A 40846-nucleotide genomic window follows, 5' to 3' on the forward strand; every position below is an offset into this window, starting at 1 on the left:
TCAGATCCGCGGCAATAACGGATTCCATCAAAGCGCGGTAGCGCTGGCCGCGGTCGTTCACGATACGCTGCCGGAGACGAAAGACTGGCTCGATTTCGTCTTCCAGCCGGGGGCGTTCGTCAATCAGATCCCAAGACGTGTCACCGGAGGCAACGTGCTGTTCAGTATGGTGAACGACGTCGACCGCGACGGGCACGGCAACGAAGCGGGACCGGGCTACAACAAGCTGTGGCTCAATACGTACTTGACGGTTGCCGATGCGCTGGACGGGTATGACAAATATCCGGCGGCCGACTTGTATGAGAACGTGAAGTTCCGCAAAATGTTCCAGGCGATGTATCCGCTGACGATGCTGGGCCGGTATACGCCTTCGATCGGCGACAGCGGCACGACGGGGCAGCCCGGTATTCAGGTCGATAAAGCCCAGTCGATCAAAGCGTTCGAGCGGTTCGGCGACCCGGTATACGCCCAGCTTGCTTACATGCTGAACGGCAATAAGACGGAAGGGATTCATTCCGACGTCTATACGGCCAATCCGAATCAGGTTGCGGCAGACATCGAAGCCGTCATTGCGCAGCACGGCCCGCTCGATCTCGACAGCACGAACTTGACCGGTTACGGCCTGGCGGCGCTTAGGGACGGGGCGGCCGGCACCGGAGCGGATACGAGACGTGCGATGTGGACGTACTACGGACGGACGAGCGGCCACGGGCACCGGGATATGCTGAATCTGGGCTTGTACGGCTTCGGTATCGATCTGCTCCCGGACCTCGGATACCCCGAACAGGCGAATGCGACCGACGTGAACCGGTTCGAATGGGTGAATAATACGATCAGCCATAATACGGTTATGGTCGATAAGAAAAAACAGGCGGCGGTTTGGGACGGCACTCCGACCTTGTACGACGACAGCTCGATGGTCAAACTGTTCGAGGCCGAAGCTCCGAAAGCGTATCCGCAAACCGAGCTGTACAAACGGACCTCGGCGATGGTGAAGGTGGACGAGGCGAACTCGTATGTCGTTGACTTTTTCCGGGTGAAGGGCGGCAGCGAGCATCATTTCAGCTTCCATGCCGCAGAAGGACCGGTAACGACCGAAGGGCTCTCGCTGACGGCGCAGCCGACGGGAACGTATGCCGGACCGGGCGTCGAATTCGGCGTCAGACCGGCAAACGACAGTGTAACCGGATCGGGATATGCCGGACCGGGCTTCCATTGGCTGAAAAACGTGGAGCGTGACAACGAGCCGTCCGCGGCGTTCAGCATCGATTACGACGTGGAGGATACGTGGAACGTTCATCCGGTCGACCGGGATATTCACGTGCGGATGACGATGCTTGGCGATCTGGACGACGTCGCTTTGGCCGACGGGGTTCCGCCGCGCAATAAGCCGGGCAACCCAGAAAGTCTCAAATACGTCGTCGCCCATCGCAGCGGCGTGAATCTGGACAGTACGTTCACGTCGGTGATCGAGCCTTACGAGAACTCCCGTTTCATCAGCGATATTTCGCAAGCATCCGTATCGGCGGCGCCAGGCTCGGTATCGGCCGACGTGTACGGCGTGAGGGCAGTCAAGGTGCAACTGGCGAACGGCCGGACCGACTACGTCGTCAGCTCGATGAACCCGGATGCGGCCTATGTGATCGACGGCAAAATCCGCTTCCAAGGCTCCTTCGGCGTCTACTCCGAAAACGGCGGCCAGCCGGTGTTCAGCTACGTAAATAACGGCGCCTCTATCGGCAGAACCGGTCCGGAGTACGCCGGATACGCGAACACAGGAGTTGCCCGTCTGGAAGGAACGGTCACCGACTTTACGAGGGAGCTGTCGCTTCAGAACAAGCTTCAGGTACAGCTTGATCTGCAAGATCAGCAGCCGGGCAGTCTGATCGGCCGATCGGTCTACGTGCGCAACGACGGCCAGCGCAATGCGGTCTATCTGATCAAGGACGTCGTGCCGCTTGGTGGGGGACTGTACGAGCTTGATCTCGGCGATATTACGCTCATCCGCTCTTATGCCAGTACGACCGATTTGTCGCAAGGGTTTAAGTACGACGTAGCGCCCGGTAACACGTTCGTCATCCCGCTCGCCCGTCAGTTGATGTGGCCGGCTTCGATAACGATCGTATCGCCCAAGACGGAGCTGACCAAAAACGAAACCGTCCAGCTCGAGGTGAAAGGCTGGTACGCGGACGGTACCGAAGCGGACCTATCGGGGTATGAGCTCGACTGGGACAGCGAGCGCCCGAACATTGCCAATGTCAACGGGCAGAGCCGGCTGAAGGCGCACAACAAAGGGACGACGACGATTTCTGTGGAAATCGAGCCTGCAGATGACGATGATGACGATGATGACGATGATGACGATGATGAGGAGGACAGCGAAGGCTTCGAGTTCAAGCTCGGGGCGGCTTTGCAGATTGCCGTGAAATAAGGAAAGGGGGAGAAAGGCTCGTCGTCTGCGCAGATGCAGGCGGCGGGCTTTTTTCATTTACCAGAAAGTATATCGTAGGAGTGGCTCTAAATCTCGGGAAAAGCCAGCGTCAAAAGACGCCGGTAGGCGTTTATCCTTGGGGTTCTCGGGTCAGAGCTCTTGCTGCGCAAGGGAGGGGCGGTTTGCCGCCGCGGCCTTGCCGGACCGGCTGTTTCCCGATCGATCGCGGCGTCTGCACAATATTGCGGCGGATTAGGACCAATACGCGGAAGGCGCCATTTTCTATACTAGGCTTATCATGGAACAACGATTAAGGAGGAGGGCTGCCTAGGGGGGAGGTCAGAACAACGGGTTTCGCAAATGGAAACGTTCGTTAAGGAAGTTATGTGCTCAACCTACTTTGCAAGCGGTTACAAAATGATCACTTTCGAAACGGGGGCAGGAGTATGAAAAAGTTCGTATTGTGTATGGCTTTACTGGCAGTATTCGCGAGCGGCTGCGGTTCCTCGGGGACGCCCAAGGCAGGCGACAGCGGCAAGCCGGAGGAAACGCCGGTCAAAATGGAGCCGGTAACGCTGAAATTGTACAATTATGGCGCGCTTACTCCGGAGATCATCGATCAGTTGTTCGTTCAGCCGCTGAAACAGAAATATCCGCATATCACGCTGCAAGTATTGGAACGCACGGCCATGCCGATCGAAAACCTCGCCATCGGCGGGAACGAAGTGGACATTATTACAGGGTGGGGCAGCCTGCTGGACCAATTCGCTAACTTCAAGCTGCTGGCGGATATGACGCCTTTGATCAAAAAGTACGAGGTGGATCTGAACCGGTTCGAGAAGTCGAATCTCGACGGCGTCAGGCTGCAATCCGATACGATCGCCAAAGGCGGCTTGTTTGCCCTCCCGTTCGGCTACAACTACTATGCGACGTTTTATAATAAAAACATCTTCGATAAGTTCGGCGTTCCTTATCCGTCCGACGGCATGACCTGGGAGCAGGCGGTCGAGCTCGGCAAAAAGCTGACGCGCATGGAAGATGGAGTCCAGTACAAAGGTCTCGATCCGGAAGGCATCGAGAAGGTCGGGAACTCGCTGTCGATCCCCTACGTCGACCCGGTAACCCTCAAGGCTGCGGTAAATACGGATGGATGGCGGAAAGTGTTCGAGCTGACCAAGCGGATCAACGATATCCCCGGCAACGAATTTCAGATCACGAGCCACGGCAATACGGTCAACCGGTTCGTGAAGGACAAAAACGTGGCGATGCTGGCCGCACCCGAAGTGTTGAACGGGATGGCCAACGCCGATTTCGACTGGGACGTCGCGGAATATCCGAGCTTCCCGGAGCGGCCGCACACGTCGGGGATGGTTCAGACGTTCGTGCTGCAGATCGCCTCGAACAGCAAACATCCCGAGCAGGCGATGCAGGTGATCAAGCTCGCGACCTCCGACGAGGTGCAGACGGCGCTGAGCCGGTCAGGCATCATGCTGAGCGCGCTGCAGAACGAAGCGATCAACAAAAACTTCGGTGCCGACCATCCGCTGCTTAAAAATAAACATATCGAAGCGATTCTGAAAACGAAGCCGGCCCCGTATGTCGTGCAAACCCGGTTTACGAAAGCGCGGGGCATACTGGAGGCGAAATACAAAGATTACGCGGCAGGCAAAAAAGATGTGAACACCGCGCTGCGGGAAGCCAGCGAAGAGATCGACGCGTATATTGCCGCCGAGAAATAACGGGGTCGAATATCGGATATCGGGCAACCGGATTTTAAATACCAGCCTGGCAGTTGCTGCGGGCTCGACCTCTGATTACTGCGGGGCCGGGCAGAGCCGGAGCCTGATCCCAATAGACACAGTCCGCCTACGGAGTGGGAGCGGACTGTTTTTGTTTTTTGTACGAAACTCATACCTTGGAGCCCCAAGCGGCGCAAAAAAGGTCGGGGGCAACCCGCTTAATCTTTAGACTAACGAATCGTATCGTGCTTATTGCCGGGAGAATGGTTTCTATTTGATTTAACGAACCCCAGTGATCTTATGAAGTCGTAAACAGACGAAAGTGTGATCGGATGAGTGAAATAACGCTTATGAAGTTCGCAACAATGTCATATCGTTGAAATTTGACCCATTAAGGGTTACTCGGTTCGTTAAATTAACAAGCAGCCTGCCGTTCTCTACCCTCTGCATCTGTTGGACTGTGTCGGAGCCGGGAGTCTGCTATTATACCGTGCCGGAACTTGTTTATAAAACGTCCATCGATAGTGCTACTTTTCATGCATCACGTGAAGGAGCGGATGTTCCGGGCGGATATCCGGCCTGAAATCGGGACGGTTAGGGGAGTGAATCTATTCCTGGACCGAAACCTAATCTTTGCGGTTTACTCCTCCATCCGGCATTCCTTCTTGATCGATTAAGTTTCACAGGGGACAGACGGCTGCCGGTTTCGGCCGGATTAGCGGCAGTCTTCGGACAATAGCGGACTGTGCACCAGTAGTTGGTTGCTTGGGCTGGCAGGAGAATACAGCTTCTCCATTCCTCTTACGCTGCCCCGCCCGGCTTCGCGCCTATTACTGTAGTAGAGGGCCGCAACGCATTTTAACGGGCGGAACCGTGATCTTCCTATTGCGGTATTTTAGGGAAAGTAGGTATGATGGAGAGGAGCAGGGCGATGGAGACGGAACGAGAGGAGCGGTCGTAATGTCGGTACCCCAAGTGGCCAAGATGACGAGCATACCGGGCAAGCGGCGATTTCAATTCGATTGTTTGCACCTTCCCGAGCCTATGCGTTACGGACCCTTATTGCTGCAGCAGATCGGCGATCTGAGCTGTGATGCGAATTTTGTCCTTTCCAATCACCAGCAAGTCTGTTATGAAATCTCGTACGTCGTTTCGGGAAAAGGCTGGTTCGCCACCGACGATCACCGGTTCGATCTGGAACAGGGCGATATCTATATCGGCAAGCCGGGAGAGTACCATCAGGGCGGGAGCGATCCGGACGAACCGTTCCGGTACTTGTACCTCGGCTTTCATTTCAACCCGTCGCTGCCTGCGGATCATCCGTTCCTCGATATCAAGAAGAGGATGGACAACAAGGCGACGCCCCGCTGCCGGGACCGGCTGGACATCCGCACGCCGTTTGTCAATGTGCTCAAAGAAATGTGCGGCACCAACCGGTTTTCCGAGTCGATGATTCAGATGTACCTCGAGCAGATCTTAATCTTGACCTACCGCAACTTTTTCTCCGACTGGGATGCCAAATATCCCGGGGAAGGCGGAGAGAACGCCGCGAAGAGAGCCGTTTACGCGGCTATTCATTATATCGACGACCGTTTGCTGCTGATCGACGACTTGAAGGAAATCTCCGATGCGTTCGGTTACAGCCTATCGTATTTGTCCCATTTGTTTTCCAGGGAAACGGGCGACTGCCTCCGCGATTATGTGGTCAAGAAAAAGTGGCGCAAGGCGGTCGAACTGATGAAAACCGGAGAATACACGATCACGGAAATCGCCGCCATCATGCGTTATGACTCGATCCACACGTTCAGCCGCGCTTTTCGCAAGGCGTTCGGTTATTCCCCGACGCAATATATCCGCGAACATTTAAAGCCGCCCTCCGGGGCTGGCGCTGCACGGAGCAATAACGCCGTTTTATAAACCGGCGTGCCTGATCTGGAAGCGGGACCTGTCCATGGCGGCAGGTCTTTTTTCGGTTTGTGGAGGAGGGGGACAATTTCCGGGCGGCTGCACAATAATACGGCGGCGCCGGAACAATACAGCGGAGACGTCCTTCCTTATACTAAGCGTGAGACGAGGAAGGGGAGAGTGCGTACCGTGAAAATGACAAACAAAATTGGCGTTATCGCCGACGGGTTTCGGGTGGGGGTCAGGCAAGGCATAGCGAAGGCGAAAGAAGCCGGAGCGGAAGGAGTACAGTTGTATGCCGTCCGGGGAGAGATGGAGCCGCAGTCTTTATCGGCGTCGGCGCGGCGGGAACTGAAAGATTATATCGCATCGCTCGGACTGGATATAGCCGCCTTGTGCGGCGACTTGGGGGCGTTCGGTTTTGAGGACGAGGCCGCCAATCCGGAGAAAGTCGAGAAGTCGAAACGAATCATGGAGCTCGCCAAGGAGCTCGGGACCGATATCGTGACGACGCATATCGGGGTTATCCCTTATGACCCGGAGAGCAGGGAGTACGCGGCGATGCAGGCGGCTTGCAGGGAGCTGTGCGAGTATGCGGAAAGTATGGGCTCCTATTTTGCCATTGAGACAGGGCCGACTACCGTTTATCATTTGAAGCAATTTCTCGATACGCTCGGAGGTAAAGGTGTGTCCGTCAACTACGACCCGGCCAATCTGGTCATGGTTACCGGTGACGATCCGGTTCGCGGCGTATATACGCTGAAAGACTATATCGTGCATACGCATGTGAAGGACGGAGTCCGCTTCGTAGCCGTCGATCCGCGCGAAGTGTATGGGGCGCTTCATTATACGCCTCAGGAGAACGGCAAGATTCGGGAGCTGGTTCGGGCCAGGAAGGTGTACACCGAAACGCCGCTGGGAGAAGGGCATGTTTCGTTTGACGCTTATTTCCAGGCGCTGCTGGATATCGGCTATACGGGCTATTTGACGATCGAGCGGGAGACTGGCGAACATCCGGAGGCGAATATCCGCCAAGCCGTCGATTTTGTGAAAACATACCGGTAAGTTGGTGGCGGCTGGCGGGGCTGTTTAGGTGCCGGGCGGGCGTCGGCAGGGCTGTGGCGGTTTTACATGGGCCGCGGCCCCGGACGTTTTCGCGGAGGGAAATAAAAAAATGTAGAAGACTAGTTGCCAAGTCGATAGATTTATGCTAAGATTAATTTCGCTGTCACTCTTAGTGAGGACAAGCAAGTGCAACAACAAGCATGGCCCGTTGGTCAAGGGGTTAAGACACCTCCCTTTCACGGAGGTAACAGGGGTTCGAATCCCCTACGGGTCACCATCTATGTAATAACTCCGCTTGGGATGAGAACCTATTAGGTTCGTCGGAGCTTGACTTCGTAAGGAATCGCTTCGCAGTCTCGGAGCGTAGCGGAGAGTATCCCCTACGGGTCACCATCTTTTATCATGAACGCTTAGCTCAGCTGGGAGAGCACTACCTTGACAGGGTAGGGGTCAGCGGTTCGATCCCGTTAGCGTTCATCCATAGCAATACCCGGAAAGCCTTGCTTAGCAAGGTTTTTTTTATTTTTTGTTTTGGCGCGCCCGGCCTGGCATCCTTGAGAGTCCGACGGGAAAATATAACTGTTCTCGATTATTTGTAACCCCGAATAGCGGATACGTATACCGAATAACGAAAAATTGCAATTGGATCGCAAGCCGGAAATGTACATAATGGGGGCGTACGGATGTTGGTACAAGGAACCATACAAGGAGTATTTACGAAATACGAAAAGGGATTGTGAACGGTATGAATCAGATGGACAAACTTACGCTGCATGGGGGACGCGGGTCCGAACGAAACCGATGCCGTCCGTGCGAGCAGGCGTATCGCTGTACGGAGAAGAAGAGCTGAAGGTCGTGAATGAAGCTCCATCGTCTAGGCGGGCGATCTTTCCTGTATTTGCGCATGAGCGGGTGATAACACGAGGCTGGCCGTGAGGGTAGAGGCATTTGCCATTATATGAATATCGTGAAGGAAGAACGCCCGGTGCAACCGAAGGGCGTTCTTTTCTGTTAGCATGGCCGGCTTGTGGATATGCGTAGGCAGAACGGATGCGACCGTATCGACCGCGCAAAGCTCGGGAGCTGCGGTGCTGCCTGTGACCGCTGCGTCCGGCATGAGTGTCGGCGACGTGCTCGCCGTTTGCCTGGAAGACCGGACGACGCAGTGGACGGCTTGTGCAGGTAAACTTGGGCAGGCACAGGAGCGGAAAGATGACGTCCTTCCCCGGGGTAAATCTGTCGGAACCTTCTGAGAATAGTAACCGGAGTCGTGAGGCTCCGCTGAACGGCAGAAGCAGCAGAGGCCGTCGTGCCGAAGTAAGGGACGCCTGAACCGCCGGGAAGGGTCCAGCTTTCGGAACGGTCCACCGTGGTTTTGCGGATAAGGGTCTTTAGTATATCTTATTTCGGCGCAGGCAGCGGTTTGTGAAGGAATAAGAGCGATTTTAGCTCTTATTTTGCTTGCCGGGTAGAAAGAGCAAAACTGGCAGACCCTATCCTCCTCGAGTTGGGCGACTCAATGGGGCTTTTACAAGAATTACTTCTTCACTAGCAAAATAATAACAAGGGCGGCGACGAGGAGGAGAAACAAACCTCCGGCGATCAGCAGCATAAACGAAATACTCACAGGGTCAGCTCCCTTCCACGCTCCGATTGGGATTCGGCTGCCGGGAAACGGTCAGGCGGAGAATCGGCGTCTGGTTAGACGGTAAGCGAGTTACTCTATTGTATCGCTTATTATAGCATACGAGGACAACGAGAGGGCGGCGACGGTCGAGACAGCTCCCAACAGATTACTGTGACTACGCCCTGCATGAATGCGATCGGTCGACCGCAAGCTGCCTCATTTGGTTGTTATGCAGGGGCTTCTAATCGGTGTCGGACAATTCAGAGCATTGTGTGTTTGCGAGATTATGTGAAAAGGCCTTGCATTACGCGTGCAATCATAGTATAGTATGAAAAGTGATCAAACGGAACGCAGCTGTTGATGTGGCGGATGAGATCCAAATCATAACGACGCGGGGTGGAGCAGCCCGGTAGCTCGTCGGGCTCATAACCCGAAGGCCGCAGGTTCAAATCCTGCCCCCGCAATTTGATTTACCTAGTGGAGCTGTGGTGTAGTGGCCTAACATGCCTGCCTGTCACGCAGGAGACCGCGGGTTCGAATCCCGTCAGCTCCGCCATTTGTATTACTTGCAGTACGGATGAGAACCTTTAGGTTCGTCGAAGCGTTACTTCGGTAGTATAAGCTTCGCAGTCTCGTTACGGAGTAACGAGTATCCCGTCAGCTCCACCATTTTATTTAAATAGTAGACTACAATCGCGAATCTGCGATTTTTTTGCATTTTATGGAGCTTTTTTAGTTGAGGCGTGCTTTTCTTTAACATTTTGTTCCGATGAAAAGGCAGTCCCCCTTCGATCGAAGGGCGGGGACTGCCTTTGACGTTTGTAGCGGTACTACTTTTACGGAATCTAGTCCGCTTTTACAGCTCCGGCAGCTTCCCTTGATTAATCTGCCGGATGACGTCCAGCGGGAGCTTCGGTTTGCGGTCGTAGGTGAGCAGGCCGTTTTTCTCCTGTTCGACGTCCGTCAGCTGCGTGTAACAGTAGCCTTGTACGACCGGGCTTTGCAGCAGCGGATGAACGACGTCGGCCAGCCTGCGGGCGAAATCGGCTTCGTCTTTGGCGCCGGAATACCCCCAGCCTTCCTCGCCTTCTTTCTTGAAGGCGATCCCGCCGAATTCGGTGACCAGAATCGGCTCGCCTCCGTAGGCGAAACCACCGGCGAAAATCGCCCGCCCGGCCGGAACGGCCGAGACTGCTTTGTCCGCGGAGCTGTACCGTTCGGCAAGCACCTCGCGTTTCCATTCATAGTCGTGGATGGTGCACAGGTCGGTGGTGGCGTGCTCCCAGCCGTCATTGGATACGACAGGCCGGGTGACATCCAGCGATTTGGTCAAATAATACATCGCCTTGGCGTGCATCTGCTGCTGGTTGTCGTGGGAGATGTCCGGGACACCCCAGCTTTCGTTAAGAGGCACCCAGGCGACGACGCAAGGATGGTTGTAGTCCCGCTCTACGGCTTCCGTCCATTCGGAGGTCATGCGCCGCACATACGTTTCCGAGTACATGTACGAATTGGCCATCTCGCCCCAAACGAGCAGACCGAGCTTGTCGCACCAATACAAGTAGCGGGGATCTTCCACCTTCTGATGCTTGCGCGCGCCGTTAAAGCCCATCGCTTTGGTCATCTCCACATCGTAACGAAGCGCCTCGTCCGTCGGCGCGGTCAGCAGACCGTCGGGGAAATACCCTTGGTCCAGCACCAGCTTCATGAAGCAGGGGCGGTTGTTGAGCAACAGCTTGCCGTTATCGATCGAGATTTTGCGCATGCCGAAATAACTTTTGACCACATCTACGGCCTGCCCGTCCTGGATCAGCTCGAAGGTGACGTCGTACAGCTGCGGATTTTGCGGACTCCACCAGCGGCCGGAATCGTGGCCGTATTTATCGGTCAGAACGATGCTGCGGGATTCCGTTTCGCGGCGCATGCTGAACAGATCTTCTGCGACGAGCTCTCCTTTAAATGAAATGGTCGTCCGTACCGCAAGCGAGCTTAATACCGGATCTCCGGCCGTATAAGGGTGCGAGAGAAGAAACTGCAGATGAATGCGATGATGGTCAATATCCGGTGTCAAACGGACCCGTTTCAGGTGGGCTGGAGCAACCGCCTCCAGCCATACCGTCTGCCAGATGCCCGTCGTGCGCGTGTAAAAGATCCCTTCCGAGCGGTCCTTCCAATACTGCTTGCCTCGGGGAAGCGAGACGTCGCGGCTGAAGTCCTGCGCGCGTACGACGACAACGTTGCTCCCGGAGCTTGTAACGTAATCGGTAATATCCGCTTGAAACGGCGTATGGCCCCCGCTATGTACGGCCGCGAGCTGACCATTCACCCACACTTGGGCTTCGTAATCGACAGCGCCGAAATGCAGGTTCACCCGCTTGCCGGTAAAGGAATCCGGCAGCTTGAACGAGCGCCGGTACCATACGATATCGTGGATATCGGGATCTCCGATGCCGCTAAGCTTGCTCTGGAAGCAGTAAGGGACAGTGATCGTTCGGGTTAGCGGCTGGGCCGCGCCGGCGTACCACTTCTCCCGCACGCCTTCGTCACGATCGTCGTAGTCGAATTCCCATTGGCCGTTCAAATTCAGCCAGTCGCTGCGCTCAAATTGAGGGCGGGGATATTCCGGACGGGGAATGGCCGGATGCTGGTTCATCGTTCATCTCTCCTTAAACTCAATAATTTATGTGATGAAACAATTGAAATTGAGGTAATAGGTGCAGAAGGAAGCACTCTCCCTTCTGCAATCGATCCGTAACGGCACAGCGGTCGGGCGGAGTGTGCCGGAGGAAGTGTTGTTGCGAACCTTTTCCTTACGAGTGTCCGGATTTGTGCGGTTTGTAATCGAACCGGACGAGCAGATCCTGTTCGTAGTTGCCGAATTTGCTGCCGAACAGGTTCAATCCGCCGATGTTGGCGGCATCCGGCTTGACGCCGATCCGCAGCGCAAAGGCGGGGCTGTCGTGAATGCCGAGCTGGTCTACGGTTACGTCGGATAAACGCCGGCCGTCGATATAGCTTCCGTTCTCATCGACCTTCCACTTTTTTAGCAAACCGTACTGCGTATTTCTCAAATCCCACCATGGCGGGTTCAGAAGCCCGGGCTCGCCGCCGAAGTCACCCGGACTTAAATAAGTGCCGAGTTCGACGCCGTTGATCGATACGGTGATGTCGGAAGGCCAGTTTGCATTGTACAAGGGAGCTTCCGAGCACAGCTCCATGGAAATCTCGAGTCCGGTCAGCCGGGCGTCGTAGGGCACTTTATTCGGAATCTGGTATTGAACATATCCTTGCCGGAACCAGAGCAGCTGAGCTCCGGCCTTGTCCGGCTCATAAAAGCTGCGGGGATCGTCCAGATAGCCGATAATGCTTTTGTCGCTGACGAGTCCGCACGTCGGGCGCACCTCGCATTCGGAGTACAGGCCGATCGGCATGTGGACGTATCGGGCCGCTTCCTCGACGGGCGAGCCTCCCGGCTTCAGCTCTACGACGAGCTGATCGAACTGCGACGAGCAAACTTTCTGAAAGCCGCGAACGCCGGGCATCAGTTCGGTTTTGATCAGATTCGCCTCTTCCAGCTTCTTGATATTTACGGTTGCCGTGGAGGAAGGGAGACCGAACATGTCGGCGATTTCGTTGACGTTCATGTCGGCCTTCTGAATTTGCTTAAAGATGTCCAGCCGGGATTCGTTCGATAACGCTTTGGCGATTTCGATAAATTCGTCAACCGATACTTTTAGAACACGGGACATGGGGGATAAGATCCTTTCGATGCGATTGGTTCAATAAAAGTTGTTAATGTTCAATAAAAATATAACTCGCTTTACATACAGAGTCAATAGAGAAACGTCCGCCTTAACCGGCAAATTACCGCGTGCCCGGGATGTGGGTGGGAGCGTCGTCTATCCGAGCTCGGGATACGCGCTAGGAACGATGTGCATCAGAGCCCGGGATGTTCGTAAGAGCGATGTCTATCAGAGCCCGGGATTACGCGTTAGAAGCGACGTGCATCAGAGCCTGTGATGTCGTAGGAGCGATGTCTATCAGAGCCCGAGATGCTCGCGCAATACCGCTTTCGCTTCGAGTGCCTTGCCTTCCCGCAGGAGACGGATATACCGCGAATGTTGCTCATAGGAGGCGGCAGCGTGCGACCGGTCTGTCCCCGTGGAGGCGGCCGCTTGCCGGATGAACAGCTCGGCTAACGAAGTGAAGGAGCTGTTGAGCAGAGGTTGCACGACGGCAAGATGAAGATTCACGTCCGCCTCGGTTTGCCGGGATTCGGAGCCGGCGCTTGAGGCCCACTCTTCGTTTAGACGTTCCAGCTCTGCAAACGGAATGTTTCTGCCCTGCTCCAGCACGGCATCAACCGCGGACGCCTCCAGCAGGTAGCGGATTTCGAGCAGCTCCCGGCCGCCTTTCCGGTTCAGCTGTGCGGCGAACGACAGCTGTTCCAGAAGCGGACTAAGACTGTTGGCCGAGATGAACGCGCCTTCGCCATGGCGAATTTCGAGAATTCCCGCGCTTTCCAGCGAACGCAGCGCTTCCCTGAGGATGGCGCGGCTTACTTTCATCGTCTGCGACAGCTCCCGTTCGGCGGGCAGCTTGTCTCCGGGGGCGATGTTATGCTCGACGATATATTGTTTTAGTTTGTGGACCACTAGTTTACTGAGCGTATAGCGCTCCGCTGTTTCGATCGGTTTCATCCGGTTAACTCCTTTTCCATGATTAGGTTAGGGAATCTGGTCAGACCACGATTTTATAGACATCGTATTCGTTTTCGAATAACTTGTCAATGAAGCGGCTTCAGCGGAATCCGTCATTCATTAACGATAAAATCTGTTGACACCGGTAAAGCGAACCCCCTATAGTAGTAAGTGAATGTAAGATGGTCCAACCATCGACTATTTGTAGTTTCGGATGGTTAAAGTTGCTGTATAGGGGAAGCTGATCGGTCGCGATTTTGCGTACGAGCGGGCCTATCGCTTAAAAGGCTGCAAAGAATTATATATGGTCTAACCATAATATATTTATGCAAGGTGGAGGAGCCGATGATGAAGACAGCTTGCTGCTGGGAATGCGGCCGTACGACAACGGATATGCGGCTGTATGCATGCCCTGATTGCGGCGGTATTTTGATGCTGCAATATGAGGGGGTTATAGGACCTTGGAAAGACGACGGACAGCCCGGGTTGTGGAAATACCATCGGCTGCTGCCGGATGTTCCGGAGGCTTGCCGGCTTTACTTGGGCGAAGGAGCGACTCCGCTCGTACCTAGCCGCAGACTGGCGAAACGGCTGAAGGTGGGCGAGCTTTATTTCAAGCTGGAGGGAGGCAATCCTACCGGATCGTATAAAGACCGCATAGCGGCTATAGGCGTATCACGGGCGCTGGCGGGAGGGCGTTCGGCCTGCATCGGCACGACGTCGGGCAATGCGGGGGCGGCCGTTGCCGCTTATGCGGCGGGGGCGGGCATCCCGTACCACTTGTTCGTGCTGGAGCATATGGCGGAAGCGAAGCTGGCGCAAGTGCTCGCGTATGGAGCGGACGTTCGCAAAGTCATACGGTTCGGAACGGACCCGGAAGTCGGCGACAAAGTGTTCGGCCGTATTTTCGAAGCGGCGCGGCTGAACGATTGGGAAGTGATGATTACGGCGTTCCGCTACAATACGTACGCGATGGAAGGAGTAAAGACGATATCCTTCGAGCTGGCCGAGCAGCTCCAAGCACCGCCGACCCGCGTATACGCCCCTGCAGGAGGAGCCGGTCTGTACGTCGGAATCTGGAAAGGGTTCGAGGAACTGCACGCCCTCGGAGCGATTCCGGTCAAACCTCACATGACCGCCGTCCAATCGGCGGGCTGCTCGAATATCGTCAGAGCGTATGAGGCAGGCGGGCGCACACCGGCCCCGGGACCTTCGACGTCGCTCATATCCGGTCTGCAGGTGCCGAATCCGCCCGACGGTACGATCGCCCTAGACATTATGGCGCGCGGAGACGGCTCCGCTCTGGCGGTGGAGGATGAGGAGATCTGGGAAGCTCAACGGCTGCTGGCCGAGGAAGAGGGGATTTTCGGCGAACCGGCCGCAGCGGTTTCGCTGGCCGGACTGATCCGCCGGTGCCGCGAACAGGGCGGACTTCCGGACGAACGGGCCGTCTGCGTTATTACCGGCGTCGGGTTTAAGGACGGCAACCGGCTGCTCAACATGGTCGCGCACAAGCATGTACCGATGCTCGAGGTGGAGCGCTTGGACATATGACCTGCCGGACGAGTCGGAGTAACCTGGCGTATGCCTGAACTTATATGGTGAGTTGATCATGAGTTTTGGCGGTTGCTCCAACCGGGTTCCAGACAAGGGAGCAGCTCTGACTTTGTTAGGATCATGAGAGGATTAAAGAAGGATGGGATCAAAATGGGAGCCATACGGTTAGCGATCGTCGGGCTGGGCCGGTTCGCCCTGGCGCATGCCCGGATCTGGTCGCAAATGGAACACATTGAAGTCGTTGCGGTATGCGACCGCAATCCGGAGACGTTCGGCCCGTTTCGGGCGATGTTTCCCGAAGCCCGCTGCTATACGGACTGGAAAGAGCTGATCGACAGGGAATCTCCGGATGCAGTCGATGTGCTGACGCCCGAACATTTGCACGCCGAGCCGGTCTTGCATGCGATCCGGTCCGGGGCGCACGTCTTTGTAGAGAAGCCGCTCGCTTCCGCGCCGGAGGAGGCGGAGGCGATGATTCGGGCCGCCAGGCAGTATGGCCGGATTTTAATGACGGGACACGTGCTTCGCTTCGATGCCAGATATACCGAGGCCAAATCCCGCATCCTGCGGGGCGAGACAGGACCGATTCGCTCGATTTACGCCAAGCGGAACAACGGCAAAAAATATTTCTCCATCTATAACCGGATTTCTCCCGTATTCATACTCGGTATACACGATATCGATCTGATGCACTGGCTGTTCGAGGATGACGTTATCGAGGTAACGGCCATCCGTTCGGCATCCGGTCATCCTACGGAAGATCTGATCTGGGCGATGCTGAAGTTCGCGCGAGGCGGGATCGGCATATTGGAGAACAACTGGCTGCTGCCGGACGGGGCGGCTTCCCCTGCGGACGTGCGGACCGAGATTACGGGAGAGCTCGGCAGTCTCATTATCCGCGATCCGGAACGCGGGATCGATTATATCGGCAGCTCGTCGGCCGAACAGCCGGCGCTGCTGACCGGATGCGAGGTGCACGGCCGGGTGGAAGGGCCGCTTGCCCGGGAACTAGAGCATTTTGCGCAGTGCGTGCGTCTGGGACGCCCGTCCGACATTCTCCGCCCGTCGGACGCCTGGAAGGCGGTTCGCGTAGCGGACGCTGTCCGACAGTCCGCCCGGGAAGGCCGTCCGGTACGGCTGACGCCGGCAGCGAATCCCTTATGAAGCTGACCGGGCGTGTGCGGGTGGTAGGAGGCGGAGGACTCGGATACGGACTAAGCAGCCATTACGACTGTAACGTTTATGCGCTCGACTGCGGCAGCGGCGGATACGCCCTGATCGACGCCGGCTCGGGGATCGAGCCGGAGCTGCTGCTGCGCAGGCTTGAGGAGGACGGGATTGCTCCGGAGCGCGTCACGCGGCTGCTGCTGACGCACGCTCACGCGGATCATGCAGGCGGCGCGAGGGCGATCCGCGAACGGCTTGGCGTTGAGGTCGTCGCCGCGGAGAAGACCGCCCGCATGGTGGAGCTCGGCGACGAGGTCCGCACGTCGCTTGCGGAGGCGAGAGCAAGCGGGACGTATCCGCCGTGGTACCGGCTCCAGCCTTGCCGGATTGACCGGACTGTGGCGGCAGGCGACAAGATAACCGCAGGCGATCTGTCTTTGCAGGTCATAGCGGCGTCCGGGCACAGCTTCGATATGGTTTGTTATTATTGCCCGGAGCTGAAGGCGCTGTTCTCGGCGGATGCCGTCTTTGCCGGAGGCAAGCTGGCGGTGATCCGGACGCCGGATTTCTCGATGGACGCGTACAGGCAGACGATAACCGGGCTGAGCAAGCTCGAGGTCGAGCAGCTGTTTCCGGGCCACGGCTATGCCGTCACCGAGCGCGGGGGTGAGGATGTCGCAGCTGCGCACAGGCGGTTCCGGGAAGGGGTGGCGCCGCAAAGCATCGTATGAGGCGGCGTGTGAAGCGTCGGCCGGAGTCCCTCGGTGCGGAGCGCCGCAAAAGGAAGTTACGTTGCGCTGGCAGCTGTGCCTCAAAATTACGAATGAACGCAGAAGAGGGGATAAGACCGATGACGATTCGGATGGAGCTTCAGCACTATGAAGCGAAGGCGGTTTGCCGGGGGGAGAAGCGTTACCTGGAATGTATGGTAGACATCGGCTTGGACGAGCCGCTGGCGCTCCCGGTGCTGCAAGTGGACGGAGCGGAGGCGGGGCCGGTTCTGCTCGTGCTGGCTGCCGTTCACGGAGACGAATACGAGGGCGTGGAGACGGTGCTGCGGTTATACCGCAGCTTACGACCGGAACGCCTTGTCGGGTCGGTCATTATGATTCCTGCCGCCAATCTGCTTGCGTACCGGGGAGGCACGCGGATCACGCCGGAGGACGGCGTCAATATGGCGCGGGCTTTTCCCGGCAATCCGCACGGCACTCCGACGGAGCGGCTTGCTTACCATTTGCATCACCGCTTTATTGCACAGGCCGACTTCCTGCTCGATCTGCACAGCGGAGGAGCGCATTACGCCGTATCCACGCTCGTCGGCTATTACGAGAACGAAGCGTCGGAGACCGGCAGGCGCAGCCGGGCGGCGGCCGAGGCGTTCGGCGCGGAGCTGCTGTGGGCGCATACGGACATCGCTCCCGGAAGGAGCGTGTCGTCGGCGCTGTCGCTGGGCGTGCCGTGGCTGTACACGGAAGCTTACGGCGGACGGCGAATCCGGCGCGAGGATGCGGAACTGTTTTACGCCGGCGCGTACCGGCTGATGCGGCATCTGAGGATGCTTGGAGAGTCGGTTGACGAAACGGACGAAACGGGCAAAACCGGAGATCAAGCCGGGGCGCACGCGGAACAGGCGGTTCAACTCCAAGTGCCGGCTCATACCGGAGCGAAAGAGGCCGGACGGTGCCCGCCAATGCGGATTTACGGGGACGGCAATTTTGACGGCTCCGAGACAGCTGAAGCGGACGGATTTTTTATACCCGCCGTATCATTAAATACAATTGTCCGCACGGGGGACAAAATCGGGGCCGTATGCCGGCTAGACGGCCGGGAGCTGCAGGAGGTAAGGGCAACGCGCGGCGGGATGGTGGTTATGCTGGCGGGAAGTCCGCCGGTACGGGCGGGCGATCCTCTTTTTATGCTTGCCGAGACGGAACCGCCGGTTTTGCCGCAGTAAACGACGGAGGGCGGGCAGCCCGTTCATTTTAGGAGGTTAAAATCCATGTCCACCTATGATCTGACGAAATATGAAGGCGTATTTGTAGCGATGAATTCCTGCTACGACGAGTTCGGCGAAGTGAATCCTTCGGCGGCGAAAAAGCTGACCCGTTTTCTGCTCGATAAAGGGGTAAGCGGTCTATATGTAGGCGGCAGTACGGGAGAAGGGCTGATCCAAAGCGTGGAGGAGCGCAAGCGGATGCTCGAAGCGGTGATGGAGGAGGCGCGCGGCCAAGCGGTCGTCATCGCCCATATCGGAGCGGCGAATACGAGGGACAGCGTGGAGCTGGCACGTCATGCCGAGCAGACTGGAGCGGACGCTTTGTCGTCGGTAGCCCCGTTTTATTACCGGGTGAGCGACAAGGCCGTCAAGCAGCATTGGAACGCGATGATCGACAGCACGGAGCTACCGTTTATCATTTATCATATTCCGTCGACGACCGGATTCCACTTAAGCGCTTCTGTACTGCAAGAAATGAAGCAAAACCCGAAAGTAATCGGCGTGAAAATTACGACGTCCTCCACCTACGAGCTTCAGCAATTTAAGGCGATCGGCGGCGATCGGTTCGTCGTATTCAACGGTCCAGACGAACAATATCTGGCCGGCAGAATGATGGGCGCAAACGCCGGAATCGGCGGCACCTACGGGGTGATGCCCGAGCTGTTCGTCGCGCTGGAGCGCCAGATCCGGGCCGGGAAGCTGGAGGAAGCTTTGTCGCTGCAGGTCCGGATCAACGAGATCATTACCCGGATGCTGGAGCTGCCGATTTACGGAGCGCTCAAGGAGCTTATCAAGCGGCGCGGCATCGATTGCGGCGGGGTGAGAGCTCCGCTCGAGCAGGTGATCGGCGAGCACGAACGGCAGCTCGACGAGCTGTATAACCGGATTATGCAAGCTGTGGGCGAGTGCGGAAAGCTCCAGCTCCAGGGATAATCGAAACGGCGAAACAGCCATTTAAGGGGCGATGGGAAATGGACGTAATGAGCATGTTCGGATTAAGCGGTAAAGTAGCCGTCGTAACCGGGGGAGCCGGTCTGTACGGCGCCTCCATCTCGGAAGCGCTCTGCGAGGCGGGGGCGACTGTGCTGATCGCTTCCCGAAGCAGGGAGCGGTGCGAGGAGGAAGCGGCCAAGCTTCGCGGGCGGGGGTATCGCGCGGAGGGAATGCGGCTTGATATGGCCGACGAGATCAGCATCGGCTCCTTCACGGCGGAGACGGCGGACCGGCACGGGCGGATCGACATTCTGATCAACAATTCGGTGTCCCGGACCGGTCTCGCCGATATCGAGCAGACGACCTCCGAGGGCTGGACGGAAGCGCAGCGCGTGAACGGGCTCGGGCTGATGCTGCTGACCAAAGCGGTCGTTGCCCGGATGAGGGATCAGGGCGGCGGAACGATCATTAACATCGCGTCCATCCAGGGCGTTCTGGGACCCCATTTTCCGGTATACGGAGAAACCGGCATGACGAGCGGAATCGAGTATACGTATGCAAAGTGGGGGATGGTCGGGATGACGAAGTGGCTGGCCAACTATTACGGAAAATACGGCATCCGCGTCAACTGCATCAGTCCGGGCGGCTACAATCCGGTAGGCACGGATCGCGAGATTCGGGCGGAGGAATTCGTGCGAAGCTACATCGAACGTACGCCGCTCGGGAGAATGGCGAACGATACGGACATTAAAGGGGCTATCGTCTACCTCGCTTCCGATGCGTCCCGCTATGTGACCGGCCACAATTTGATTGTAGACGGAGGCTGGAGCAGCTGGTAGGGAGCCAGCCAAAGCTTCTATGCAAGTGGGGCTGATTATTCTCCATGGCTATAGTCCGAAGGCCAGATCCCATCGAGACGTTTCGAATGGGAGAGCTCCGGAGTTGTTTGGAACGGGATGGACGTCAATTTTCATTCGTGCAACAGCGGAACATATCTAATTTTTGCCGGAACACGGCGGAGATCATTTCCCGTCCAACGGGAAGGAACGAAAACGTGCACGGGGGTGTGCTTTTTCATGCGCAACTGCCTATACCCAGGGTGACCGATGCGAATCGGATACACCCTATTTTGCGTGAAATCGACCAAGTCCGTATACTGGCTCTCCCCTTACAATAAAGTCGTAACCACACAGAATCCATTCCTTTCGAAGGGGAGACGTCATATGAGTACAGCGATGGAACAGACGATACTGACGGACGAACAGATCCGTTTCTACAGGGAGAACGGCTTTGTCCAGGTGGACGGCGTGCTGAACGCAGAGGAGCTTGAAGAATTGCGCGAGTATTTGGGGGAAGCGATGCAGGCCGATCAAGACAATTCGTTTTCTACGGACAAGGAAGGCGGAGCGTATTACCGCGTCTTGAACCAGAAGGTGAACACGTGGCGCGATCACGGCGGTATGGCCAAATACGTGCTCCATCCGCGCTTTGCCGGGCTGGCCAAGCAACTGACGGGGGCGTCCGCGATCCGGCTGTTCCACGATCATGCGCTGTACAAAATGCCGGGCGATTCCAAGCCGACGCCGTGGCATCAGGATATGCCATATTGGCCGATGAACGAGAAAGGCTCGCTGTCGATCTGGATTACTTTGGACGATGTGGATGAGCGCAACGGCTGCATGATGTTCGTCCCCGGCTCGCAAAAAGCCGGCAAGCTGAAAGGAATCGATTTCATCAATCCGCAGGATATCAACGAATACGTGGAAGATCCCGAGATTGCCGCGAAACAGCCGGTCATCGTCCGGATGAAAGCCGGAAGCTGCACGTTCCATGACGGCCTGACGTTTCATTACGCGCATTCGAACCAGACCGAGGCACCCCGCCGCGTTTTGGCGATTATTTATATGCCGGACGGCACGACCTACAGCGGCAAAAGCCATCCGGTCACGAACGGCGAGGCGCTGACGGCGGATCAGCCGATTCGCGGCCGCTTGTTCCCGGTGCTGGCCAAATAGGATCGACAACCGACTACTTTCACGGAGGAAACCGATGATGAATGATACGAACGGGAGTGTGCCCGTCCCCGTTTATACCGGCCCCATGAGCCGGTATAAGGATGACATTGTCCGGCATACGTGCGAGCTGATCCGAATCCGCAGCGTCAAGGAGCCGGAGCTGCCGGGCAAGCCGTTCGGCGAGGGGAACTGGCGCGCGCTCGACTATATGCTGAAGCTGGCCGAATCGATGGGATTTGCGGTCAGCCATACCGACGGCTACGCCGGTCACGCGGAATACGGCGCGGGGGAAGAGATTGCGGCCGTCCTGGTTCACCTGGATACGGTCCACGAGGGGGACGGCTGGAACTACGACCCGTTCGGAGGCACGGTCGCGGACGGGCGCATATACGGGCGCGGGGCCGCGGACGATAAAGGGCCTGCTGTGGTCGCTCTGTACGCGCTGAAGGCGCTGAAAGATTCCGGATATGTGCCCCGCAAACGGGTCCGGGTTATTTTCGGAACGAACGAGGAGAGCGGGATGAAGGACCTGGATTATTATTTTGCCAAGGAGCCGCTGCCAAGCCTTGCCTTCGCCCCGGACGCCGGGTATCCGATCTACAACGTGGAGCTGGGCAACATGCTCGTCGCTTTCCGGTGGATGCGTACCGAGGTCGATCTGGCTGCGGGAAGCCGGGTGGCCGTGCTCTCTTTTAGCGGCGGCATTCCCATCGCGCTTATTCCGAAGGAAAGCGGTATTGTGCTTGGCGCTGAGGACGAGGAAGGCCGGAAGGAGCTTGGCCGGATTCGGGAAGCCGTCTCCGGCATGGCGAACATAATGGCGGCATGGGATGGGGAAGGGGGCGACCGGCTTCGGATTCAATCCGGAAGTCAGCCGGTTCAGGAAGCCGAAACCGGGACGGCGAATGCCGTCGTGAACCTGATGGCGGCCATGCGCACGGCGAATTGCAGGACGAATATGGACGGCCTGTTGCGCTTTTTGCAGGAGCGGATCGGGCTGGAATCCAACGGTGCGTCGCTGGGCATCTCCTGCGAGGACGACGTGTCGGGCAAGCTCGTCGTATATGTGAAGCAGGTGACGACCGAGGAGGACCGGGTTGTGACGGTAGTGAGCATCCGTTACCCGGTAACCCACAGCGGCGAGCGTGTGATCGAGACGGTTACGGAGCTGGCCGGTTCTTACGGACTGGAGACCGATGTCATCCGCCATCTGCATCCGGTCTATGTGAACCCGGATCATGAGGTGATCCGCCGCTTGAGCCGCGCCTACGAACGGGTAACCGGCGAAAAGGCGGAGCTGCTGCGCATGGGTGCCGGCACATACGCCCGCAAGCTGCGCAATAACGGAGTGGCGTTCGGCGCCGGACTGCGCGGCGGGGTGAATAACAATATCCATGCGGCCGACGAGTTCGTCGTCATCGAGGACCTGATGCGTCACGCCGATATTTGTTACCAGGGGTTGTACGAGATCGCTCAGGAGTAAGGGAAGCGGCATGTAGAGCCAGCTGTAAAAACGATAAGACCGCAAGGCATCCGGAAAGTAGATTCCGGAACGCCTGCGGTCTTTTGGCGGTTCTTTTAAAAGAAGCCAACTCCAGAGGTATAGCAAACCGTTGGGAGTGGCCGATATTCGCGCCGTCGCGCCAACTGCGGCCGTCATTTCGCCAAAACGACCCGAATAGGAGGTACAAATCGCTCTTATCTCCCGGCAGCAGGATGCAGACTGACAAATAAGAGGTACAAACCGCTTCTATGGTGCCGACGCGGTAGAGATGTTGGACGCGACTGGGCGTGTCGGGAGTGCTGAACATGCCGGACACGACTGAGCGAGCTCGATGTGCTAGACGTAATAGACATAGTAGATGCTTGAACCACCAGACCCGCCGCCTTGTACTCCTGGACAGGCGAGGCCGGTCCTAGGCAAAAGCGGTGATCGTATCGACCGTAGTGCGGTCCGTCGCCTGCACCAGCTTGACGATCAGCTCCTTGGCCGCGTCGTAATCGTCCGTATGAATCATCGTGGCCGCCGTATGGATATAACGCGCGGCGACGCCGACTACGGCGGCGGGGACCCCGGTGCCGCTCAGATGGATTTTGCCCGCATCGGTCGCTCCGGGCGAGATGTAGTACTGGTAAGGAATCCGGTTCGTCTCGGCCGTATCGATAATAAACTCGACGAGCGTCCGGTTCGTGACGATCGCGCTGTCCAGAATGCGTACGGCCGCTCCGCGTCCAAGCTGTCCAAACGCCAGCTTATCCCCGCTGACGTCGCTGGCCGGTCCGGCCTCCAGCACGTAGCTGATATCCGGCTTGATGAGATTCACCGCGGTTTGGGCTCCCCGCATGCCCACTTCTTCCTGCACGGTAGCACCCGTATACAGCACGTTCGGATGCCGCTTGCCTAGCAGCTCCCGGGCCAGCTCGATGGCCAGTCCTACGCCGAAACGGTTGTCCCACGCTTTGGCGAGCAGCTTCTTCCCGTCGCCGAGCGGGGTGAACGGGCAAATCGGGACGATCGGCAGTCCCGGCCGAATGCCCATCGCGAGCACTTGTTCCCGGTTATCCGCGCCGACGTCGATAAACATCGCCGGGAAATCGACCGGCCGGCTCCGGTCGGCTTCGCTGAGAAAGTGGCGGGGGATCGACCCGACTACGCCCGTAACCGGCCCATTTTTCGCACAAATATGTACGCGCTGCGCCAGAACGACCTGATTCCACCAGCCTCCGAGCGGCTGAAAACGGATCATGCCGTTATCCTGGATCGCCGTTACGATAAAGCCGACCTCGTCCATATGGCCGCTCACCATAACGACCGGTCCGTCCGGATCGCCGCGCATAACGCCGAATAAACTGCCCAGTCCGTCGGTCACAATTTCGTTCGTGATCGGTTCCAGCTGAGAACGAAGAAACCGGCGCACCTCGTCTTCGAAGCCGGGAGCACCCGGCAGCTCGGTTAACGTTTTAAACAGTTCCAATGTATCCCGTTCCATTGAATCCCACCTGCTTCTTTTCGTATGGTCATGCTAAGGCGGCCGGCTATTGGCTGTTGCCGATTCGTACGACCGGCATCGTATCCGCCGCCCATCATCTCGTCTGCGCATCCTGTCTACCCCCAACCATAAACGTTGCCGATGCCGGTGTCAACACCAGCCAAACACCGGAGCGAAGCGATGTTTTCCGCAGCGACGGGTGAGATTGCATCCGAATCGGTGTATAATGATTCCGTTGTCTTTTTTCATTATGATACGGAAGAAGGTAAGAGTTCTTTGTCCAAAGATTCGCTTATTAAAGGTACGATTATTTTGGCGGTCGCGGCATTGGTCGCCCGGGTGCTTGGAGCCGTGCAGCGCATTCCGCTCGTTTATTTGCTGGACGATGCCGGGATGGCGACGTATTCGATCGCCTTCAACATTTACATGATGCTGCTTGTCGTTGCGACGGCCGGCATCCCGAGCGCGCTCAGCAAGCTGGTATCCGAGCGGACCGCGCTGGGGCAATACGAAGAGGCCGGGCGCATATACCGCGCCGCTATCTTATTCGCGCTCGTAGCGGGCGCCGTGATGACCGTGCTGCTGTTCGCCGCCGCTCCTTATTATGCGCAGCATATGGCCAAAGACCCCGACGCCTCGCTGGCGATCCGCGCGCTGGCGCCGGCGCTGCTGCTGTTTCCGCTGATTGCGATTATGCGCGGGTACTTCCAGGGACGGCAGCGGATGGCGCCGAACGGATTATCGCAAATCGTCGAGCAGATCGTCCGTCTTGCTGCGGCGATCGGTCTTGCCTTCCTGATGCTGCAGATCGGCTGGGGCCACGTATGGGCCGTTGCCGGCGCTTCGTTCGGCGGCGTAGCCGGAAGCGTCGGAGCCGTACTGGTCATGCTGTATTATGCGATGAAGCTGAGAGGCGAAGACCGCAAGAGCGGGGAAGTGGGCAACCGCACCCCGTCGGCCGCTCCGCTCGGCTACGGCGACATTTATGCGCGAATATTCAAGCTGTCGGTGCCGATCGTGCTGTTCTCGCTGGCCGTTCCGCTCATTAACGCAATCGATTCGACGATCACGATCGGGCTGCTGCAGCCGGATCTGGCCTACGAAGCGGCGAAAGACGCGCTCGGCGTACTGGGCGGACGAGCCCAGTCTTTAGCGGGCATCCCGATCATTCTGGCGATCGCGCTCAGCCAGTCGACGGTCCCGGTCATCTCGGCGGCTTTCGCCAAAAAAGAGCAAACGACTGTGAACGCCCAGGCGTCCAAAGCGCTGTACATTTCCGTGCTGACCGGGCTTCCGCTCGTGCTGGCGATCTGTGCGGCGGCGCGTCCGATCAACATCTTCATGTTCGGCAACGATGAAGGAACCGGGATTATTATACTGCTGACCGCAAGCGCGATCTTCCAGATCGTCATGCAGACATCCGGCGCCGTGCTGATGGGCATCGGGCAGATGCGGCCGCTTATCGTCCATGTCGGGATCGGCATCGTCGTCAAGCTGGCGTGCAGCTACCTGCTCGCCCCGGTATTCGGCATATACGGAATCATCACGGCTACGGCGTTATGTTTCATCGTGATGACCCAGTTGAACCTCGTCGTATTGCGCAGACATGTCGATTATACGATTCTCGGACGGAAATGGTACGGTCTGCTGCTGACGACCCTGATCGTAGTGGCAGCGGGCTTCGGGCTGGAGCAACTGGTCCATGCGTATGTCCAGCCTTTCGGATACCGGATGAGCGCGATGGTAGGCGGAGCGATCGTAGGCGTCGTCGTTCTGGCGGCTTACGCGGTGCTGCTGGCGCTAACCAAGGTGGTAACCGCTGAGGATGCCGCCCGTTTCCCCGGACCGCTGCAAAAAGTATTGCGCAAATTCGTGAAAAACCCTAAACCGTCCAACGGATGATATTTGTAATAAAAATGAAATATGAAATTCATCTTCCCTTAATGATAAGCGCCTATAATAAAAGTCGACCCCCTTTTTGATATATAGATTTGGTAGACCCGCGGCCCGTTGCTTGCGGGTCTCTTTTTTTGTCTTGTTCCGTTCGCCGCGCTTATTCAAACAGCAGCTCCCCGGCCAGGACGGCCAGCTCCAGCTTGTTCAGGGAAAAGGTGTATTCGTTCGTGATCTCGAAGGATGCCGGAGGATGCGGCGATTCGAACCAGACGAAGGCGTCTTTGCAGGAGTCGTGCCAGTCGTAACGATCGACGGCCTGAAAAGGAACGTCTGGCCACACGTATTCCAGCTTCGGGCTGTAAAACGGTTCGGCACCCGTCTTCAATAGGCCTCCTTCCAGCTTGGCCGTGTAGACGGCGGCCGGCGCGTGTCTGCGGACCGGAGCGAACAGATGCGGCCAGTAGTCCGCCCGGGAGCCGCTGTGCGGTTTGCCGGCGGCGAAGTCGCGGGCGCCGCGGGTTATGCCGGGAACGGCGAAAAGAATCGCGTATAGCTTTTTGCCGAAAGCGATCCGTTCGCGAAGGTCCGTAAAGTCCTCGATTACAAGTCCCGCGAGCCGGTAGGCGGTATCCGGACAGAGGGCGGCGGGGTTCCCTTCGGCCAAGTAGGGGAACACGATCATGTTCATTTGCAGCAGCGATTGGGCTTGAAAGGCGGGCGTATCCAGAACGGTTCGGCGAAAATAGTCGTCCTGCACGACGCGGCCTTCGATATAGTGTTGTTCATTTACGATCAGGGCGACGGTAAGCAGAGCGGAATTGCGTTCGGCCCAGAACTGCTCCCATACCGGCCTCATAAAAGCCGAAACATCGAATTCGGGAAGCAAATGGAATAAAGGCTGTTTGCGTTGGACGGAAGCTTCATACAGCCGAAGCTGAGGATACGCATCCTGAAAAATCAACCCGTTGGCCCGCTCCAGCAGCGCAAAAATCGCTTCCGCCCTTTTGCCCGACAGCAGCCGTGGGAGCAGCCCGCCCTTCAGATCAGTCATCGTCCAGCCTCCGTTGCGGGAAACCATATGGGCCAAAAAAGCCCAGTGCAGCTCGGGAGTACGATTGAAAACGTTCCAGTACGCCGTCGTTCTCGTTAAGTTGTTGCGGTTGAAGCGCTCTGTCTCTTCGCGGATGGAGGCGACCAGCGACTGTTCATCCGGCGTTTGCGCCTGCGGGGCGGAGAAGGCGGTCTGCCCGTGCAGCACAGACTTGCGCAATCTGCGGATCTCGTCCCGGGCGATGGGCAGCGCGGACGCTTCTTCGGCCAGCTTCTCCGATTGAAGCCAGCCCGATAGCTTGCCGCTCCAGTAAGCGGCCAATCCCCCGGGAATGGACTTGATGCGGCGGAGAAACTCCTCCAGCCGGGACGGAGTGCCGGTACGGTTCATTCGCGATCCTCCTCCAAGTGGGTTCGTATACGTTCAGTATATGGACCGGAATGATCTCCCATTCGGACGGAACGCGCAGATTCCGTCATCCATAGCTGGCGGCGGTTCAATCCGATCCTCCGGTCTGCAGATGAAGTGCGGAGTGTTATTGACAAATGAAACGTAACGTAATAATATATTTTTACGTAAACAATTTGTATTGTGTGGTGAGTAATTTTGGATGCAATCGAGCTTGCAGAAACATATACGGTGGTAAACCCCGAGCAGGCGGTCGTTCTGCTGAACCCGCTCCGGGGACAGATCGTCAGCCATATGCGAACCCCTGTCTCCGCAGCCGAGGTCGGCCGGGCGATGGGAGAGACGCCGCAGCGGATCAATTACCATTTGAAAGCGCTCGAGAAGGTCGGGCTTGTACGCAAGACGGGAACCCGGCAAGTCCGCAACCTGGTCGAGGTGCTGTATCAGGCGATCGCCAAAACCTTCGTACTGTCGGATGCGCTTGGACTTGAACCCTCAGCGGCCAGACGGATGAAAGAGGACGCTTCGTTATCCCATCTGATCGGGACGTCCGACAAGCTGAAGCGGGACGCCGTCAAGCTGATGGAGAAGACGGAAGCGGGAGAGACGGTGCACAGCGCTTCGCTGTCGGCGACGGTCCGTCTGGCTGGCGAGGAAGCGAGACAATCGTTCGTACAAGAATATCTGGAAGCGGTTCGGCGGCTGACGGAGAAGTATGGTGCTGCGGTGCCTGAGGGAAGCTCATCTGCAGCTGCGGATGCTCCCGCTCTAGAAGAGACGTATCAGGTGCTTGTAGCTGTATACCCGACTATTGGCGAGGGAGAGGATTAAATGGACTGGAAGCAAGCTGGCGAACGGAATGCCGCGATCAGCACAGCGCGGGGCAGCCGGAAGAGATCGCCCCGGAAGTCGGAGCGCGGTGTACGCGGGGAGCAGTCGTCTGTTACGGAAATACGTTTGCTTGTTACAACCGGATCTTCAGGGCGTGCTTCGGAGTCTGCCGTTAGCCTGCCCCCGAGAGGAGCCAAAGCAGAGCCGGCGCTCGAGCCGACAGTCGTGACGACGGCTTTGCCGGGGCAAGCGGGGGAAGCGAAGCCAGCGGGGACCGTAACGTACGTAGGCGCCGGATTTTGGACGAGAACGGTCAAGCCGGACGGCGGTACGGTACGTATGGCGGCATAAGGCGGCAGTCGGCAGTTGAAATGCCAGGCTGGGGTTTGCAGCGAAACGAAATTCAAGGTCAATAACGGAGGTGTTCACATGTCTTTATATTTGCCGATGGTCATCGAACAGAGCAGCCGGGGGGAACGATCCTACGATATTTATTCGCGCTTGCTCAAGGATCGCATCGTATTTATAGGCACGGAGTTTAACGATCAGATGGCCAATGCGATTGTGGCGCAGCTGTTGTTCCTGGCGGCGGACGATCCGGAGAAGGATATCAGCCTGTACATCAATTCGCCGGGCGGGTCGACGACGGCTTGTATGGCGATTTACGATACGATGCTGTACATCAAGCCGGATGTCGCTACGATTTGCGTCGGGATGGCCGCTTCGGCGGGCTCGATTATTTTGGTCGGCGGGGCCAAAGGGAAAAGGGCGGCGCTGCCTAACGCCGAGGTGATGATCCATCAGCCGTGGGGAGGCACGCAAGGCCAGACGACGGATATTAAAATCCGCACGGACTGGATGCTGCGCACGCGCGCGCTCACGAACGGCATCCTGGCGGAGAGAACCGGGCAGTCGATCGAGACGATCGAACGGGATACGGACCGCGACAAGTTTTTTACCGCGGAGGAAGCGCTCGCTTACGGGCTGATCGATAAAATCGTCAGGTAATGCCCGTGATGAGGCTGGACACGACCAGACTCCGATTCGGATTCGGCATGTACAAACTAACAAGCGCAGCCCGAAGGCTGCGCTTGTTAGTTTGTGTCTGAAGAAGGCGGCGATTCCGGCGGCGGATAACGGCCTCCCGGCAGTCGTCCGGCTTTGCTGGCGGCATCGCGCAGCAAATACTCAAGATGCGAGTTTACGCTGCGGAATTCGTCAGCGGCCCACCGCTCCAATATTTCGTACAGCTTCGGGTCGATGCGGAGGGGAAAGCTTTTTTTGGCAGACATGACGCACCGTCAGTAGAGCGAGCCGGAGTTGACAACCGGCTGGGCGCCGCGGTCGGATACGATCGCCACCATCAGATTGTTAACCATAGCCGCTTTCCGTTCTTCGTCGAGCGCCAACCCGTTGCGCTCCAATTGGGCAATCGCCATCTGTACCATTCCGACCGCGCCTTCCACGATTTTCTCGCGGGCCGAGATGATCGCCGCCGCCTGCTGGCGCTGCAGCATCGCGCTGGCAATCTCGGTCGAATACGCCAGATGGGTCAGGCGAGCCTCGATTACTTCGACTCCCGCTACCGACAACCGGCTTTGCAGCTCCTTGGCGAGCTCGGCCGCCACTTCCTCCGTATTACCGCGCAGCGAATACCCGCCTCCGTCCAGATTGTCATAAGGATATTTGCTGGCTACATGGCGCAGGGCGGTCTCGCTCTGAATCTCCACGAACTGCTCGTAATTGTCGACATCGAACATCGCTTTGGCCGTATCGATTACCCGGAAGACGACGACGGCGGCGATCTCGATCGGATTGCCGTCGATATCGTTCACTTTCAGCTTGGCGCTGTTGAAGTTGCGAACCCGCAGCGACAACTTTTTCCGGCTGCTGAACGGAACGACGATCCATATGCCGTCCTTGCGCACCGTCCCCAAATATTTGCCGAAGAATGTAACTACATTCGACTGATTAGGCTGAATGACCGTGATGGAGGTCATCAACAGGAAGGCGGCTACGGCCAACAGCACTCCGAGCACAAATCGCTCCTGTACGAAAGAGTAGATGGTTAGTGCGACCAGCAACGCAATGAACAAAAGTCCGAAGTATCCGTTAACGTGCCATGTTTTTCTCTCTGTCATGTGCATCTCTCCTTGGAAGTGATGTTCTTTTGATATTTTTATGATATCACTTTTTCAATAAAATGTAAAACGTTATTTTCTTCCGCCAGCCTGCCCAGGGTGGAAGTAATCGCCCTTTCCGAACGGTTCCGCCGCTCTGTAACGATGCCGCACGTCTCCGGAACTCCGGAGCTTCCAGTACCGGAACAGCATATAGACGGCTGCCGCCGCAAGCACTGTAATCAGCAAAAGAACGATATATCCGTTAATCTGCCATTTGTTTCCCTCGTTCATACTCTTCACTCCTCGATTATGATCTTATTTTGATATTTGTATGATATCATATTTAACATTAATTGTAAAATAATGATTTCACGCATTTTCAACCAGAAGGAAGGAGCAGCCGGATAACGGGCGGATGTACGGGCGCCTTCCGGCGGACCGGTATACAGCCCGGTGCCGGTGGTCACGTGCAGACACATTGACATTGCCGACTCATCGTGCTATAACAAGCTGTAAAACCGACCCCATAACCGGTCGGACCGGAGGTGCACGACATGGAACCGATCAGAACGGAGCAGGCGTTTTACGATGCGATCGCTCAAGAGAAACCGACCGTTGCGGTTTTTAAAACGACCTGGTGCAAGGATTGCCATTATATCGATCCGTTTATGCCCGATGTAGAGAAGGCGTACGCAGACAAGCTGACGTTTGTTCAGATTGACCGCGACGAGCTTCCGGATCTGTGCGAGACATACAATATTCTCGGCATTCCGAGCTTTATCGGCTTTAGCCGAAGCGAAGAGCTCGGCCGCTTCGTAAGCAAGCTCCGCAAAACGCGCGAGGAAATCGAGCAGTTTCTCGACCAAGTCGTAGAAGCGGCTCAAGCCGCTGCGAAGTAACCGGAGCGTGAGGCTGTTCGATTGAGGCCCGGGAGCGAAGTCGGGATGTTTTCCGCTTCCGCTTCCGCGATTCCGATCAGTTCTGCCCGCCCGCCGAAGAACATACGAAATATACACGGAAAGCCTTTCCCGGAGGGGAAGGCTTTTGCTGTTTTTCCGGACGTATCGGGACACCGGCCGCCCGGATGCTCGATGCAGATATGGCTAAACGGCGAAAATCGGCCGAGCAGGGAGGATGTTCACATTTCCGAAATGGATTTGCGGAGTTAGAATCGCTATAATTGGACTTGACGCAATTTTCGACTTTCTCGGAACGCGATTGAACATAAAGTAGGTGTGCATCCATGGGTAAACATTTGAGATGGCTGTCGATGGGTTCCGCCATTGGGATGGGGCTCGTTCTGTTTATGGGAGCTCTCGTTACGAAGACGGAGTCGGGAGAAGGCTGCGGAACCGATTGGCCTCTGTGCAATGGCAAGTTCGTTCCGGCTTATACGATCGAGTCGATGATCGAGTACAGCCACCGGTTCGTCAGTGCGGCGGTAGGGTTGCTCGTGCTGGGCGCGGCGATAGCGACCTTCATGAAGCTCCGGCACAGCCGGGAAGCGCAGCTGTTCGCTTACAGCACTTTGTTTTTTACGATCCTGCAAGCGATTCTCGGAGCGCTGGCGGTCGTATTTCCGCAGTCGGATGCGGTGATGGCGCTACACTTCGGATTTTCGCTCGTCGCCTTTTCCGCTTCGCTGCTTCTGGTGATCGGCATCCGGACCGGCGCTTACGTTCCGTCAGGGAGCAGGGGAGCGTCAGGCAAGGGGCAGACCGGGAGCGAAGACGTGCATGCCCCCGTTATGACGCGCAACATGATCAAGCTGATCTGGGCTACGACGATTTACAGCTACGTAGTCGTGTACATCGGAGCTTTCGTCCGGCATACGGAATCGGTCGGCGGCTGTCTCGGCTGGCCGCTGTGCAACGGTCAAGTCGTACCCTCGCTCGAAGGGGCGACCGGCATCGCCTTTGCCCACCGGGTAGCGGCCGTGCTGCTGCTGATCCTCATCGCATATATCACGTATAAGTCGGGCAGCCAAGGCAACGCTTCGAAGCTGCTGCGCTCTTCTGCGCGCTGGGCGCTGCTGCTGACCGTGCTGCAAATTTTCAGCGGCGCATCGGTCGTCTGGACGCTCGCAAGCGACTGGTATTTGCTGACGGCGTTAATTCACGTCGTGCTCGTATCGGGTTTGTTCGGCGTGTTATGCTATATGAGTGTGCTGGCTTGGCGATCTTACAAGAAAGGGTAAGCTTCGCAGGAGCCGGACGTATAAGCGAACGGTATAGGGTCAACACTAAAACGCTGGCCGCCGGCGATCCCGGCGGGTGACTGCTGCCCGCATCAAAAGGGAGTTTCCGCAGCTCCGGCACGTTTTCATACTTTACTCGAGGCGGTGACTCTTATTGTTCCGAGCTTGGTTTGAAGAGCCCAAGCGTACCGATTCCGGGTCTCTTCTTGAAGCCGTCCGCGCCATTACCCGATACCGCAAGCTGCTTACGGAGCTGATTGACGAGCAGACTCCGCAGTGCGGCAAATATACGCGTTACGAGCTGTGGGCCCGTGGACTCACGAACGCCCTGGACGAGCTGGAGCAGAGCGTATACTGCGCTTCCAAGTTTCGCGCAGAGGTGACGCACGATCAGGAAGAGAATATGTCGCCGGAGGAACGAGCCGATTACCGGCGCCACGTTTATTTCTACAAGAACGGATTTATCCGCCTGTTCTCGATTCTCGACAAGCTCGGCTATTTCCTGAACGATCTGCTGCGGCTCAAATCCGAACGCGTCAAGCATAAGTTCTCGTACTTCACCGTTCTTCGCCAGATGAAACACCGCAATGCGGAACCCGGCCTGGAAGGGCTGCTATATGACATTAAAGAGCAGTACAAGGAGCCGCTCGCCCGGCTTCGCCAAAAACGCAACATGGAGATCCATCTGGTCAATACCGAGATGCTCGACGATTTGCTTCATGTCGATTTGTGCCGGGCGGACCGGACCTACATAGAAGATCTGGATGCCAACCTGAACGATCTGGAGCAGGGGTTGGAGATGGTATGCCGGACATTATCGACCGTTTTCACCTATGTGCATCATCGCAAAAAAACGTAAACGCGGTTGAACGATGAAGAAAAGGAGGAAGCTCCCATGCTTCACGGAAAAATCGCGCTCGTTACGGGAAGCGCGAAGGGACTCGGCAAACGGACGGCGCTCGCCCTTGCCGATCTCGGCTGCGATGTGGCGGTCAGCTATATGAACAGCGAACGCGAGGCGTTCGAGCTGGTCGCACGGCTGGAGGCCAAAGGGGTACGGGCTATGGCGGTGCGCGCGGACGTAGCGGTACGTGAAGACAATACCCGGATGACGGAAGCGGTTGCGGAAACGTTAGGACCGATCGATATTCTGGTCAACAATGCAGGTCCGTTCGTGCGGGAGCGGCGTACGTTCGATGCTTATTCCCTCGACGAGATTGACTATATGATGCGCGGCAATCTGCTTGGCGTTATGGAGCTCGATCATTGCGTGCTTCCGCATATGAGGCGTAACCGGTGGGGACGCATTATCCATTTCGGCTTCGGTCTGGCGGCGGAAGCCCGGGGCTGGCCTCACCGGGCCGTGTATGCCGCGGCCAAGGTCGGGCTCGTTTCGTTTACGAAAACGCTTGCGGCCGAGCAGGCGGAATACGGCATTACCGTCAATATGGTATGTCCGGGAGATATTCGGGGGGCGAATAAGGAAAAAGGGATCGACGAGGTGATCCATCTGCACGATGAGGAGTTTCCCGGCATCCGGCAAGGAAGCGGCGAAGATGTAGCACGAGTCATCACTTTTTTGTGCATGCCGCAATCCGATTTTCTGACCGGCAACATTATGGAAGTTTCCGGAGGCTTCGACCCGATTCGCAGCCTGGCCGAGGTGAAGACAAGAGGGAGCAAAGATTCCCAAGGTTGAGACGCTGCCGTTCGGTTTAATACTAGATATGAAAAGACAATAAGCTCAGCTTAGCTGATGCTGATGAATCATTATACTTGATACTTTATAAAAGGAGGGAGTCGCAGTGCGGGATTGCAGGCCGATTGCGAGACCGCTCCTTTTGTGGTTTGCAGTTGTTCTTTTGTTGGTTGCCGGATGTTCCGGGACGGAGCGGCCCAGCGGGCCTGAAGCGCCGCCAGGCCGGCAGGCGGCAGGCGACGACCGGAGCCCGTCGCCCGATCCCGGCGTCACCGGACGAGGCGGGACCGAGGGGATGCCATCCGGGTCCACCGGCCCTCCCGAGCCGCCGCAACCGCCTCCCGTGGTTCAAGAGCCGCCTGTAACGACGAAGGTGACGCTGGCTGCGATCGGAGACGTACTTATTCACAGCTCGATCTACAAGGATGCGAAAAAGCAGGAAGGCTATGATTTTGTACCGATGTTCGAGCGGGTCCGCACGTATATCGATGAAGCCGATATCGCCATCGCCAATCAGGAGAGCATGATCGGGGGGGAAGCGCTGGGCTTGTCGGATTATCCCCGCTTCAACAGCCCTTACGAGGTTGGAGATGCGCTGAAGATGATCGGCTTCGACGTCGTCAGTCTCGCCAACAATCATTCGATGGACGGCGGAGAGAAGGCTATAGCGAACGCGCTGGCCCATTGGCGCAAGCTGGGGATGACGACCGTAGGCGTATACGGTTCGGAGGAAGACCGCGACACGATAAGAGTGGTCGACGTCAAGGGCATCAAGATCGCTTTCTTGTCTTACACGTACGGTACGAATGGCATTCCCGTCCCGGCCGGCAAGCCGTATCTGGTTAATCTGATTGATACGAACCGCGCGGCGGCGGATATTGAGGCGGCCCGCCGGGTGGCCGATGTCGTCGTCGTCAGCGCGCATTTCGGTCAAGAGTACAAGGATCTCCCGAACGACAGTCAGAAAAAGTTTGCCCGCGAAGCCGCAGAAGCGGGAGCCGACATCGTGATCGGCCACCACCCTCACGTGCTTCAACCGGCCGAGTGGATCGAAACCGGCACGGGCCGTAAAACATTTGTCGTTTATTCGCTCGGTAATTTTATCGCAGCCCAGGAAGGCGAGAACAAGCGAACCGGCGGCATTCTCCGGCTGGAGATCGAGAAAACGGCGACAGGCGGAACATCGCGAATCGAGGTTAAGCATCCGTCGTTTATCCCGACCTGGATCACGATGACCAACTGGCGGAAGTACAAGGTAGTGCCGGTATGGGAAGCCGGAGCGGACCAAATTCCCGACACCGTAGCACACGAAGAAACGATCCGTCGTCATATGAGCCGGTGGATGCCGGAGCTGAATTTCCCGGCCAAGTCTGAATAACGAACTTATCCCATCATTGATTTTTGTCTAATTAGTCTCTAAAAGTAAAGTTGGCCGGAAAACGACTTCCTGTTTTCCGGCCTTTTTTGTGTCGACTTTACCGTTATGGAAGCTGCCGAAGAGAGTTTCAGAATTAGGAATGGTCAAATGTTAGGGTAACATCAGGGATTGTTTTCTCAAATCGAGCGCATAATGCATAATTATTTTATCGAGCCATGAAGGATTATGATAGGGTCAGAAAGTTGTCGAGGAGGGATTGGAATGGGTTCAAGAATGATGCACTATTGCATAGCGGCCTTATTGGCAGACGAACTTAGCATCAAAAACAGGAGCGAATTCATGCTTGGAGGAATTGCGCCTGGTATACATGGACTCATGGGTGTTCCTAAGGGGGTTACCCATTTTAAGGACACCTATGCCAGTGGGGAAAGCCACATCAACTACGTACGATTCTACAACACGTATAAAGATCCCATTCAAGAGCAGCCATTTTACTTGGGGTATTTGTGTCATTTGATTTCAGACGTGGTTTATTTGGACACCTATTTCAAAATCGTACCCAAATCCTTACCTGCCGGACAATTGAAAGAAAAGCTGCAACGATCATATCGTGACTTTGAAAGATGCAATGGAAGAATTGTAAGACAATATTCTCTGACACTTCATGAGCACATCTTGTCTTCAATCAACATTCATGGTTATAACGCAGATTTTTTACCTGCCTTACTTGAGGAGTTGCGAAAAGATTTTCAAATCGATGAGGTTCTTATGCACGAGCCTTTGGAGCTTTTTAAAGATGACAATAGTCAAATTAATGATTATATAAACAAGTCTGTCATCCAGAGCCTGGAGTTCCTGTCCAGAGTAGGAATAAGCTTTTGAACAAAAGAAGGATTAAACTGAAACGGGGCCTCCGGAAGTCAGCTTTCACTGACTTTCCGGACAGCCCCGTTATCACCGTTTCCATACTCATATGCGCCGGGCAGCGGCCGCAATCAAGCGGAAGTCGTATCCGACTTTTTCTTGGCCCGGTTCCAAGGAGTACCGAGGTATGTCAGCGCCCAGCGGTCCAAGCCGTACCAGCCGGCTACCTTCCATCCGAGCACCAGCCAGGTGGCGAGAACGAACAGCAGCGGGTTCGTGCTGACGGTTCCGGCGAACAGGAAGCTTACGTTCATGAGGCCGCCGAAAAATGCGGCGATCCCTGTCAACAACCCGACGATCAGGCCAAGACCGACGAGCACTTCGCCGTAAGCGACCATGTACGAGAATACTTTGGCGTTCGGGAGAACGGTGTTCTCCAGGAACGACGCGTACCAGCCCGTGACGTCCTTGCCGCCTTCGGCTTTGGCCAAAGCGCCTTTGACGAACCCTTGAATCGAAGCGCCCGCTTTGTCGCCGGTCCAAGTGTCGCTGGTCACCTTGCCCCAGCCGGCCTTAATCCAGTTGTAGCCCAGATAAACGCGAATTACGAGCCAGATGAGTGCCGAACGTGTGCTGGAGAATAAAAAATGCGATACGGGGTTTTCGGGAATCACAATTTGACTCCCTTGTCGAATGTCAGACATGCAAGTCCTCCTCTGGAACTATTTTCTTTGATCTCCAGTATAGTATCGATGCTGGGGAAGCACAAGATCAAATTTGTTAAGGGTTTATGACTTTTGGTGGAGGGTCTAATTACTTATAATTCCGTGCGTTTAGTCGGGATTTGAGGAGGAAGCTAGTACCTATGCATCGATCAAGATTCGGCTCCCGGTGTTGCGCTGACGGGCAGTTATTTCACAAAAGCTCTTGTTTTTATGCTAGAGACAATGGTAACATTTGGTGGGAACGTGTGTTTGTTTTTTGTGTTTTCCAACGGATAGGGGGAATAGGCGTGGTAGAAATCATTGAAAAAGAGCAATTTTCGGTTATTGGAAAATTAGGAAAGAAGTTTGCTAATGAAGCTCCCCATTGGATACCCTCATTATGGAAAAAAGCAAATACTAACTTCATTGAGATAAGTAACCTCGCCATCCATCATCATGTGCAAGCTCCCGTTTGTTTCGTTAAGGAGCCGATGTGTTCATGATCCAGTTGACGAACCGTCAGGCACGGCAATTTCTTCTATTGAAGCACGGGCTGTTGGACGAATATCAATTTACCGGAAAGCAGGGAGTATCGGATTTTGTGCGACAGGTCGGCTGTATTCAATACGATCCCATCGATGTTTGCGGAAAAAGCGCCGAACTGGTGTTGCAGTCGCGAATCAAAGGATTTACCAAGAACATGCTCGCCGAGTTGCTGTATCAAGATAGAAGCCTTGTCGATTATCCCGACAAGAATTTGGCCATTATCCCTGTCGAGGACTGGCCGTATTTTGAGCGGTACAGGCAGGCCGCTAGGCAACATGCCAAGCGCTATCCCGAAATGGATGCGTTGATAGAGCAAGTACGGGCTCACATCCAAAATCACGGTGCGCTAAGTTCGGATGATCTAAAATTGGATGGAAATTTCGCTTGGCAATCGGCCATCCACTGGAGCAGCGGAAACAATTCATCCCGGTCGGTGCTGGAGCAGATGTACTCGACAGGCGAGTTGATTATCCATCACAAAAAAGGAACGCGTAAATATTATGATATAGCCGGGAAGTACATACAGCCAAATCTGCTGAATGCGCCGGAGCCGCTGGAGGACGAGCTTGAGCATCATAAGTGGCGGGTACTGCGTCGAATCGGCGCTGTTGGCCTTTTATGGAATCGCGCATCCGATGCCTGGCTGAACATATGGGGATTGAAAGCGGAGCAGCGCAACGAGGTTTTCCGCAAGCTGTTGCACGAGGCTCGCATTGTTGCTGTTGCCGTGGAACAAATGAAGGATATACTGTATTGCCGCGCGGAGGATTTGCCGCTTATTGAAGCCGTCCTGCAAAATCCGGCGCCGAAATGGCGCTGCGAGTTGATTGCCCCGCTAGATCATTTCATATGGGACAGAAAACTGATCAACGAATTGTTTGGATTCGATTACACCTGGGAGATTTACACGCCTGCAAACAAACGGAAATATGGCTATTATGTGTTGCCTCTACTATACGGAGAAAGCCTCATCGGACGAGCCGAGGTAATCGCGGAGCGAAAAGCCGGGACGCTTATTGTTAAAAACATCTGGTACGAGAACGACATAAAGCCAACAAAGCAACTGCGAGCAGCCTTGAACAATTGTTTTCAAAATTTTGCATTATTCAACGGATGCGAGACGATTTCGACAGAGTCTATGAACTGATAGTTCCAGCTCCCCGGTAACATTGGACCGCGTACTTAAACAGGTAAGCCGACGCGTCCCGTAGCGCCGTTGTATGTGTACATGAGTTTCTAGTGGGGGGCACGCGGCGGGCTAAACTAACGGGCAGGATTCTCACTATGGCCATCAAGGAAATACCTTCAATAAAGATTCAAAAGCACCGATAACAGGGGGAGAGCCTTTTGATTATGTAGCTTGTCTTTATAAGTAATTGTTGAACTACTGCTGATCAGCGGGACCCACATTAACCCGGACCGAGCAGATTCCTATTAAATCGAGGGATACATAAATGAGTGGTTATGCAGGAATCGAATTAATCGACTCTACTGAAAGATTAAAACACCATGAACTCACGAAAGCACTTTGGCAGAAACTGCGTGAGATGGATATAAAAACAGGGGATAAGGGGCGAATTAAAGGAGTATTAATCTCAAACTCATACGAACAAGCAAAGACATTAAAGGAAAATTTCCTAGGTGATGATTTTGACGCAACTATTTATAACCAAGATGATTCAACACAAATAATTCAAATTACAACTCCATTATGCAAACTGAGTATTGAAGCCTTATTAGAAATAACGGATCTATTGCTGATATCTGTAGTTAATACAGATATAAAGTTCGATGGACTTGAATTAGATGTTAATGAAGTAAAGAAATTAAATGCCCCTTGGTGGAAATTTTGGTGAGCGTATTGCATACATCATGAGGTTGTCGGAAATCAATCGGCAGCCTCGTTCAGCTAACGTGCAGATTTCTTCAATTTTTATGTTAAAATATGGTTATCAAAAATGAGGTGAGAATATTGTATGCTATCGAGTTCTTTTTTGAAGAAAACTTTGAACAATATGTTAAGGGCATTTGGAAGGGACTGCACGAAGAGAGAATAACATCAAATATGTATGAAATTACCGAGATTAGACCTCATAATATGTTCCAATACTCGAATTCCTCAATGAAAAAGGAGAAGTGGTTTACAGTCTCCCTCCTAAACAACAGGATTAAATCTACCCCCCTGGCAGGGTTAGGTTACTTTTTTTAAAAGTCTAAGTGTTAGATTAATTGCTCTAACGGAGACAAGACCACAATAAAGCTGACACGGGCTCGATCGCAGCATGGCTCTGCTAAGGGCAGTTTTCAAATAGCGTAGCGAAGGAAACGTTATGATGATAAGAAATGTAGTTATTCAAGAAATAGATCATGTTTTGAAAATCCTTAACGAGACAACAGTCCACTTAATTTCCAAAGGGATAAGTCAGTGGTCTTTTCCATGGGAACCTGAAATGATCATTAATGAAATATCAAGCAACCATTGCTTTATCGTGAAAGTGGGAGAAGTAATTTGTGGTGTGTTTTTTATAAGAGACATTGATTGTTTAAACGGAGTATCGATTGACCCTTGTAGTAAGTATTTATCTAAAATTGCTATTTCACCCGAATTTCAAGGTATGGGATATGGATCGAAGATTTTAGCCTTTGCTTGCACCTTTGCACAAGATCAGAATAGCACTCTCTATTTGGATTGTTGGGCAGGAAACGATAAACTGAAAGCATTTTATGTCAATAACGGAATGGAATACTTGGGGGATTATCCTGAAGAGAGCTATTTCATAAGCGTTTTTCGAAAAAGGTAAAAATAATCGAATCTAAAACTACAACCTTCGTTGCACTAACGGAGTACGATAGTTAAAAATAGACACAACGGCAGCCGGCCAGAAGATCGGCTGCCGTTTTCAGTGCGCCACGCATGGCGACTAACTAGGCGGTGAAAGTCCGCTGTGGGGGCATGTAGTGGCCAACCACTAGCCAAGAGCAAGGGTGTCCATCGTGAGATGGAATCTGAAGGAAGCTGGAGGC

The 40846-nt window shown here is 55.5% G+C and carries 36 protein-coding genes and 4 tRNA genes (1 of these 40 running past the window's edge); 31 read left to right on the top strand and 9 right to left on the bottom strand.

The window, feature by feature from the left end:
• The 9 genes from AC3Y2E_RS23225 to AC3Y2E_RS23265 all read left to right on the top strand — a co-directional run.
• Nucleotides 1–2431 carry the 3' portion of a heparinase II/III domain-containing protein gene (locus AC3Y2E_RS23225; protein WP_379214603.1) on the top strand. The gene continues 1505 nt to the left of window position 1, outside the view, so only the last 2431 of its 3936 coding nucleotides appear in the window; its start codon lies beyond the left edge, outside the window; its stop codon occupies nt 2429–2431.
• A gap of 446 nt (nt 2432–2877) precedes the next feature.
• Complete coding sequence (locus AC3Y2E_RS23230) at nt 2878–4170, top strand: ABC transporter substrate-binding protein (protein WP_379214605.1); 1293 nt, start codon at nt 2878–2880, stop codon at nt 4168–4170.
• Between the two features lie 960 nt (nt 4171–5130).
• The gene (locus AC3Y2E_RS23235) at nt 5131–6087 is read left to right on the top strand and encodes an AraC family transcriptional regulator (RefSeq protein WP_379214608.1); all 957 of its coding nucleotides are present in this window, start codon (nt 5131–5133) and stop codon (nt 6085–6087) included.
• 183 nt (nt 6088–6270) lie between these two features.
• The gene (locus AC3Y2E_RS23240) at nt 6271–7140 is read left to right on the top strand and encodes a sugar phosphate isomerase/epimerase family protein (RefSeq protein WP_379214676.1); all 870 of its coding nucleotides are present in this window, start codon (nt 6271–6273) and stop codon (nt 7138–7140) included.
• A gap of 202 nt (nt 7141–7342) precedes the next feature.
• A tRNA-Glu gene (locus AC3Y2E_RS23245) sits at nt 7343–7417 on the top strand.
• Nucleotides 7418–7544: 127 nt separating this feature from the next.
• Nucleotides 7545–7617 (top strand) — tRNA-Val (locus AC3Y2E_RS23250).
• A gap of 548 nt (nt 7618–8165) precedes the next feature.
• Nucleotides 8166–8393, top strand: coding sequence for a hypothetical protein (locus tag AC3Y2E_RS23255; RefSeq protein WP_379214610.1), 228 nt, complete (start codon nt 8166–8168; stop codon nt 8391–8393).
• 764 nt (nt 8394–9157) lie between these two features.
• Nucleotides 9158–9231 (top strand) — tRNA-Met (locus tag AC3Y2E_RS23260).
• Between the two features lie 15 nt (nt 9232–9246).
• Nucleotides 9247–9323, top strand: a tRNA-Asp gene (locus AC3Y2E_RS23265).
• Between the two features lie 300 nt (nt 9324–9623).
• On the opposite strand, the gene AC3Y2E_RS23270 is transcribed toward AC3Y2E_RS23265, so the two are convergent.
• From AC3Y2E_RS23270 to AC3Y2E_RS23280, 3 genes are all read right to left on the bottom strand, one after another.
• Nucleotides 9624–11420: a glycoside hydrolase family 2 protein gene (locus AC3Y2E_RS23270; RefSeq protein ID WP_379214612.1), complete on the bottom strand. Its 1797-nt coding sequence runs from the start codon at nt 11418–11420 to the stop codon at nt 9624–9626.
• Nucleotides 11421–11577: 157 nt separating this feature from the next.
• Nucleotides 11578–12516, bottom strand: a complete 939-nt coding sequence (locus AC3Y2E_RS23275) for an ArsR/SmtB family transcription factor (RefSeq protein WP_379214614.1) — start codon at nt 12514–12516, stop codon at nt 11578–11580.
• Nucleotides 12517–12807: 291 nt separating this feature from the next.
• Nucleotides 12808–13467 (bottom strand): FadR/GntR family transcriptional regulator, encoded by a 660-nt coding sequence (locus AC3Y2E_RS23280; protein ID WP_379214617.1) that lies wholly within the window; start codon nt 13465–13467, stop codon nt 12808–12810.
• A 345-nt stretch (nt 13468–13812) separates the two neighbouring features.
• Here AC3Y2E_RS23280 and AC3Y2E_RS23285 point away from each other — a divergent pair, with 345 nt between their 5' ends.
• The 8 genes from AC3Y2E_RS23285 to AC3Y2E_RS23320 all read left to right on the top strand — a co-directional run bounded on the left by AC3Y2E_RS23285 (nt 13813) and on the right by AC3Y2E_RS23320 (nt 22618).
• On the top strand, nt 13813–15021 hold the full coding sequence (locus tag AC3Y2E_RS23285; protein ID WP_379214619.1) for a threonine synthase: 1209 nt from the start codon (nt 13813–13815) through the stop codon (nt 15019–15021).
• A 153-nt stretch (nt 15022–15174) separates the two neighbouring features.
• Nucleotides 15175–16188, top strand: a complete 1014-nt coding sequence (locus AC3Y2E_RS23290) for a Gfo/Idh/MocA family protein (RefSeq protein ID WP_379214621.1) — start codon at nt 15175–15177, stop codon at nt 16186–16188.
• Nucleotides 16185–16922 (top strand): MBL fold metallo-hydrolase, encoded by a 738-nt coding sequence (locus AC3Y2E_RS23295; protein ID WP_379214623.1) that lies wholly within the window; start codon nt 16185–16187, stop codon nt 16920–16922. Before AC3Y2E_RS23290 ends, AC3Y2E_RS23295 begins: the two co-directional genes overlap by 4 nt.
• A gap of 119 nt (nt 16923–17041) precedes the next feature.
• Nucleotides 17042–18145: a succinylglutamate desuccinylase/aspartoacylase family protein gene (locus AC3Y2E_RS23300; RefSeq protein ID WP_379214625.1), complete on the top strand. Its 1104-nt coding sequence runs from the start codon at nt 17042–17044 to the stop codon at nt 18143–18145.
• A 45-nt stretch (nt 18146–18190) separates the two neighbouring features.
• Entirely contained in the window at nt 18191–19120 is a 930-nt protein-coding gene (locus tag AC3Y2E_RS23305) for a dihydrodipicolinate synthase family protein (protein WP_379214627.1), read from the top strand.
• A 38-nt stretch (nt 19121–19158) separates the two neighbouring features.
• Nucleotides 19159–19959 carry an SDR family NAD(P)-dependent oxidoreductase gene (locus tag AC3Y2E_RS23310; RefSeq protein ID WP_379214630.1) on the top strand — a complete coding sequence of 267 codons (801 nt, stop codon included), beginning with the start codon at nt 19159–19161 and terminating at the stop codon, nt 19957–19959.
• Nucleotides 19960–20343: 384 nt separating this feature from the next.
• Nucleotides 20344–21135: a phytanoyl-CoA dioxygenase family protein gene (locus tag AC3Y2E_RS23315; RefSeq protein ID WP_379214632.1), complete on the top strand. Its 792-nt coding sequence runs from the start codon at nt 20344–20346 to the stop codon at nt 21133–21135.
• Nucleotides 21136–21169: 34 nt separating this feature from the next.
• Nucleotides 21170–22618, top strand: coding sequence for a Sapep family Mn(2+)-dependent dipeptidase (locus tag AC3Y2E_RS23320; RefSeq protein ID WP_379214634.1), 1449 nt, complete (start codon nt 21170–21172; stop codon nt 22616–22618).
• Between the two features lie 433 nt (nt 22619–23051).
• On the opposite strand, the gene AC3Y2E_RS23325 is transcribed toward AC3Y2E_RS23320, so the two are convergent.
• The gene (locus AC3Y2E_RS23325; RefSeq protein ID WP_379214637.1) at nt 23052–24125 is read right to left on the bottom strand and encodes a M42 family metallopeptidase; all 1074 of its coding nucleotides are present in this window, start codon (nt 24123–24125) and stop codon (nt 23052–23054) included.
• 276 nt (nt 24126–24401) lie between these two features.
• On the opposite strand from AC3Y2E_RS23325, the gene AC3Y2E_RS23330 reads away from it, so the two are divergent.
• Complete coding sequence (locus AC3Y2E_RS23330; RefSeq protein WP_379214639.1) at nt 24402–26027, top strand: putative polysaccharide biosynthesis protein; 1626 nt, start codon at nt 24402–24404, stop codon at nt 26025–26027.
• Nucleotides 26028–26178: 151 nt separating this feature from the next.
• Here AC3Y2E_RS23330 and AC3Y2E_RS23335 read toward each other — a convergent pair whose 3' ends face one another.
• On the bottom strand, nt 26179–27462 hold the full coding sequence (locus AC3Y2E_RS23335; RefSeq protein ID WP_379214641.1) for a DUF2515 family protein: 1284 nt from the start codon (nt 27460–27462) through the stop codon (nt 26179–26181).
• A gap of 216 nt (nt 27463–27678) precedes the next feature.
• Between AC3Y2E_RS23335 and AC3Y2E_RS23340 the strand changes: the two genes are divergently transcribed.
• The 3 genes from AC3Y2E_RS23340 (at nt 27679) to AC3Y2E_RS23350 (ending at nt 29319) form a co-directional block, all read left to right on the top strand.
• Nucleotides 27679–28311 carry a winged helix-turn-helix domain-containing protein gene (locus AC3Y2E_RS23340; protein WP_379214643.1) on the top strand — a complete coding sequence of 211 codons (633 nt, stop codon included), beginning with the start codon at nt 27679–27681 and terminating at the stop codon, nt 28309–28311.
• Nucleotides 28312–28662, top strand: a complete 351-nt coding sequence (locus AC3Y2E_RS23345; protein WP_379214646.1) for a hypothetical protein — start codon at nt 28312–28314, stop codon at nt 28660–28662. It begins immediately after the preceding gene.
• A 78-nt stretch (nt 28663–28740) separates the two neighbouring features.
• Entirely contained in the window at nt 28741–29319 is a 579-nt protein-coding gene (locus AC3Y2E_RS23350) for an ATP-dependent Clp protease proteolytic subunit (RefSeq protein ID WP_379214648.1), read from the top strand.
• An 86-nt stretch (nt 29320–29405) separates the two neighbouring features.
• Here AC3Y2E_RS23350 and AC3Y2E_RS23355 read toward each other — a convergent pair whose 3' ends face one another.
• The 3 genes from AC3Y2E_RS23355 to AC3Y2E_RS23365 form a co-directional block, all read right to left on the bottom strand.
• On the bottom strand, nt 29406–29603 hold the full coding sequence (locus tag AC3Y2E_RS23355) for a type II toxin-antitoxin system antitoxin (RefSeq protein ID WP_190932479.1): 198 nt from the start codon (nt 29601–29603) through the stop codon (nt 29406–29408).
• Nucleotides 29604–29612: 9 nt separating this feature from the next.
• Nucleotides 29613–30452, bottom strand: coding sequence for an SPFH domain-containing protein (locus AC3Y2E_RS23360; protein WP_379214650.1), 840 nt, complete (start codon nt 30450–30452; stop codon nt 29613–29615).
• A 72-nt stretch (nt 30453–30524) separates the two neighbouring features.
• The gene (locus AC3Y2E_RS23365; protein WP_379214652.1) at nt 30525–30725 is read right to left on the bottom strand and encodes a hypothetical protein; all 201 of its coding nucleotides are present in this window, start codon (nt 30723–30725) and stop codon (nt 30525–30527) included.
• A gap of 263 nt (nt 30726–30988) precedes the next feature.
• Between AC3Y2E_RS23365 and AC3Y2E_RS23370 the strand changes: the two genes are divergently transcribed.
• The 6 genes from AC3Y2E_RS23370 (at nt 30989) to AC3Y2E_RS23395 (ending at nt 36590) form a co-directional block, all read left to right on the top strand.
• On the top strand, nt 30989–31333 hold the full coding sequence (locus AC3Y2E_RS23370) for a thioredoxin family protein (protein WP_190932481.1): 345 nt from the start codon (nt 30989–30991) through the stop codon (nt 31331–31333).
• A gap of 344 nt (nt 31334–31677) precedes the next feature.
• Nucleotides 31678–32631: a COX15/CtaA family protein gene (locus AC3Y2E_RS23375; RefSeq protein ID WP_379214654.1), complete on the top strand. Its 954-nt coding sequence runs from the start codon at nt 31678–31680 to the stop codon at nt 32629–32631.
• Nucleotides 32632–32785: 154 nt separating this feature from the next.
• Entirely contained in the window at nt 32786–33490 is a 705-nt protein-coding gene (locus tag AC3Y2E_RS23380) for a Cthe_2314 family HEPN domain-containing protein (RefSeq protein WP_379214657.1), read from the top strand.
• 36 nt (nt 33491–33526) lie between these two features.
• Nucleotides 33527–34330, top strand: coding sequence for an SDR family oxidoreductase (locus AC3Y2E_RS23385; RefSeq protein ID WP_379214659.1), 804 nt, complete (start codon nt 33527–33529; stop codon nt 34328–34330).
• A gap of 106 nt (nt 34331–34436) precedes the next feature.
• On the top strand, nt 34437–35708 hold the full coding sequence (locus tag AC3Y2E_RS23390) for a CapA family protein (protein ID WP_379214661.1): 1272 nt from the start codon (nt 34437–34439) through the stop codon (nt 35706–35708).
• Nucleotides 35709–35969: 261 nt separating this feature from the next.
• Entirely contained in the window at nt 35970–36590 is a 621-nt protein-coding gene (locus AC3Y2E_RS23395) for a zinc dependent phospholipase C family protein (protein WP_379214663.1), read from the top strand.
• Between the two features lie 113 nt (nt 36591–36703).
• Here AC3Y2E_RS23395 and AC3Y2E_RS23400 read toward each other — a convergent pair whose 3' ends face one another.
• Entirely contained in the window at nt 36704–37276 is a 573-nt protein-coding gene (locus tag AC3Y2E_RS23400) for a DoxX family protein (protein ID WP_190932485.1), read from the bottom strand.
• Between the two features lie 308 nt (nt 37277–37584).
• On the opposite strand from AC3Y2E_RS23400, the gene AC3Y2E_RS23405 reads away from it, so the two are divergent.
• The 4 genes from AC3Y2E_RS23405 (at nt 37585) to AC3Y2E_RS23420 (ending at nt 40623) form a co-directional block, all read left to right on the top strand.
• Entirely contained in the window at nt 37585–37779 is a 195-nt protein-coding gene (locus tag AC3Y2E_RS23405; protein WP_190932486.1) for a hypothetical protein, read from the top strand.
• The gene (locus AC3Y2E_RS23410) at nt 37776–38969 is read left to right on the top strand and encodes a winged helix-turn-helix domain-containing protein (protein WP_379214666.1); all 1194 of its coding nucleotides are present in this window, start codon (nt 37776–37778) and stop codon (nt 38967–38969) included. Before AC3Y2E_RS23405 ends, AC3Y2E_RS23410 begins: the two co-directional genes overlap by 4 nt.
• Before the next feature lie 307 nt (nt 38970–39276).
• Entirely contained in the window at nt 39277–39678 is a 402-nt protein-coding gene (locus AC3Y2E_RS23415) for a hypothetical protein (protein ID WP_379214668.1), read from the top strand.
• Nucleotides 39679–40152: 474 nt separating this feature from the next.
• Nucleotides 40153–40623: a GNAT family N-acetyltransferase gene (locus tag AC3Y2E_RS23420; protein WP_379214670.1), complete on the top strand. Its 471-nt coding sequence runs from the start codon at nt 40153–40155 to the stop codon at nt 40621–40623.
• Nucleotides 40624–40846 lie beyond the last annotated feature (223 nt).

Source organism: Paenibacillus sp. MAH-35 (genome assembly GCF_058135425.1).

Excerpts from the sequence above, each read along its gene's own strand:
- AC3Y2E_RS23325 (WP_379214637.1), bottom strand. The coding sequence starts at position 24,125 with ATGGAACGGGATACATTGGAACTGTTTAAAACGTTAACCGAGCTGCCG.
- AC3Y2E_RS23240 (WP_379214676.1), top strand. The coding sequence starts at position 6,271 with ATGACAAACAAAATTGGCGTTATCGCCGACGGGTTTCGGGTGGGGGTC.
- AC3Y2E_RS23295 (WP_379214623.1), top strand. The coding sequence starts at position 16,185 with ATGAAGCTGACCGGGCGTGTGCGGGTGGTAGGAGGCGGAGGACTCGGA.
- AC3Y2E_RS23415 (WP_379214668.1), top strand. The coding sequence starts at position 39,277 with ATGAGTGGTTATGCAGGAATCGAATTAATCGACTCTACTGAAAGATTA.
- AC3Y2E_RS23315 (WP_379214632.1), top strand. The coding sequence starts at position 20,344 with ATGAGTACAGCGATGGAACAGACGATACTGACGGACGAACAGATCCGT.
- AC3Y2E_RS23290 (WP_379214621.1), top strand. The coding sequence starts at position 15,175 with ATGGGAGCCATACGGTTAGCGATCGTCGGGCTGGGCCGGTTCGCCCTG.
- AC3Y2E_RS23395 (WP_379214663.1), top strand. The coding sequence starts at position 35,970 with ATGGGTTCAAGAATGATGCACTATTGCATAGCGGCCTTATTGGCAGAC.
- AC3Y2E_RS23300 (WP_379214625.1), top strand. The coding sequence starts at position 17,042 with ATGACGATTCGGATGGAGCTTCAGCACTATGAAGCGAAGGCGGTTTGC.
- AC3Y2E_RS23275 (WP_379214614.1), bottom strand. The coding sequence starts at position 12,516 with ATGTCCCGTGTTCTAAAAGTATCGGTTGACGAATTTATCGAAATCGCC.
- AC3Y2E_RS23270 (WP_379214612.1), bottom strand. The coding sequence starts at position 11,420 with ATGAACCAGCATCCGGCCATTCCCCGTCCGGAATATCCCCGCCCTCAA.
- AC3Y2E_RS23420 (WP_379214670.1), top strand. The coding sequence starts at position 40,153 with ATGATGATAAGAAATGTAGTTATTCAAGAAATAGATCATGTTTTGAAA.
- AC3Y2E_RS23285 (WP_379214619.1), top strand. The coding sequence starts at position 13,813 with ATGATGAAGACAGCTTGCTGCTGGGAATGCGGCCGTACGACAACGGAT.
- AC3Y2E_RS23345 (WP_379214646.1), top strand. The coding sequence starts at position 28,312 with ATGGACTGGAAGCAAGCTGGCGAACGGAATGCCGCGATCAGCACAGCG.
- AC3Y2E_RS23235 (WP_379214608.1), top strand. The coding sequence starts at position 5,131 with ATGTCGGTACCCCAAGTGGCCAAGATGACGAGCATACCGGGCAAGCGG.
- AC3Y2E_RS23360 (WP_379214650.1), bottom strand. The coding sequence starts at position 30,452 with ATGACAGAGAGAAAAACATGGCACGTTAACGGATACTTCGGACTTTTG.
- AC3Y2E_RS23385 (WP_379214659.1), top strand. The coding sequence starts at position 33,527 with ATGCTTCACGGAAAAATCGCGCTCGTTACGGGAAGCGCGAAGGGACTC.
- AC3Y2E_RS23355 (WP_190932479.1), bottom strand. The coding sequence starts at position 29,603 with ATGTCTGCCAAAAAAAGCTTTCCCCTCCGCATCGACCCGAAGCTGTAC.
- AC3Y2E_RS23350 (WP_379214648.1), top strand. The coding sequence starts at position 28,741 with ATGTCTTTATATTTGCCGATGGTCATCGAACAGAGCAGCCGGGGGGAA.
- AC3Y2E_RS23335 (WP_379214641.1), bottom strand. The coding sequence starts at position 27,462 with ATGAACCGTACCGGCACTCCGTCCCGGCTGGAGGAGTTTCTCCGCCGC.
- AC3Y2E_RS23365 (WP_379214652.1), bottom strand. The coding sequence starts at position 30,725 with ATGAACGAGGGAAACAAATGGCAGATTAACGGATATATCGTTCTTTTG.
- AC3Y2E_RS23310 (WP_379214630.1), top strand. The coding sequence starts at position 19,159 with ATGGACGTAATGAGCATGTTCGGATTAAGCGGTAAAGTAGCCGTCGTA.
- AC3Y2E_RS23305 (WP_379214627.1), top strand. The coding sequence starts at position 18,191 with ATGTCCACCTATGATCTGACGAAATATGAAGGCGTATTTGTAGCGATG.
- AC3Y2E_RS23370 (WP_190932481.1), top strand. The coding sequence starts at position 30,989 with ATGGAACCGATCAGAACGGAGCAGGCGTTTTACGATGCGATCGCTCAA.
- AC3Y2E_RS23375 (WP_379214654.1), top strand. The coding sequence starts at position 31,678 with ATGGGTAAACATTTGAGATGGCTGTCGATGGGTTCCGCCATTGGGATG.
- AC3Y2E_RS23410 (WP_379214666.1), top strand. The coding sequence starts at position 37,776 with ATGATCCAGTTGACGAACCGTCAGGCACGGCAATTTCTTCTATTGAAG.
- AC3Y2E_RS23320 (WP_379214634.1), top strand. The coding sequence starts at position 21,170 with ATGATGAATGATACGAACGGGAGTGTGCCCGTCCCCGTTTATACCGGC.
- AC3Y2E_RS23280 (WP_379214617.1), bottom strand. The coding sequence starts at position 13,467 with ATGAAACCGATCGAAACAGCGGAGCGCTATACGCTCAGTAAACTAGTG.
- AC3Y2E_RS23400 (WP_190932485.1), bottom strand. The coding sequence starts at position 37,276 with ATGTCTGACATTCGACAAGGGAGTCAAATTGTGATTCCCGAAAACCCC.
- AC3Y2E_RS23230 (WP_379214605.1), top strand. The coding sequence starts at position 2,878 with ATGAAAAAGTTCGTATTGTGTATGGCTTTACTGGCAGTATTCGCGAGC.